Source organism: Pseudomonas sp. Sample_22 (genome assembly GCF_004307635.1).
In the GTDB taxonomy this organism is placed as follows: Bacteria; Pseudomonadota; Gammaproteobacteria; order Pseudomonadales; family Pseudomonadaceae; genus Aquipseudomonas.
Genome location: NZ_RCNY01000017.1, coordinates 58326 through 115290 on the forward strand (window position 1 = coordinate 58326; position 56965 = coordinate 115290).

Annotated in this window: 52 protein-coding genes and 4 pseudogenes (1 of these 56 running past the window's edge); 29 read left to right on the forward strand and 27 right to left on the reverse strand. The window is 57.7% G+C overall.

Translation table 11 applies throughout. The annotated features are described in order from the left end of the window. Positions 1-104 precede the first annotated feature (104 nt). A pseudogene (locus D8U73_RS03925) lies at positions 105-191 on the forward strand (methionine ABC transporter substrate-binding protein); the annotation flags it as partial. A 171-nt stretch (positions 192-362) separates the two neighbouring features. Here D8U73_RS03925 and D8U73_RS03930 read toward each other — a convergent pair. From D8U73_RS03930 to D8U73_RS03940, 3 genes are read right to left on the reverse strand one after another with little or no spacing between them, the layout of a single operon-like run. Next, positions 363-980: a GAD-like domain-containing protein gene (locus D8U73_RS03930; protein ID WP_177435509.1), complete on the reverse strand. Its 618-nt coding sequence runs from the start codon at positions 978-980 to the stop codon at positions 363-365. A 49-nt stretch (positions 981-1029) separates the two neighbouring features. Further along, a complete protein-coding gene (locus D8U73_RS03935; RefSeq protein WP_130903783.1) occupies positions 1030-1647 on the reverse strand; it encodes a GAD-like domain-containing protein in 618 nt (205 codons plus the stop codon). Between the two features lie 18 nt (positions 1648-1665). Beyond that, entirely contained in the window at positions 1666-3015 is a 1350-nt protein-coding gene (locus D8U73_RS03940) for a DUF6861 domain-containing protein (protein WP_130903784.1), read from the reverse strand. Positions 3016-3538: 523 nt separating this feature from the next. On the opposite strand from D8U73_RS03940, the gene tssA reads away from it, so the two are divergent. From tssA to D8U73_RS04025, 17 genes and pseudogenes are all read left to right on the forward strand, one after another. Continuing rightward, complete coding sequence (gene tssA / locus D8U73_RS03945; protein WP_056854196.1) at positions 3539-5095, forward strand: type VI secretion system protein TssA; 1557 nt, start codon at positions 3539-3541, stop codon at positions 5093-5095. A gap of 32 nt (positions 5096-5127) precedes the next feature. Then, positions 5128-5628 carry a type VI secretion system contractile sheath small subunit gene (gene tssB / locus D8U73_RS03950; protein ID WP_056854195.1) on the forward strand — a complete coding sequence of 167 codons (501 nt, stop codon included), beginning with the start codon at positions 5128-5130 and terminating at the stop codon, positions 5626-5628. Between the two features lie 24 nt (positions 5629-5652). Continuing rightward, on the forward strand, positions 5653-7128 hold the full coding sequence (gene tssC, locus D8U73_RS03955; protein WP_130903785.1) for a type VI secretion system contractile sheath large subunit: 1476 nt from the start codon (positions 5653-5655) through the stop codon (positions 7126-7128). Between the two features lie 13 nt (positions 7129-7141). Further along, positions 7142-7552: a type VI secretion system baseplate subunit TssE gene (gene tssE, locus D8U73_RS03960; RefSeq protein WP_130903786.1), complete on the forward strand. Its 411-nt coding sequence runs from the start codon at positions 7142-7144 to the stop codon at positions 7550-7552. 15 nt (positions 7553-7567) lie between these two features. Next, positions 7568-9355: a type VI secretion system baseplate subunit TssF gene (gene tssF, locus D8U73_RS03965; RefSeq protein WP_130903787.1), complete on the forward strand. Its 1788-nt coding sequence runs from the start codon at positions 7568-7570 to the stop codon at positions 9353-9355. Next, on the forward strand, positions 9319-10326 hold the full coding sequence (gene tssG / locus D8U73_RS03970; protein ID WP_056854191.1) for a type VI secretion system baseplate subunit TssG: 1008 nt from the start codon (positions 9319-9321) through the stop codon (positions 10324-10326). The genes tssF and tssG overlap by 37 nt, the downstream gene beginning before the upstream one ends. Before the next feature lie 11 nt (positions 10327-10337). Next, the gene (gene tssH, locus D8U73_RS03975) at positions 10338-12959 is read left to right on the forward strand and encodes a type VI secretion system ATPase TssH (protein WP_130903788.1); all 2622 of its coding nucleotides are present in this window, start codon (positions 10338-10340) and stop codon (positions 12957-12959) included. Between the two features lie 10 nt (positions 12960-12969). Beyond that, on the forward strand, positions 12970-14487 hold the full coding sequence (locus D8U73_RS03980; protein ID WP_130903854.1) for a sigma 54-interacting transcriptional regulator: 1518 nt from the start codon (positions 12970-12972) through the stop codon (positions 14485-14487). Positions 14488-14555: 68 nt separating this feature from the next. Then, on the forward strand, positions 14556-14696 hold the full coding sequence (locus D8U73_RS03985; protein ID WP_056854189.1) for a hypothetical protein: 141 nt from the start codon (positions 14556-14558) through the stop codon (positions 14694-14696). Positions 14697-14716: 20 nt separating this feature from the next. Next, positions 14717-15910: pseudogene (gene tagH / locus D8U73_RS03990) on the forward strand (type VI secretion system-associated FHA domain protein TagH). 5 nt (positions 15911-15915) lie between these two features. Continuing rightward, the gene (gene tssJ, locus D8U73_RS03995) at positions 15916-16416 is read left to right on the forward strand and encodes a type VI secretion system lipoprotein TssJ (RefSeq protein WP_130903789.1); all 501 of its coding nucleotides are present in this window, start codon (positions 15916-15918) and stop codon (positions 16414-16416) included. A gap of 2 nt (positions 16417-16418) precedes the next feature. Beyond that, positions 16419-17750 carry a type VI secretion system baseplate subunit TssK gene (tssK, locus tag D8U73_RS04000; protein ID WP_056854186.1) on the forward strand — a complete coding sequence of 444 codons (1332 nt, stop codon included), beginning with the start codon at positions 16419-16421 and terminating at the stop codon, positions 17748-17750. A 5-nt stretch (positions 17751-17755) separates the two neighbouring features. Beyond that, positions 17756-18649, forward strand: coding sequence for a type IVB secretion system protein IcmH/DotU (gene icmH, locus D8U73_RS04005; RefSeq protein WP_130903790.1), 894 nt, complete (start codon positions 17756-17758; stop codon positions 18647-18649). Then, positions 18649-22131, forward strand: coding sequence for a type VI secretion system membrane subunit TssM (gene tssM, locus D8U73_RS04010; RefSeq protein WP_130903791.1), 3483 nt, complete (start codon positions 18649-18651; stop codon positions 22129-22131). The genes icmH and tssM overlap by 1 nt, the downstream gene beginning before the upstream one ends. Continuing rightward, positions 22131-22859 carry a PP2C family serine/threonine-protein phosphatase gene (locus D8U73_RS04015; RefSeq protein ID WP_130903792.1) on the forward strand — a complete coding sequence of 243 codons (729 nt, stop codon included), beginning with the start codon at positions 22131-22133 and terminating at the stop codon, positions 22857-22859. The genes tssM and D8U73_RS04015 overlap by 1 nt, the downstream gene beginning before the upstream one ends. Positions 22860-22873: 14 nt before the next feature. After that, positions 22874-23758 (forward strand): annotated as a pseudogene (locus D8U73_RS04020) (serine/threonine-protein kinase); the annotation flags it as partial. A 119-nt stretch (positions 23759-23877) separates the two neighbouring features. Continuing rightward, positions 23878-24255 (forward strand): hypothetical protein, encoded by a 378-nt coding sequence (locus tag D8U73_RS04025; protein WP_056854182.1) that lies wholly within the window; start codon positions 23878-23880, stop codon positions 24253-24255. Positions 24256-24579: 324 nt separating this feature from the next. Here D8U73_RS04025 and D8U73_RS04030 read toward each other — a convergent pair whose 3' ends face one another. Further along, entirely contained in the window at positions 24580-25461 is an 882-nt protein-coding gene (locus tag D8U73_RS04030; RefSeq protein ID WP_056854181.1) for an alpha/beta hydrolase, read from the reverse strand. A gap of 130 nt (positions 25462-25591) precedes the next feature. Here D8U73_RS04030 and D8U73_RS04035 point away from each other — a divergent pair, with 130 nt between their 5' ends. Beyond that, a complete protein-coding gene (locus D8U73_RS04035) occupies positions 25592-26176 on the forward strand; it encodes an ABATE domain-containing protein (RefSeq protein WP_056854180.1) in 585 nt (194 codons plus the stop codon). Between the two features lie 119 nt (positions 26177-26295). Here the strand turns inward: D8U73_RS04035 and D8U73_RS04040 are convergent, their stop codons facing one another. The 6 genes from D8U73_RS04040 to exbB form a co-directional block, all read right to left on the reverse strand. Beyond that, positions 26296-27696, reverse strand: a complete 1401-nt coding sequence (locus D8U73_RS04040; protein ID WP_056854179.1) for an aminoacyl-tRNA deacylase and HDOD domain-containing protein — start codon at positions 27694-27696, stop codon at positions 26296-26298. 78 nt (positions 27697-27774) lie between these two features. Beyond that, positions 27775-29850, reverse strand: a complete 2076-nt coding sequence (recG, locus tag D8U73_RS04045; RefSeq protein WP_130903794.1) for an ATP-dependent DNA helicase RecG — start codon at positions 29848-29850, stop codon at positions 27775-27777. A gap of 9 nt (positions 29851-29859) precedes the next feature. Beyond that, entirely contained in the window at positions 29860-30789 is a 930-nt protein-coding gene (locus tag D8U73_RS04050; protein ID WP_056854177.1) for a hydrogen peroxide-inducible genes activator, read from the reverse strand. A gap of 176 nt (positions 30790-30965) precedes the next feature. Further along, on the reverse strand, positions 30966-31715 hold the full coding sequence (locus D8U73_RS04055) for an energy transducer TonB (RefSeq protein WP_130903795.1): 750 nt from the start codon (positions 31713-31715) through the stop codon (positions 30966-30968). Continuing rightward, the gene (exbD, locus tag D8U73_RS04060) at positions 31712-32140 is read right to left on the reverse strand and encodes a TonB system transport protein ExbD (protein WP_056854175.1); all 429 of its coding nucleotides are present in this window, start codon (positions 32138-32140) and stop codon (positions 31712-31714) included. Before exbD ends, D8U73_RS04055 begins: the two co-directional genes overlap by 4 nt. Before the next feature lie 6 nt (positions 32141-32146). Beyond that, the gene (exbB, locus tag D8U73_RS04065) at positions 32147-33109 is read right to left on the reverse strand and encodes a tonB-system energizer ExbB (RefSeq protein ID WP_056854174.1); all 963 of its coding nucleotides are present in this window, start codon (positions 33107-33109) and stop codon (positions 32147-32149) included. Positions 33110-33679: 570 nt separating this feature from the next. Here exbB and D8U73_RS04070 point away from each other — a divergent pair. Further along, positions 33680-34375, forward strand: coding sequence for a CatB-related O-acetyltransferase (locus tag D8U73_RS04070; RefSeq protein WP_130903855.1), 696 nt, complete (start codon positions 33680-33682; stop codon positions 34373-34375). Between the two features lie 294 nt (positions 34376-34669). Beyond that, positions 34670-35527 carry an SDR family oxidoreductase gene (locus D8U73_RS04075; RefSeq protein WP_130903796.1) on the forward strand — a complete coding sequence of 286 codons (858 nt, stop codon included), beginning with the start codon at positions 34670-34672 and terminating at the stop codon, positions 35525-35527. A gap of 138 nt (positions 35528-35665) precedes the next feature. Here D8U73_RS04075 and D8U73_RS04085 read toward each other — a convergent pair whose 3' ends face one another. The 6 genes from D8U73_RS04085 to D8U73_RS04110 form a co-directional block, all read right to left on the reverse strand. After that, positions 35666-36406 carry a hypothetical protein gene (locus D8U73_RS04085; RefSeq protein WP_130903797.1) on the reverse strand — a complete coding sequence of 247 codons (741 nt, stop codon included), beginning with the start codon at positions 36404-36406 and terminating at the stop codon, positions 35666-35668. Between the two features lie 67 nt (positions 36407-36473). Further along, the gene (locus D8U73_RS04090; protein ID WP_003229509.1) at positions 36474-36854 is read right to left on the reverse strand and encodes a RidA family protein; all 381 of its coding nucleotides are present in this window, start codon (positions 36852-36854) and stop codon (positions 36474-36476) included. Between the two features lie 36 nt (positions 36855-36890). After that, positions 36891-38996 carry a bifunctional GTP diphosphokinase/guanosine-3',5'-bis pyrophosphate 3'-pyrophosphohydrolase gene (gene spoT, locus D8U73_RS04095; RefSeq protein ID WP_056854171.1) on the reverse strand — a complete coding sequence of 702 codons (2106 nt, stop codon included), beginning with the start codon at positions 38994-38996 and terminating at the stop codon, positions 36891-36893. A 57-nt stretch (positions 38997-39053) separates the two neighbouring features. Beyond that, positions 39054-39317, reverse strand: a complete 264-nt coding sequence (rpoZ, locus tag D8U73_RS04100; protein ID WP_007921129.1) for a DNA-directed RNA polymerase subunit omega — start codon at positions 39315-39317, stop codon at positions 39054-39056. Between the two features lie 167 nt (positions 39318-39484). Further along, positions 39485-40105 carry a guanylate kinase gene (gmk, locus tag D8U73_RS04105; RefSeq protein WP_056854170.1) on the reverse strand — a complete coding sequence of 207 codons (621 nt, stop codon included), beginning with the start codon at positions 40103-40105 and terminating at the stop codon, positions 39485-39487. 12 nt (positions 40106-40117) lie between these two features. Next, positions 40118-40981, reverse strand: coding sequence for a YicC/YloC family endoribonuclease (locus tag D8U73_RS04110; protein WP_056854169.1), 864 nt, complete (start codon positions 40979-40981; stop codon positions 40118-40120). A gap of 267 nt (positions 40982-41248) precedes the next feature. On the opposite strand from D8U73_RS04110, the gene rph reads away from it, so the two are divergent. The 3 genes from rph (at position 41249) to gltS (ending at position 43902) form a co-directional block, all read left to right on the forward strand. Then, on the forward strand, positions 41249-41971 hold the full coding sequence (gene rph / locus D8U73_RS04115; RefSeq protein WP_047535109.1) for a ribonuclease PH: 723 nt from the start codon (positions 41249-41251) through the stop codon (positions 41969-41971). A 28-nt stretch (positions 41972-41999) separates the two neighbouring features. Next, the gene (locus D8U73_RS04120) at positions 42000-42368 is read left to right on the forward strand and encodes a DUF4870 domain-containing protein (protein ID WP_056854168.1); all 369 of its coding nucleotides are present in this window, start codon (positions 42000-42002) and stop codon (positions 42366-42368) included. 325 nt (positions 42369-42693) lie between these two features. Beyond that, entirely contained in the window at positions 42694-43902 is a 1209-nt protein-coding gene (gene gltS, locus D8U73_RS04125; protein WP_130903798.1) for a sodium/glutamate symporter, read from the forward strand. A 103-nt stretch (positions 43903-44005) separates the two neighbouring features. Here gltS and D8U73_RS04130 read toward each other — a convergent pair whose 3' ends face one another. Further along, positions 44006-44785 carry an exodeoxyribonuclease III gene (locus tag D8U73_RS04130; protein ID WP_053163881.1) on the reverse strand — a complete coding sequence of 260 codons (780 nt, stop codon included), beginning with the start codon at positions 44783-44785 and terminating at the stop codon, positions 44006-44008. 82 nt (positions 44786-44867) lie between these two features. Here D8U73_RS04130 and pyrE point away from each other — a divergent pair, with 82 nt between their 5' ends. Further along, positions 44868-45512, forward strand: a complete 645-nt coding sequence (gene pyrE, locus D8U73_RS04135; protein WP_008047079.1) for an orotate phosphoribosyltransferase — start codon at positions 44868-44870, stop codon at positions 45510-45512. 204 nt (positions 45513-45716) lie between these two features. On the opposite strand, the gene D8U73_RS04145 is transcribed toward pyrE, so the two are convergent. From D8U73_RS04145 to coaBC, 7 genes and pseudogenes are all read right to left on the reverse strand, one after another. Next, positions 45717-46100, reverse strand: coding sequence for a hypothetical protein (locus D8U73_RS04145; protein ID WP_130903800.1), 384 nt, complete (start codon positions 46098-46100; stop codon positions 45717-45719). Continuing rightward, a complete protein-coding gene (locus D8U73_RS04150; protein WP_130903801.1) occupies positions 46087-46659 on the reverse strand; it encodes a hypothetical protein in 573 nt (190 codons plus the stop codon). The genes D8U73_RS04145 and D8U73_RS04150 overlap by 14 nt, the downstream gene beginning before the upstream one ends. 17 nt (positions 46660-46676) lie before the next feature. Then, the gene (locus D8U73_RS04155) at positions 46677-46889 is read right to left on the reverse strand and encodes a hypothetical protein (RefSeq protein ID WP_056854164.1); all 213 of its coding nucleotides are present in this window, start codon (positions 46887-46889) and stop codon (positions 46677-46679) included. 202 nt (positions 46890-47091) lie between these two features. Continuing rightward, the gene (argB, locus tag D8U73_RS04160; protein WP_008047078.1) at positions 47092-47997 is read right to left on the reverse strand and encodes an acetylglutamate kinase; all 906 of its coding nucleotides are present in this window, start codon (positions 47995-47997) and stop codon (positions 47092-47094) included. Between the two features lie 17 nt (positions 47998-48014). Then, positions 48015-49373 (reverse strand): annotated as a pseudogene (locus tag D8U73_RS04165) (phosphomannomutase/phosphoglucomutase); the annotation flags it as partial. Positions 49374-49714: 341 nt separating this feature from the next. After that, positions 49715-50170, reverse strand: coding sequence for a dUTP diphosphatase (dut, locus tag D8U73_RS04170; RefSeq protein WP_056854162.1), 456 nt, complete (start codon positions 50168-50170; stop codon positions 49715-49717). A gap of 5 nt (positions 50171-50175) precedes the next feature. Further along, on the reverse strand, positions 50176-51384 hold the full coding sequence (coaBC, locus tag D8U73_RS04175) for a bifunctional phosphopantothenoylcysteine decarboxylase/phosphopantothenate--cysteine ligase CoaBC (RefSeq protein ID WP_056854161.1): 1209 nt from the start codon (positions 51382-51384) through the stop codon (positions 50176-50178). A gap of 135 nt (positions 51385-51519) precedes the next feature. On the opposite strand from coaBC, the gene radC reads away from it, so the two are divergent. Beyond that, positions 51520-52194 (forward strand): DNA repair protein RadC, encoded by a 675-nt coding sequence (gene radC / locus D8U73_RS04180; RefSeq protein ID WP_056854160.1) that lies wholly within the window; start codon positions 51520-51522, stop codon positions 52192-52194. A gap of 170 nt (positions 52195-52364) precedes the next feature. Here the strand turns inward: radC and D8U73_RS04190 are convergent, their stop codons facing one another. Beyond that, a complete protein-coding gene (locus D8U73_RS04190) occupies positions 52365-53951 on the reverse strand; it encodes an ABC transporter substrate-binding protein (RefSeq protein WP_056854159.1) in 1587 nt (528 codons plus the stop codon). A 446-nt stretch (positions 53952-54397) separates the two neighbouring features. Here D8U73_RS04190 and rpmB point away from each other — a divergent pair, with 446 nt between their 5' ends. Next, entirely contained in the window at positions 54398-54631 is a 234-nt protein-coding gene (rpmB, locus tag D8U73_RS04195) for a 50S ribosomal protein L28 (RefSeq protein ID WP_003176907.1), read from the forward strand. A gap of 11 nt (positions 54632-54642) precedes the next feature. Continuing rightward, positions 54643-54798 carry a 50S ribosomal protein L33 gene (rpmG, locus tag D8U73_RS04200; protein WP_007894709.1) on the forward strand — a complete coding sequence of 52 codons (156 nt, stop codon included), beginning with the start codon at positions 54643-54645 and terminating at the stop codon, positions 54796-54798. 91 nt (positions 54799-54889) lie between these two features. Here the strand turns inward: rpmG and D8U73_RS04205 are convergent, their stop codons facing one another. Continuing rightward, positions 54890-55168 carry a hypothetical protein gene (locus tag D8U73_RS04205; RefSeq protein ID WP_130903804.1) on the reverse strand — a complete coding sequence of 93 codons (279 nt, stop codon included), beginning with the start codon at positions 55166-55168 and terminating at the stop codon, positions 54890-54892. 182 nt (positions 55169-55350) lie between these two features. After that, entirely contained in the window at positions 55351-55713 is a 363-nt protein-coding gene (locus D8U73_RS04210; RefSeq protein WP_056854157.1) for a cupin domain-containing protein, read from the reverse strand. 234 nt (positions 55714-55947) lie between these two features. Here D8U73_RS04210 and D8U73_RS04215 point away from each other — a divergent pair, with 234 nt between their 5' ends. Next, positions 55948-56965: the 5' portion of an aldehyde dehydrogenase gene (locus tag D8U73_RS04215; protein ID WP_130903805.1), read on the forward strand. 476 nt of this gene lie beyond the right edge of the window; only the first 1018 of its 1494 coding nucleotides appear in the window; it begins with the start codon at positions 55948-55950; its stop codon lies beyond the right edge, outside the window.

Below are 56965 nucleotides of genomic sequence, written 5' to 3' on the forward strand. Positions count from 1 at the left end.
TGCTCTGCGTGGGAATGAATCCCGTGACGCTCCGCGTCACAGGTGGACGCAGAGCGTCCATGGCGGCATTCCCACGCAGAGCGTGGGAATGATCAAAAGAGAGGAAGAAACTGGCGGCTGCACTTCACAGCCCGGAAGCGAAAGCGTTCATCGTTGAGAAGTACAAAGGCGCGGTAGTGCCGGCGTTCTGATCTGCGAGACACACAACGAATGTGCACGCCTGATCGTTCCCATGCTCTGCGTGGGAATGAATCCCGTGACGCTCCGCGTCACAGGTGGACGCAGAGCATCCATGGCGGCATTCCCACGCAGAGCGTGGGAACGATCAAAACGACTCCTAGTCGAGCCCCGGAGCCCACCGTCTATAGATCCGAAAAACTGTAGGGCTGGAGCTCGGCGATTTGGGAGAGAAGGGTGAGGTGTTCCACCGCCTTCACTTTCTCAAGATGATCGAGGGTGTCCGGGCCGCCGAACATTAGGGCTGGAACGAAGCCGTACATTTCGTCGTGGCGTAGGGGGCCGAGTTTTTTCTTTGCTGGTTTGAAGAGGTCGCCATAGTCGTTGGAGTCCACATTTCTGGAAAGTATGAAGGAGCGAAGTGCCTTGTCCATTTCATCCTCTGCATAAAGAGATGTTCGGGCTGTATAGCGTGAAAGGACACTCGTGATCTTGAGCGAAGCTCCCGTTTTTTCACCCCAAAAGTAAAGATCGCCAAAAGCACCGCGAGCAATTAAGTGGTAGTTGTCAAACTGTTCAAACTTTGTTCCTTCAAGCCAGGACGCCACCACTCCTTCATATTCTTGCGGGTTTACAAGCCAAAGGATGCCGTCCGCGTAACCGCACCAGCCATGTTCGTCCCAGTATTCCAGCAGTTGGTTCGGAAGCTTGCCTCTATAGCGTTTCATACTCGACGCCGGTACCTCCCGACGATCAACGGGTCCACCAAATGTATCCAAAAAAATGGAAAAAATCTCGTCCATTTAAAATCCCTTGAAATTCACCCAGCCGAGCAGAATGCGTGCCTAGCTTTTACAGATCCGAAAAACTGTAAGGCTGAAGCTCGGCGATTTGGCTCAGAAGTGTTAGATGTTCCACCGCCTTCACTTTCTCAAGATGATCGAGGGTATCCGGGCCGCCGAACATCAGCGCTGGAACGAAGCCGTACATCTCGTCGTGACGCAGGGGGCCGAGCTTTTTTATTGCTGGTTGAAATAGGTCGCCATAGTCATTTAACTCCACATCAATCGACAACAGGAAAGACTGAAACCCCTTATCCATTAGGTCTCCGGTATATATAGACGTGTGTGTAGAATAACGAGAAAGATGGCTCGTTATATCAAGTGAAGCACCCGTTTTTTCTCCCCAGAAGTATAAGTTGCCAAAGGCACTACGGGCAATCAAGTGGTAGTTGTCAATAGCCTCAAATTTCGTTCCTTCAAGCCATGATGCTACTACCCCTTCGTATTCTTGGGGGTTAACTATCCAAAAAATTCCGTTGCCGTAACCGCCCCAGCCGTGCTCGGCCCAGTACTCCAACAAAATGTTAGGGAGTTTGCCTTTATAGCGATCGATACTGGATGGGGGCACTTCCTCTCGACCAGTTGGCTCTCCAAATTTTTCTATAAACCTAGCGAAAACTTTATCCATGTGAGCTTTCCTTATTTGTTAGCATTTATGTAATTTAACATTCAGGAATGTTTTATCCCTCATTGATGCGGGTATTTTTTCAGCCGCACCTTTTAAATTTTCAATTTTTTTCTTCCATTGCGGGCCTATACTTGAGTTAACTTGCCTGTCCCCAAAGTCTGTAATGATGTCTTTGCCTCCTGCGGTTAAATCGGGATTATGTAGCCCCGCAAGATTTGCCATGGTTATTTTTGCTTTTTTGATGGCGGCCTCTTCCGCATCAAGCATATCCATCGTTTGTAAAAAATCTTCAGTGAATCTTTTTTGTAGATTAATTTGTAGAGTTTTGCGAGCCGTTTTCGCAGCCGCCCTACTACGCTTCACCGGATTAGCAATATTCTCCAAATACTCATCAACCGTCAGCCGATTCAGCCCGTCTTCTTGTCCCTTCAACTGCCGTTCGAATTCTCCGATTTTAGACGCTGGCAGCTTGTCCGCTTTGAAGCATTCGACTTTATGAAGCGGCATCGCGTTCGGCTTGTCACTGGGCGGGTTTTTGTCTTTGTTTGGTGGGTGATTTGCCGGTGGCGCAGGGTCCTGATGGCTGAGAGCGCCCCGGTGCGGTGCTGAGGTTTGCAGGTCTGGGCGTTTTTTCAGGGCGTCTTCGTGCTTGAGCATCCATTCGCCTAGTCGCGCGCCTTTGGGGCTGGCTCGCATCTCCTGGGCGAGGACGCCCGCATTGCCTCGACCACGGGTGATGTGAGCCACGATGGCGCCCAGCAGCAGGACGACAACCTCCACATGGCCACGTGCAATCTCTTGGGTGGCGCTGTATCGGGCAGATGAATCATCCGGCCTGAACGGGTCTAAACCTCCCTCACTGCGTGGGCCGTTCCACGCGATGTGGATGCCACGCCAGTAATTGTCGCCAATGCGTGGCAGACCTTCGGTGAAGAACTCGGCAATGGACGTCAGGCCCAGTATGCCCAATATCCACGTGCTGACTTGCAAGCCCATCGCAGCGCCAGCCGCGCCCATCGGGATGGCGCCTACACCTCCGAGGAATGCACCGGTCCCTGCGCCGATAGCCCCACCGATCAAAACACTGCCGGCAACGATCATCGCCATTTGAGCGACGACTTCGATCAACTCGTTAAGGACGCTGGCGATATCGATGTCAGCGAAGCGTTGTCTCAATAAGCGAGCCGCTTCCCACTCAGCCTCAATGAAGGCAGACCTGACGCTGTTGATCCGACGGATATTGAGCGAGAGGGAGGGAGCGGGTTCGTTAAAGTGAGTGCGATACCGGGCGCCTCCCTGGTAACCCATCTCTCGAGTGATTCGGTTTTCTATCTCGTGCCACGTAGGCACCATGTGCCATAAAAACATCAATTGTCTCCCTGACAATTCGCTCCTTGGATGACTCATCAAGTTGTACTTGTGCAAAGTACCGAGGCACAGGTGGACCGCATGACCCAAAAGATCAAATCGGACGCGTCCTACACGCGTTGCGGAAACAGGGAAGTTAACTGTGTTGGGTTTTGTGCTCCCAACTGTGTGCCGGGCGCCGGAACGAGAAAAACCCCGAAGGTGAAGAACACACCAATCGGGGTTGTTAATTGCTTGATTAGTTAACAGGTCATCAAGTTACCAAGCGGTGTCTGGATGCACAAACTGGTCGACGGCGTAACCGCAGACAATGGCGCTCTTGCCTGTCTTACATGACTGAAGGATCAGTCGCACCTAAGTGGCGAATCCTCCTACAGACATGTTCTTCGTCAACAAAGTAAGTTCTCGACCCTTGAACGGAAGCGCGTTTGCTCAACACGGAGTCGAGACCTTTGCCCAGAATTCCAGCTGTAGATTGGCATCAGGTTGCAATAAAACTTGTGCACGCAAGTTGTAAGTTCATATGACCTATTCCAGCAAGCTTTCGGCGCATTACCTTGATCTTGCCAGGTCGCCAGTGTTCGCAGAGAAATTCGCAGGCGATGATGCCCGTTATTCAAGTGAATACGAGGCATTGGAAAGTGAGTTGGGTAAAGCCCAATCCATGCATGAAAGCGGTCAGATCGACTGGCTGATGATCCGCGAAACCAGCGAGAACGTACTTCGCAGCCATTCCAAGGATTTGCGCGTTGGTGCTTGGCTGACCTGGGCGCTCTACCAGGGTGAATCCTTCCCGGGTCTGCTGGCCGGTCTCGGTTTACTGCATCACTTGTGTGAAAACCACTGGGCCGAGATTTACCCGCAAAAATCCCGCACCCGCTGCGCTGCCATCAATTGGTTGGTGCCGCGTCTTGAGCAGGTGTTGAACGAAAACATCGCGATCAAGGAGCAACTTCCGCTGTTCCGCCGTCTGGTGGAGCATCTGGAAGGCCTCGACGCTGCTTGCACCGAGCAGCTGGGCGACGAAGCCCCGTTACTGTTGCCGATCTCCCGTCGCTTGAAAAACAGGGTCCAGCGTGCCGCCGACAATCAACCGGAACCTGGTGTAGTGAGCGCCGCGATGGCCCAGGTCAAGCAGGCCGCCACACAGCTATTCACCCCCGGCGCACCGATCGATAACGAGAAAGAAGCCCACAAGGCCTTGCGTGCCCAGCAAGAAAACGCCCTCCCTTTGTGCGCCTGGTGGCTCAAGCAAAATGCCACTGACCTGCGCGCGCTGCGCCTCAATCGCACGCTGCTTTGGCTGCCCATTGAAACCTTGCCAGAGCGTAATGCCGATCAAATCACCGTTTTGCGTGGCTTGCCGGCCGACAAGCTAAAAACCTTTCAAGACCATCACGACCAAGCGAAGTACGCCGACCTGCTGGTCGGTTTGGAGGCAAGCCTGGCGAAGGCACCGTTCTGGTTCGACGGTCAGCGAATGGTTTGGGAGTGCCTCCAAGGCCTTAATGCAGAAATGGCCATGCGCGAAGTGGAAATTCATTTCGCGCTGTTGATTCAGCGCCTGCCAGCCATTATCGAATTGCGTTTCCATGACGGCGCACCGTTCGCCAATCCTGCCACCCGCGCCTGGATCAGCGCCTTCGTGATGCCGCATTTGCAAAACCCCAGCGCGCCGCGCAAGGCCGAAGTCGTCGACACCCAGCCTGCCTGGGAACTGGCGCTGGAAGACGTCTTGCCGATCCTGCACAAGGACGGCCTCAAGACGGCGGTGCAAATCCTCAAGCAGCACATGCAAAGCGCCCAAGGTGGGCGCGTTCGGTTTTTCTGGCAGTTCACCCTCGCGCAGCTGTGCTTCAAGGCCAGGAAATACGAATTGGCCAAGACCCAACTTGAAAACCTCGACCAGACATTACGCGATGCAGGCCTGCAAACCTGGGAGCCGGCACTTGCGCTGCAAGTGTTGCAGTTGCTGCACAGCTGCTGCGAGTTGTTGCCGCAGAGTCATGCGGTGCGCGAATGCAAGGAAGAGATTTATCGCAGGTTGTGCCACCTCGATCTTGAAGTGGCACTCGACTAGGCCTCCGGGCCAAAACCGCAAGGAGAATAGCCATGGCCAAAGAAGGCTCGGTAGCCCCAAAGGAACGCATCAACGTAACGTTCAAGCCCGCCATAGGGGGCGCTCAGGAAGAAATCGAATTGCCGCTCAAACTGGTGGCGATCGGTGACTACACCCAGCGTAAGGACGAGCGAAAAGTTGAAGACCGCAAACCGATAAGCATCGACAAGATGACCTTCGATGAGGTGCTCGCAAAGCAAGAGTTGCAGGTCACCTTGAGCGTGCCGAACCGGCTTCAGGACGACGGTACTGAAGAGTTGGCCGTGGGTCTGCGCATCGGCTCGATGAAAGACTTCAATCCGGCCAGCCTGGTCGAACAAGTCCCGGAACTGAAAAAACTGATGGAACTGCGTAACGCGCTGGTGGCCCTCAAAGGCCCGCTGGGTAACGCGCCTGCTTTCCGTAAAGCCATCGAAGGTGTGCTTGCCAACGACGAATCCCGCAGCCGCGTATTGGCCGAGCTGGGACTGGATGCCACAACCGAGCGAGCCTGATCTCACTGCCGCCAAGGAAGCCACATGAGTACCCATGCAGCACAACAGCAAAACACCGAGAGCCGTGAAAACAGTCTGCTCGACAGCATCATTGCCCAAACCCGCCTGACCCCGGACGATGAGGCCTATGACATTGCCAAGCGCGGCGTGTCGGCTTTTATAGAGGAGTTACTCAAGCCAAAGAACAGCGGTGAACCGGTAAAAAAGGCCATGGTCGACCGAATGATTGCCGAGATCGATGCCAGGCTTGGCCAGCAGATGGATGAAATTCTTCACCACCCGGACTTCCAGTCTTTGGAGTCTTGCTGGCGTGGTTTGCAGTTGTTGGTTGATCGCACCAACTTCCGCGAGAACATCAAGATCGAGATCCTCAACGTGTCCAAAGCCGACTTGCTGGACGATTTCGAAGATTCACCGGAAGTGATGCAAGCCGGCCTCTACAAGCACATCTACACCGCGGAATATGGTCAGTTCGGTGGCCAGCCCGTCGGCGCAATCATCGCCAATTACTTCATGTCCCCCAGTTCACCGGATGTGAAGTTGATGCAATACGTGGCCAGCGTTGCCTGCATGTCCCATACGCCATTCATTGCCGCGGCCGGTCCGGAGTTTTTTGGTCTGGACAGCTTTACCGGCCTGCCGGACCTGAAAGACCTCAAGGATCATTTCGAAGGCCCGCAATTCGCCAAATGGCAAAGCTTCCGCCAGTCAGAAGACGCCCGCTACATTGGCCTGACCGTGCCGCGCTTCCTGCTGCGCACCCCCTACGACCCGGAAGAAAATCCGGTCAAATCGTTCGTCTACAAAGAAACTGTCGCCAACAGTCATGAGCACTATCTATGGGGTAATACGGCATTCGCATTTGGCACCCGGTTGACTGATAGCTTTGCGAAGTTTCGCTGGTGTCCGAACATCGTCGGTCCACAGAGCGGCGGTGCGGTTGAAGATCTGCCGTTGCATCACTTCGAAAGCATGGGCGAAATCGAAACCAAGATTCCAACCGAAGTGCTGGTGTCCGACCGTCGTGAATTCGAGCTGGCCGAGGAAGGCTTCATCGCCCTGACAATGCGCAAGGGCAGTGATAACGCCGCTTTTTTCTCCGCCAGTTCCGTACAGAAGCCCAAGCACTTCGGCATCAGCGCCGAAGGCAAGGTTGCCGAACTGAACTACAAACTCGGCACGCAACTGCCCTACATGATGATCGTCAATCGGCTGGCCCACTATCTGAAGGTTCTCCAGCGCGAGCAACTGGGATCGTGGAAAGAGCGGACCGACCTCGAGCTGGAACTCAACAAGTGGATTCGCCAGTACGTAGCCGATCAGGAAAACCCGAGTGCCGAAGTGCGCGGCCGGCGACCACTGCGGGCGGCTCAAGTCACTGTCAGCGATGTGGATGGCGAGCCCGGTTGGTACCGCGTCAGCCTCAACGTGCGCCCGCACTTCAAGTACATGGGGGCCGACTTCACCCTTTCTCTGGTTGGCAAACTGGACAAAGAGTAGGCGGAACTGACCCATGGCCGGATACGGCAGCCTCTTCGAACGCCTGAATGGCGATGCAGCCAAACGTGATGGATGGAGTCTGGAAAACTCTGCCATGGCGTCCGTGGCTGCTCATCTGGCCAAGATGCTCAGCACCCGTGCAGGCAGTGTGCAGACGCTGGCAGATTACGGATTACCGGATCTCAATGACATGCGCCTGAGCCTGCACGACTCCTTGAATCGCGCCCGTTTGCACATCGAACGATTTATCGAAGCCTACGAGCCGCGATTGAGCAATGTGCGTGTGTACTCTCAATTACAGCAACACGATCTGCTTCGTTTGGGCTTCTGTATTGAAGGCTTGCTGGAGGTCGATGGTTTCAAGTGTCAGGTCAGTTTTGCCGCCCGCTTGGATGGCAATGGTCAGGTCATGGTGAGCCAATGATATCTGGAGCTCGCCATGTCATTTAATCACTACTACCAAAGTGAACTCACCGCGCTTCGCCAGTTGGGTCGTCGATTTGCCGAGCGCAATCCGGCATTGTCTTCTTACCTGGGGCAGACCGGGCAAGACCCTGATGTGGAGCGTTTGCTGGAAGGTTTTGCCTTTCTGACCGGACGTTTGCGACAAAAGCTCGACGACGAATTGCCTGAGCTCAGCCATTCGTTGATGCAACTGCTATGGCCCAATTACATGCGGCCGGTTCCGGCCTTCAGCATGTTGCAATTCAGTCCCCTGGCACGTTCGGAGCCTGCGTTGACGGTTGCGCGCGACACGCCAGTGGAGAGCGTACCGATCGAAGACGTGCGTTGCCGTTTTCGCACGTGCTATGCCACCGAAGTGACAGCGCTGGATCTCGTTGGGTTGAGCCACTCCGTCAAGGGTGATGGTTCGCTGTTGAGCCTGCGGCTGCAATTGACGGCTGACGGTCATCTGGGCGAGTTGCAGTTGCGCCGCTTGCGCCTGCACTTTGCTGGCGAACGTTACATCAGCCAAATGCTGTATCTGAGCCTTTTGCGGAATCTGCAAGGTGTCGAGTTGATTCCGCTGGATGGGACGGGTGAGCCGCTTGTCGGGGCCAATGATCTGCCAATGACATTGCAGCTAGCAGATGAGTGTGTGCAACCGGTGGGTTTTGCCGAAGGCGAAGCGTTGATGCCATATCCGCTGAATACCTTCCGCGGTTATCGCTACCTGCAGGAGTATTTCGCTTTTCAGGATAAATTCCTGTTCGTCGATATCAATGGTCTCGACCTGCTCAAGACCTTGCCTGAAGAAAGCATCAAGCAAGTGCGAGGTTTGGAGTTGCGCTTCGATATTCGCAAAAGCGCATTGCAACGACTGCGTCCGACCCTTGATAACGTGAAGCTTCACTGCACACCCATCGTAAATTTGTTCAAACACGATGCGATGCCGGTACGACTCGACGGCAAACAGGATGAATACCTGCTTTTGCCTGCCCGGTATAACCAGCAAAGCTGCGGTGTGTACTCAGTGGAAACCGTTACCGGCTGGCGGCCGGGTGGATTGGGTTATCGCCAGTATGTGCCGTTTGAATCGTTCGAGCATGATCCCAGCTTCGATGTGCCGACCCGGCGGCCGCATTACAGCGTGCGCCAGCGGCCGTCCTTGGTGCACGACGGCCTCGACACTTACTTAAGCTTCGGCACGCACCCTGCCGACGTGCAGGAAACCCTTTCGATTGAGCTGGTCTGCACCAACCAGAACCTTGCGCGCAAACTCAAGCTCGGTGACATCAATCAAGCCTGCGAACGGACACCTGAGTGTTTGAGCTTTCGCAACATCACACCGGTCACCGCGTGTTTTGCGCCACCGCTCAATCGGGACTTTCTCTGGAAGTTGATCAGCAACATGTCGCTCAACTACCTGTCCCTGGCGGACGTCAATGCACTGAAAGTGATTCTCCAAACGTATGACTTGCCCCGCTACTACGACCAGCACGCTGAAAAAATCAGCAAGCGACTGCTCGGTGGGCTGAAGTCGATCAAGCATCAGCACGTCGACAGATTGCACCGAGGATTACCGGTTCGGGGTTTGCGAACGGAGCTGACCATCGATCCGCAAGGGTATATCGGCGAAGGCGATCTGTTTGTGTTCGCCTCGGTCCTCAATGAGTTTTTTGCGCTTTATGCCAGCCTCAATTCGTATCACGAGCTGCGGGTCATCAGCACACAGGGAGAGGTGTACCAATGGCTACCCCGCATGGGTCTGCAGCCTCTCCTTTGAGTAGGCTGAGTCAAGTCATACGCGAGTATTCGCTGTTCCAGGCGGTGCTGGCCGTCATGGATCGGCTGCGCGAGGCGCACCCCTGCATGAGCGAAGAAGAACTGTACGAGCAGTTGGAGTTCCAGGCCAATCCAAGCTTGGGTTTCCCGGGCAGTGACGTCGACCGCGTGGAGTTTTTTCAGGAGCACGGGCAGTTGCGAGCGCGATTGCGTTTCAACCTGATCAGCCTGACAGGCTCCGGTTCACCCCTGCCTGCGTTCTATGTCGAGCAGGCCTTGGGTGACAGCGAAGACGGTAACGCGACTCGCAGCTTCCTCGATCTTTTTCACCATCGGCTGCAGCGATTGATGTTGCCGATATGGCGCAAATACCGGTATCGCGCCGGCTTCAAGAGCGGCGCCATCGACCCTTTTTCGGCGCAACTGTTTGCTCTGATCGGTCTGGGTGGAGCTGAAATCCGCAAGGCTGGCGAGCTGAACTGGAAACGTCTTTTGCCCTACCTCGGGCTCCTCAGTTTGCGTGCCCACTCGGCAGCCCTGATCGAATCCGTGCTGCGTTATTACTTCAAGCACGCCGAGATTTTCATCGAGCAATGCGTTGAGCGTCGCGTCGACATTCTGCATGAGCAACGCAATCGCCTTGGTCGTGCCAACAGCACGCTGGGCGAGGATCTGGTACTGGGCGAATACGTTCGTGATCGCAGCGGCAAGTTTCGGATTCATATCCGTGAGCTCGACTGGCAACGCTTTCATGAATTTCTGCCGGTCGGTTTCGGCTATCAACCCCTGTGTGCACTGGTTCGGTTCACCCTGCGAGATCCGCTCGACTACGACATTCGCCTGCTGCTGCGCCAGGAAGAGATCCACGAATTTCGCATAGGCGAGCGGAGCGCCTGCCGCCTGGGGTGGACCAGTTGGGTAGGGCGTGAGCACGCCGACGGTCTTGTGACCCTGGGCAGCAACATTCATTAAGGACGTGACTGATGATCAACGTGGACCTGCAACAACTCATTCAGGCGCTGGACGCCCAAAGCCGCCGTGATCTGGAAAGCGCTGCCGAACGTTGCGTCGGACGTGGCGCCGGCAAAGTGCTCATCGAGGACTTGCTTCTGGCCTTGCTGGAGCGTCCGCAAGGTTTGCTCGGCCGTGCATTGCAAGACGCTGAAGTCGATGCGGGGGAGCTGATCAGGGCTTTGCATTTGCCGGCCGAGCATAGCGCTTCACGCAACCCGGTGTTCGCTCCAGAGCTGGTGCAATGGCTGCAGGATGCTTTGCTGGTGGCGAATCTCGAATTGGGGCGCAGCCAGATAGACCAGGCCGCGCTGATTCTCGCACTGCTACGTAATCCAATGCGTTACGCCGGCAGTCGTTATCAACTTTTGCTCGCCAGGCTGAACGCCGAGCGGCTGAGGGAGTGTGCGTTGTCGGAGCAACCGCAGCACGCCACCAATCACATAGCCAAGGGCGGTGAGTCACTGTTGGAGCGATTTACCCATAACCTGACTCAGCAGGCCCGTGACAACGATCTGGACCCGGTTTTGTGTCGCGACGATGCGATCCGCCAGATGATCGACATCCTCGCCCGCCGCCGTAAAAACAACCCGATTGTGGTGGGTGACGCGGGCGTCGGTAAAACGGCTGTCGTTGAAGGTCTGGCCTTGCGAATCGTTGCCGGTGACGTACCGCCGGAGTTGCGCGGTGTCGAGTTGATGTCGCTGGATATGGGCTTGTTGCAAGCCGGTGCAAGCGTAAAAGGTGAGTTCGAACGGCGCCTCAAAGGTGTAATCGATGAGGTCAGGGGATCGCCCCGACCGATCATTCTGTTTATCGACGAGGCGCATACCCTGATCGGCGCTGGCGGCACTGCCGGTGGCTCCGATGCGGCCAATCTGCTGAAGCCGGCGCTGGCCCGAGGCGAATTGCGAACCATCGCGGCAACCACTTGGACCGAGTACAAAAAATACTTCGAAAAAGATCCTGCACTGGCCCGCCGTTTCCAGCCGGTGCAATTGCTTGAGCCCTCCGTCAGCGAAGCCGTGACGATTCTTCGTGGCCTCGCCGTTGTGTATGAAAAAAGCCACGGAATCTATTTGCGCGATGATGCCGTGGTGGCGGCCGCGCAATTGTCTGCTCGTTACCTTACGGGCAGGCAGTTGCCAGACAAGGCGATCGACGTTCTCGACACGGCATGCGCCCGAGTCCGTATCAGCTTGGCCGCTGCCCCGCAAAGCCTGCAACAGTTGCAGGCCGAGCTGGCGGAAAGTGAGCGAAAACGCCAGGCGCTACGCCGCGATGCCGAAGCGGGTGTGTTGATCGATCATCAATCCTTGCACGCTCTGGAAGCGCACCTGCACGATCTCGAAGTGGAAACAGCAGCGCTGCAAACCCGATGGCTCAAGCAGGTCGGCATGGCCGAGTCTGTGTTGAATCTACGCCGGCAACTGTTCCAGGCGCGGGCTGCGATTGGCATCGACGAGGGTGGCGAATGCTCCGAACGGCACGCCGATGAAATCCAATGTGTGGCGACGTTGGAGGCGGCTCTCACTGAGTCTCATCGTGCTCTGATCGAAGCGCAGGGCAATGAACGACTGGTGAGTTTTGAAGTGTGTCCGCGCCTGGTAGCCGAAGTGGTGAGTGCTTGGACCGGTGTGCCTCTTACGCAGCTGGCCCGAGAGCACAATGCCAAGGTCGCCGGTTTTGCCAATGACCTGCACAAGCGTATTCGTGGTCAGGAACCCGCCATTGAGGCATTGGATCGTGCAATGCGCGCAACGGCTGCCGGGCTGCACAGGCCAGACACACCGGTAGGTGTGTTTCTGTTGGTAGGTCCGAGTGGTGTCGGCAAAACCGAAACTGCGTTGGCGCTCGCAGACCTGATGTATGGCGGTGATCGTTTTATCACCACCATCAACATGTCTGAATTTCAGGAAAAACACACAGTTTCGCGCCTGATCGGTTCGCCCCCCGGTTATGTCGGTTACGGTGAAGGCGGCATGCTCACTGAAGCAGTACGTCAGAAGCCGTATTCGGTTGTATTGCTGGATGAGGTCGAGAAAGCCGATCCAGACGTCCTCAACCTGTTCTACCAGATATTCGACAAAGGCGTGGTCAACGATGGTGAAGGACGGGAAATCGACTTTCGCAATACGCTGATCCTGATGACCTCGAATCTGGGCAGTGAGCAGATCAGCGAGCTTTGCAAAGATGCCGGGCGGCCCGCCGCACAAGTGTTGGAGCAAGCCATTGAGCCTATCCTCAGCCAGCATTTCAAACCGGCATTGTTGGCGCGCATGCGTGTCGTGCCTTATTACCCCGTTGGCGGGTCGGTACTGCGCGAGTTGATTGAAATGAAACTCGACCGTTTGGGCGAGCGCATGCACCGTCGCAAGCTGGGTTTCACCTACGGACAAAGCCTCGTCGATCACCTGGCCGAGCGCTGTATTCAAAGCGACAGCGGTGCGCGCTTTATTGACCACTTGTTGGATCTGCATGTACTGCCTCGAATAGCCGATCGTGTACTCGATTCGATGGCTACAGGACAGTCCCTCAGGCATGTCCATGCGACGCTGGATGCCGATGCCTGTGTTGTCTGCGAGTTTGTCTGAAATGGGGGCGATGCTCGCGAACCTGAAGCAGCCGTTGGTGTACGCCGAGGCCCTGGTGGAGCAGTTCTCCGGGTTGTCACGGGCGGCAGATGGCGACGAGTTGCTGGGGGATTTCTTGCGCGGGGTCACGCAACTGAGTGGTTGCGAGTTGGCGCAGTTATACCTTCTGGACCCGACTCACAACGCCCTCGGGCTCAACAGCGAGTGCCTCGACGGAATTCTGCAACCCCGGGCCGGCTCGAGTTTGCAGGCGGATTACAGTGATCGAGCATTGCTGCACTTTGCGCTGCGCCAGAACCGCGTGGTGTGTCTCGGTTCATTGAGCGACAGCCTGCATGACACGGATTTCCTGCCGTTTCAGCCCAGACCCTGGCAATCGTTGTTGTGTGTGCCGTTATTGAATCAACGAAAAGCGGTTGAGGGTTTAGTGCTGTGTGCCAGCCATCGATCGATTGAACTGCAGGGATTCGCCGGCTCCCTTGGTCAGTTAGGAGCGTTCGCACTGCGCCAGACACAACTGTTGCAGCGCTTGCGCCAACCTGGCGGCAACACGCGGCCTGTGCCGGTCAGTATCCCGAATGCCAGTGGTTATGGACTGATCGGTAAAAGCCCCGCCATGCGTCGCACCTATTCCCTGATCAACAAGGTCGTTCATAGCCCCTATACCGTACTGTTGCTGGGTGAGACCGGTACCGGCAAGGAAGTAGTCGCGCGAGCCATCCACGCGGCTGGGCCTCGACGCACTCAGGCATTCATCGTGCAGAACTGTGCGGCATTCGCCGAGACCCTGTTGGAGAGTGAGTTGTTTGGCTATCGCAAAGGTGCGTTCACCGGCGCCGACCGGGATCGTCCCGGCCTGTTCGATGCGGCTAACGGCGGCACCTTGTTTCTTGATGAAGTCGGCGACATGCCGTTGTCTCTGCAGGCCAAATTGTTGCGGGTTTTGCAGGAGGGAGAGATTCGACCGTTGGGTTGCAACGACACCCATAAAGTCGATGTGCGGATTATTGCGGCGACGCACCGGGATTTGTCGTTGTTGGTCAGCGAAGGCAAGTTTCGCGAGGACTTGTACTACCGCCTCGCGCAGTTTCCGATCGAGTTGCCGGCTTTGCGCCAGCGTGAAGGCGACATTCTCGACCTGGCTCGTTACTTCGCGGACAAGGCTTGTGCACTCCTGCAACGGGATGCGGTGCTTTGGTCCGATGCGGCGCTTGGCCATCTGGCTGCATATACCTTTCCAGGCAACGTGCGTGAGCTCAAAGCAATGGTAGAGCGAGCCCTGCTCTTGTGTGACGGCGGCGAATTGTTGCCGGGGCATTTTTGCCTGCCCATGGGCCTGCATGCTGAAGACAAAAGCCTGCACCTGCGCGAACGGCTGGCGCGATTCGAACGCAACCTGATGATCGATTGCCTGCGCAAAAACCACGGTAATCAGACGCGCACCGCCCGTGAACTCGGGTTGCCGCGCCGCACGCTGCTGTACCGGCTGGGGCGCTTGAACATTTGCGCTGGGGATCTCGATGGATAGCGCGCCGTCACGGTTGCCGATTCGATTGCCTGCACTCACTTTCTTTTTCAGTTCTTCGGAGACTCCGCATGCCTGTTCGCTACTGGCCTGCCGTCTTGCTGACTTTCGTCGTTGTAAGCGGCGTGGTTGGTTGCGGTGGTAATTACAAATTCAACGACAACACCTATCGCCCCTTGGGTGATCCGCATGCGGCCCATCGCGGCCAGTGACTGCAAGGAGCATCAACAAGATGGAGCTGGTTCTCGAAATACTGAGCAGCAAGCAGTTCGTACCGACAGATTTGTGCCAGAAAACCTTCACCCCGTCAGGCGGAATGATCGGCCGAGGTGAGGATTGCGACTGGATCATTCCGGACCGCAAGCGTCACCTTTCCAGCCGACACGCCTTGATCAGCTGCCGCGACAATGCGTTCTTCCTGACCGATATCAGCAGCAACGGTATTCAGGACTGCTCAACCGGTACACAACTGCCCAAAGATAAAGCGATGCCTATCGAAACCGGCAGCGTTTATCTGCTGGGTGATTTCGAAATCCGTGCGCGACTCAATGACTTGTCCACGGCATTTGAAACCCAGGCCAGCAGGCCGCGAACGACAGCCAACATCATTCCTGATGAAGTCTTCCTCAATTTCGATCCGTTGAGTGCCGTGGATCAGCAGCAACGTGTTGCCTTCGACTTGGACGAGTTCACGGCTCTCGATACGATTTTTCAGGAGCCGATGCAATGTGCTGACTTTGCACGCATCGACATGGAAAACATGAGAGTGCCGCAGTTGGTTGATGCCCCTCAGGCATCTGAACCGCTAACGACTCACAAACCTGCCGAGCGCCTGACTGAAGATTTCTAGAAGCGTTTTGGTACTGCGCTGGGCGTGGAGCTCGACGGTCTCGAGACTGGCGCCCGCGAAGCGTTGGCCTTGAGAGCCGCGCAATTGCTCAAGCAGAGCATCGGTGGCTTACAGCAAAGCCTGCGCACCCGCAACGAACTGAAAAACGAGCTTCGGCTGGCGCAGACGACATTGCAGGGTATCCATTCAAACCCGCTCAAGTATGGGATCGATACCGAAGAGCTGTTGGGCATGTTGCTGGCCAACAAGTCAGGTCAGTTACCGGCAGATCAAGCCATCTCCCGCGCTTTCCGCGACCTTCAGGCGCACCAGGTGGCTTTGCTCGCCGCCAGCCGCGCGGCGGTCAAGGGTGCCGTAGAACATTTTTCACCGCAGCAACTGACGCTTCGTTTCGAGCGTGAAAGCAAGTCATTGCTGGGAACCTCTGGCAGTCGCTGGAAAGCCTATGGCCGTTATCACCAGGCGCTGCTTCAGGATGGTGAATGGACTGAACGTTTGTTGGCCCGTGACTTTTCCCAAGCCTATGAAGAGCAGATTCGTTTGATCTCTACCCTCCACAACGACCTTCAGGGATGACAGGCATGTTTCGGCGTTCGACTGTTTTTATCAAGGCGCTGACCGCGCTGACCGCGCTCATGCTATTGACCGCATGCGCTTCGCTATCACCGTATTCCTCGTTGTCGAAAATCAATCTGAAGCTGTCCGCGAGTGACCAGCTGAACCCGGACATCAACGGTCGTCCTTCACCGATTGTCGTGCGTCTTTTTGAGCTCAAGCACCCGGTTGCATTCGAGAGTGCCGACTTTTTCAGCCTCTATGAACGAGCCGCGAAGTCCCTGGCCCCGGACCTGGTGGCAAGTGAAGAGTTGCAACTGCGTCCCGGCGAACATCATGAACTCAAGCTCAGCGTGCAATCGCAAAGCCGTTACGTAGGCATTCTCGCCGCCTACCGCGATCTATCGGAAACCCGATGGCGCTACACCGTGCCAATCACAACGGGAGGCGTCACCCACATCGACCTGACTCTTGATCAGGCCGGCATTCATGGCAGCAGCGAAGCGTTTGTACAGGCGGACAATTGAGCATGAACTTCCATAAAGTCATATGGCAGGAGGGAATGTTGCTGCGTCCGCAGCACTTCCAGCACAACGATCGATATCTGGACCATCAAATAAAGTCCCGCACTCAGTTACTGGGAAGTTTCACCTGGGGGTTCCTGAGCCTGGAAGTTGATTCGCAGTTTCTCAATATGGGCAAACTGGTGGTCAACCGTGCCTCGGGAGTCCTGCCGGATGGCAGCCTTTTTGAAGTGGGTGGCAGCACTCAACCGCTGGTGCTGGATGTTCCTGTGAATACCGGCAATACAGCGATTTATCTGGCGTTGCCTCTGGTGACCGGCAACCACATCGAAGCCCGCCGTCAGGAGCAGACGGATGTGTTGGCGCGATATGTCGCGTATGAGCGTGAGGTTGCAGACTCCAATGCCGGTGACGGTGGTGCAAGCCAGGTCAAATGCGCTCGCCCAGACTTTCGCTTACTGCTTGGCGAGCAGCAAGACGATCAGGGTTTTGTGAGATTGAAAATCTGCCGGGTCCTCGACACCACGCCCGACGGGGTCATCAGTCTCGATCCGGATTTCGTACCGACATACATCCAGATGCACTCATCGAGCTACTTGCTGTCGTGCTTGAAAGAGGTGATCAGCATGCTCGGCCACCGGGGTGACACCCTTGCTGAAAGGATCCGTTCGAATGGGAAAGTGGGAGGTGCGGAGGTCGGCGATTTCATGATGCTGCAATTGATCAATCGTACTGAGCCGTTGTTGCGTCACTATCTCAGTCTGCAACATGTTCATCCGCAGGAGTTGTATTGCACGCTATTGACCCTGCTGGGCGAGCTGGCGACTTTTTCCAGCGACAGTAAGCGTCCGCGAGCGGATATCCGTTATGAACACAGTGACCAGGGTGCGAGTTTTCGCAGGCTGATGGAGGCGATCCGTCAGGTGCTGTCGATGGTGCTGGAGCAGCATGCCATCGAGTTGCCGATGCAGGCGCGTCAGTACGGGATCATTGTTTGCCCTCTGCATGACACCCAATTAGCGGGTTCGGCTTCGTTCGTGTTGGCTGCCAGTGCCGACTGCGACAGTGAAGAGCTGCGCCATCGATTGCCCGCGCACCTCAAGATCGGCACGGTTGAGAGCATCCGCCAATTGGTCAATCTGCATTTGCCGGGTTTCAAAATCAGACCCTTGCCCGTGGCACCGCGTCAGATCGCCTTTCACGCGAACAAAACCTATTTCATTGTTGAACTCGGCTCCGAAGACCAGGCACAACTCGAACGCTCTGGTGGGTTCGCGTTTCACGTCAGCGGTGAATTCGCGGAGCTGGAATTGAAGTTCTGGGCCATCAGGAATTGAGCGACATGATCAAGGACATGCAATACGCCCAGGATGACAAAACTGTCCTGCTTGACCGTCTCGGCCGTGGCCCGGCACACGGGCCACTGACTGATTCGGTGGCCCCACCGAAATTCGAGCAACTCGAAGACCGCATGATCTACGCCGCTCGGCAGGCGCCGCAGGACACCTTCAAAGTCAGCCGCAACGCATTGGTGGCGTCGGCATCATGCCTGCTCTCGGAAGTGGTGCGGCTCAAGCATTGCGCTAACGGTGAAGACCTGCCCAACCTCAATCGGCGGTTGAGCGCGGCAGTGGAGCACTTTGCGGTCAGCGCATTGCGTGCCGGTGTCGAAAGCAGCCAGGTTTCAACTGCACGTTATGTGCTTTGCACGGTGGTGGATGAGGCGGTGGTGACGACTGCATGGGGCAAGGAAAGCGAGTGGTCACAAATGAACCTTCTCAGCAGGTTTCACAATGAAACCTCTGGTGGTGAAAAATTTTTCCAGCTGCTTGATCGATTGTCGAAAAACCCGGTCAAGCACCTGTCGTTGCTGGAACTGATGTACCTGTGCCTGTCGCTGGGATTCGAGGGTAAATACCGAATTCAGGCGCGCGGTCTTGTGGAACTTGAAAGTCTTCGTGATGCGCTTTTCCGGCAGATTCGCCTGTTGCGTGCAGATGTTCCATACGAACGGGCAACTCGCAGCGACGGCAACGATGAAGGCAAGCGGCAAAAACTTATTCATACCGTGCCGTGGTGGATGATGGCGCTGATCACCGTGATTTGCCTGATGGTGATGTATTCGGGATTCGCCTGGGTCTTGAGTGAGCAGCGAGCTGTCGTTTTGCAACCGCTCCAGCAAATTGACCAGGCCGCGATTCGATCGCAGCTTCAACCATGGAAGGGCCGCGAGTGATGACAAGTTTGTTCGCAAAAGCCGGCGCCTTTCTGCGCAAAACCTGGGTGTGGAGTCTGCTGTCGGTTCTGTTGGCTGCACTGCTGGTCTGGTATGTCGGGCCACTGTTGGCGATAGATGATTTCAGATTCTGGGAAAGCCCGACGTCTCGCTTGCTGAGTATCAGTGTGATGTTTCTGGTATGGGGGCTGACCATGGTTTACGTCAGCTGGCGCAGCGGTGTCCAAAAACAAGTCGAGGGGCGCGAGCAGGGCGTGGATCGTGCGCTGATCGAGCAGCGAATTGATGAACAGCGCCGGGATCTGAGAGCGCGGTTCAAGGACGCGGGTAAAATTCTCAAGACATCGAGTTTCTATCGCAAACACAGCGAGCGGGGGCGACGCGATTTGCCGTGGTACTTGCTGATCGGCCCTCAGGGGAGCGGTAAAACCACACTGTTGAATGTTTCCGGGCTGGAGTTTCCCTTCAACCAACTTGATCGTAAATTGATTGATCAGCCGCAGGAGGCACGCCCTTGCGACTGGTACTTCGCCGAAAGCGGCGTACTCATTGATACGCCCGGACGCTACCTTACCCAACCGGATGTCGACGTTGATGCTGACGGTTGGGTTACGTTGCTGGGATTGTTACGCAAGCGCCGCCGGACCCGCCCGCTCAATGGTGTTCTGGTCACTCTCCCGGTGCAAATGCTCCTTGCTCATGACTCCGAAGCTCTTCAGATGCTGGCGCGTAATGTGCGTGCACGTTTGCAAGAGGTGCAGCAAAAGCTGCATATCGAGCTGCCTGTCTATCTGGTTTTGAGCAAGGCGGACCAGCAGCCTGGCTTTGATGAGTTCTTTGATCAGCTGACTCGGGATGAAAGTGATCAAGTTCTGGGTGTGAGCTTGAGCAAAGATCCGGGCACGGCTGATCCGAGTGCAGTACGTATGGAGTTCGAAGCGCTGCTGCATCGGCTCGATGGCCAAGTGATCATGCGCATGCATCAGGAGCGCGACCCTCTTTGTCGAGGTCGTATCCTCGACTACCCGCATCAACTGGGATTGGTCGGCGAGGGCCTTTGCCAGTTCATTGAAATGGCCTTGCGCAGTCAGGGCGGAAGTACATTTCGCGGTTTCTACTTCACCAGCGCCACTCGATCAGCAAAACCGCTTGCGTACGGTGGCGTGAACAACGATGGAGCGGCTTCGCTCGTTGGTTATCCACGGTTCATCAACCCTCTGTTCAACCAGGTCATTTTTCCCGAGGCAGATTCTGTACAACTGGACAAACGTGAGCGAAACCTTGTTTGTTGGAGGCAGCGAACGCTGTACATGTCATCGCTCGCGGCGCTGAGCCTGTTCGGTTTGTGGTGGGCCGGCGGGTTTTCGGCCAACCATGAGCGACTGGAAAGCCTGCGTACACTGGTGCAAACCTGGACACATCAGCGATCGGCGTTGACCCCTCAAGATAACGTGCTGTCGGTTCTGCAAAACCTTGATGCCATTCATGCTGCGTCTCGGGTATTCCCAATCGCCAGCGACGTTTCATACCTGGAGCGTGGTGGTTTGTATCAAGGCGAAGCTGCCAATCCAGTGATCATGAAAGCCTACGAGCGTGAGCTGGAATCGCACCTGCTGCCATCGGTGGCGTCGCTGTTGGAAGATCAGATTCGCAGCCGCCCGGTGGACCGTGAGCATTTGCTCAATAGTTTGCGTGCATACCTGATGCTGAGTCTCAACGATCGCCGCGACACGGTATGGCTGAAAGATTGGATAGCCAGCGATTGGTCCCGCCGGTACCCCGCAAACAACTCCGTGCAAAGCCGCCTGGAAGGACATCTCGAACGCTTGCTGAAGCAACCATTCAGTTTCCCGCTTAACGATTCATTGATCGTTCAGGCGCGGCAAATACTACGCAGCGAATCCATGGCCAACGTGGTTTACCGGGCGCTTCGTGATCAGGCTCGAACGCTTCCCGAATACCACCTGGATCAACATTTGGGACCACAAAGCGATCTGTTGACGGGTAGCCATGCCACGATCCCCGGGTTCTACACCCTGAACGGATATCAGCAGTATTTTTCGGTACAAGGTAGCGCGCTGGTCACGAATATTTTGCGCGACAACTGGGTGTTGGGTGAGAGCTCGCAGGTCAGTGCCATGGAACTGCGGCGCTTGAGGGTCGAACTGGAACAATTGTATTTTCGTGATTACGCCAACGTCTGGGGCGATGCCATCGGACGGATCGCATTGGAACCAATTGATGACGCCGCGGGCGCTGCCGAACAGTTAGCCAGCATGACGTCTGCCAATTCCCCTGTGCTGCAGCTGCTGGTGCAAATTCGCGAGAACACGCGCATTCCTTCGATCGCCGACAGCCTGGATGAAGCGGCGACATCAGCGCCAAAGCTTACGAGTGGTAATTTGGGCAAACTCGCTGCCGCCAAGGTTCCGAAGGCTTCCGGGACATTGGTCGGTGATTTGCCCGATACGGCGAGAAAGGCGTTGCAACGTCGTTTCGAACCCTTGCATCGTTTGCTGGATGCCAACAACGGCCCGAGTGCTGAATTGACTGCGGTACTGCACGCGCTCAATGAGCTACAGACGCAGTTGGCGAGTCTGGCTCGGGCCGGCACTCCGGACCAGGCGGCTTACGAAATGGCCAAGGCACGCATGGGTAGCCAGCGAGACGCGCTGAGCATTTTGCGAACGGCATCCGGTCGTTTGCCGCGTCCGGTCGGGACCTGGTTCAACACGATTGCCGAAGACACTTGGCGTCTGGTGCTCAATGACGCTTATCGATTCGTCAACCAGCGTTATCAGACTGAGCTGTACAACTTCTACGGCAAGTCGATTAACAAGCGATATCCATTCAGCGCCCACAGCTCCAGTGATGTGGCGCTCAGCGACTTTCGCGAGTTCTTCAGGGCGCAGGGCCTTGTCGACAGTTTTTTTGACAATTACATGCGTCCATTTGTGAGCGGCGTGCCGGGTAGTTATCGTCTTAAAACCGTTGATGGACAATCACTGCCTATCTCCCGGGTTTATCTCGATCAGATGGCCTCTGCACACGTGATCCGCCAGAGCTTTTTTGCCGAAGATCCTTCCGAACCGCAAGTACGATTCAAGCTGGAACCTTACTCGCTGGATCCCGCCATCAGTCGTGCCGAGTTCAGGTTTGGCGACAAGACCATGGAGTACCGACATGGGCCGATCATCGCAGCCTCATTCAAATGGCCTGTCGATGCCGAAGATGGACGCACAAGCCTGGTGCTCGACACAATGGTCGGGCGTCCGATAGGGATCGAGAAAAACACGGGACCCTGGTCGTTGTTCAGACTGCTGGACCTGATGCAGACCGAGTATCTGATCGGTCGTGATGTGCTGGTACTCAAAGCTGATCTGGGCGGGCTGCGCGCCAACTACCTGCTCATGAGTCAGCGCGCACCTAATCCGTTCGACATGGGTGTGCTCCGTACTTTCCGCATGCCGATGCAACTCTGATGTCGAAGAGTGGCGTCTGGCGCAGTGTTTCGCGCACCGATCCCGGGAAAACCCGAGCGCGCAATGAAGATGCTTTCCTGGATGATCCGGACAAGGGTTTGTGGGTCGTCGCTGATGGAATGGGCGGGTATCAGCGGGGTGACATTGCCAGCCGGTTGATCGTCGCCAGCCTCGCCGAATTGCCGGAGCGCAACGATTTCGAGGAACGGGTCCAAGGAGTACGTCAGTGCCTGCTGTGGCTCAATCGTCGCTTGAGTCAGGAGTTGACCGTGATTGCCGGGCGTCATGACGACACCATCGGCAGCACCGTGGTGGCGTTGCTGATCGAGGGCACCCGCGCCGTCTGTATCTGGGCCGGTGACAGTCGTTGTTATTTGTGGCGCGAGCAACGGCTGTATCAGTTGACCAAGGACCATTCGCTGCGGCAGCAACTGATCGACGAACAGAAAATGGACGACCGACAGGCCTTGGTTCAACCACACTCGACCGCGTTGACTCGTGCAGTAGGCGCCAGCGAGCATCTGACCCTTGATGTGCTGGAGTTTGTGGTGCATCCCGCCGATGCGTTTTTGTTGTGCAGTGACGGTTTGTATCAAGGCTTGAGCAGTGAAACCTTGGGCCGTGCCTTGGACCGTCCCACGCCGGGGGCCGCGTTGGCGCACTTGTTCGAGCATGTGTTAGACGGTCCGGCACGGGACAACCTGACCGGCGTGGTTATTCGCCAATGAACGAGGTCGGGGAGAATATGCTGGGCGGGCGATATTACCTCGAACGTCTGATCGGTGCCGGCGGGATGGGGGTGGTGTATCGCGCACGGGATTTGTTGCAGGAACAGTTCGGTGATCCCGAGCCCCATGTCGCGCTGAAAATGCTCAGCGATGAATATGCCGATTGCCTGGACGCCAGTGCCCTGCTTTTCAGTGAGTTTGCCCTGACCCGGCGTGTGCAACACCCCAATGTGCCCCGTTTGTTCAGTTTCGAGGTGGATACCCGGCAAAAAAGGGCTTTCATTACGATGGAGCTGATGCGTGGCCTGACCCTTGATAAATTGCTTTGCGAGCGCCCCTTGGGATTGCCGTGGTCAGAGCTGCAAGGCATCGCGCTTCAATTGCTTGATGCATTAGCCCATGCCCACAGTCGTGGCGTGCTTCACGGTGATATCAAGCCGAGCAATGTGATGCTCAGCGAGGAAGGCGTTCGGTTATTCGATTTCGGTTTGGGGTTGGCCGAGGAGGGTGTATTGCCCGGTCTACCAAAACTGAGCCGTCATTGCTTGCATGCCTGGACCCTTGGTTATGCTGCCCCGGAATTGCTGGATGGCTCACCACTGACGGTCAGCGCCGACGTCTACTCGGTGGCGTGCGTGATCTATGAGCTGGCATGTGGCAAGCACCCTTTGCGTCGAGTGCCTTCAAATCAAGCCCGTGATGCGGGTTTGAAAATCGAGCCTCTACGTACCAGGCATCTGCCCAGACAGTGTTGGACCTCCCTGAAAACAGCATTGGATCTCGACCCTTCGCAACGCCCTCTCTCGGTGTCCCCACTGCGTCAGGCCTTTGCTGGTGCCCGTGATTCAACGTTTTTACCGGCGTGGAGAGGAAAGTTTTTCAAAGGGTTCCGCCAATGACTTGGTAGTCATCAACGCCAAAAACAGGCTGATCTTCTTCCAACGTATCGCGATAGTGGTGTTATCACCCAAAATCGCTACACTGCGCCAGCCGTTCATTTTTCTTTTGAGGCTTGCGCATGAAATTTCGTTTTCTGTTGTGGATGATGGGTTTGTTGATGGGCAAGGCCAGCCGGACCAACCCTGCGTTTCAGCAGCAGTTGGGTGACAAGGAACTGGTGTTTCAACTACAGACCCTGGACGGGAAAGTGGCGCGGCATTTTCGCGTGAAGGACCAGCGCATCACCAGCCAATCGGGTGTGCACGCCGAGCCTGCTTTCGCCATTGCCTTCAAAGACGCCGCCTACGGCTTCGCCACGATGCAAGCGAAAAACAAGCAGTTGGCGTTCATGACAGGGATTCAGGACAAGTCGATCCAGATCAAGGGCAACCCGGCGCTGGTGATCTGGTTTCAGGGGCTGACCAAGTATTTGAGGCCGAAGAAGGCGAAGGCTTGAAGGCACAAGGTCTTGAGGTCTTGCGGGTAGCTCCAGCGAGAAATATGCGTGAGGGTAGTCCGAGCGCCTGGTCCATCCATCGGTGTTCGAACTGAACAATCGCTCGCATCAGTGCGAGCCGTGGACATGACGCGAGCACGATCAAAGCCGCCGTTGACCAGAGACTGATATCGGCCAGAAGCCGACTATCGTGAGAGGGGGCGGCTGTTACAGGTCTGCCGAATTAATATGCTCACTGTAATACGTTTCGTTTGATCCCACAGTCATGCATTGGACAACAGACACTGCCGACGCCCACCACGGTGCGCGTCGACAGTGCACATCTCAATTGATGTGGTTGCCCACTACTTCAACAATTCGCTGAGCGATATGTTTGACATGGGTCTCTAGCGCAAAGTGACCCGTATCAAGCAACTCCACCACCGCATTCGGATTGTCGCGCGTGTAGGCCTCAGCCCCTGGCGGAATGAAGAACGGGTCGCCCTTGCCCCAGATCGCCAACGTCGGCAACTTTGTATCGCGGAAGAACTGTTGAAACGCCGGATACAGCTTCAGGTTGTTCTGGTAGTCGTAGAACAGGTCCAACTGAATGTCTTTGTTACCCGGCCGTTCCAGCAACAGCGCGTCCAGATAGTAAGCCTCGGGGGCGATGAGATCCGGATTGCTCACCCCTTCCACGTACTGCCAGCGGGTGCCTTCCAGATGCAGGATGGCATCGTTGATCACCTGCCGATTGGTCGGCGACGGGTCTGCCCAATACTTGCGGATCGGTGCCCAAGCCTCCCCCAGACCTTCGAGATAGGCATTGCCGTTCTGCGAAACAATCGCGCTCACCCGCTCCGGATAGGCCAGCGCCAGGCGCAGGCCGGTAGGCGCGCCGTAGTCGAAGAAGTACATCGCATAACGATTGAGTTCCAGCACATCGACAAACTGGCGAATCGTCTCGCCGATGGCATCGAAGGTGTAGCGGTAATTGCGCTGCGCCGGAACCTCGGTGAAGCCGAATCCCGGCAGATCCGGCGCGATCAGCCGGTACTTGTCCGCCAGCAGCGGGATCAGGTCGCGGAACTGGTGCGACGAGCTGGGGAATCCGTGCAACAGCAGCAGCACTGGTGCATCCGGAGCGCCCGCTTCTCGGTAGAAAACCTCGACGCCATCGGCTTCGACGGATTTGTAGGCAACCTGGATATGTTGAGACACGGTCATGGCTTAGCCCTCATGTAACTTGTCAAATTGAATTTTACCGGTTACCGGAATGTATTCTGCACAAAGCATGTAACTAGTCAAATAATTTTTATAGGTTACAATCTGCGCATCGGCTCAACCGGACATTGTCATGACCGCCTCCCCCATCGAACCGCCCACACCCCTGATACTGGCCGACCATCCGGCGCTGGACCTGTTGAACACACAAATGATGGTCGACGGTCAGCGCCGCGATCTGCTGACCAGCGATGCCGACGCGGCGCAGTGGCTGGAGCAGATCGGCTTCGGACCGGCGGATGAAATGGTGGTGGGTGACGGGCAATTGCTCGCCCGATTGCGCACGTTGCGCGACTGCATCGAAGACCTGCTCGCCGCTCGCCGGGAGAATCGCGTGGCGGACCCGTCGGCACTCAATACCTTTCTGCTGCAAGCGGTGCCGCAACTGGTCTGGGAGGAAGCGGGCGTCCCGCTGCTCGATCGCTTCCGACAGGCTGACGCCACTAACCAACGCCTTGGCCGCCTGGCCTACACCGCCGCCGAGCTGCTGGCCGAAGGTGATTTCAGCCTCGTGCGCAAATGCGAAAGCGCGGACTGTTCATTGATGTTTTACGACCGCACTAAGTCGCACAAACGACGCTGGTGCAGCATGGCGCTGTGCGGAAACCGGCATAAGGTCGCCGAGTTCCGCAAGCGGCGTCAGGGGGGAGCGGACTGAAGTTGGCGAGGCTGTCCGATCAGTGCAGATGCTGTCCGACCCATTGGGCAACGGTGAAGACTGTCGCTCCCACAGGCACTGCGCAAATCCTGTGGGCGCGTGGCTTGCCCGCGTAGCTTTTAAGGCTGGGAAAATTGCGAGGCGAGTTCGCGCAGCAGCACTTCGGCTTCGAGGACTTTGCTGACCACGTCGTTGGCCTTGTCGCGGCTCAGGCCGAGGCGTTCGAGCAGGGCTTCGGGGATGTCTTCGTCGGGGCCGGAGCCGATGCCGCGGCTGCGCAGCAGGCGTACTGCCAGGCACACCAGGTTCGGGTACTCGGCGTAGTTGCCGTCGTAGGCCGGGTCGTGCTGGAAGCGTAGCGCGGTGGCCAGTTCTTCGGGCATGTCCCAATAGCGCATCAGCCACGAGCCGATCTGTTCACGGCTGATGCCCAGCAGGTGTTGTTCGATGTAGCTGTGGCACAGGTGCGGGTTGACCTCCAGGTGGCGGCAGATCAGCGAAAAGTGCGGCGGGAACACGTGGGCCAGCAGCAGGTAGCCGAAGTTGTGCAGCAGGCCGGCCAGGTAGGTCAGGCCGGCTTCCGGGCGCTGGGCGCGTGGCATGGCGCGGGTCAGGCCTTCGATGACGGCGGCGGTGTAGATCGATTGCTGCCAGTACGGCGTGCTGTGTTGCGGGCGATCTTTGGGCAGGCTCAGGGTTTTGCCCAGGGCCAGGCCCAGCGCCAGGTTGATCACCAGATCGAAACCCAATACCCGGACGATGGCGTCTTCCACCGAACGAATCTTGCCCGGCGAGGCGTAGTACGGCGATGCCGCCCAGCTCACGACTTGCGCGGCCAGTGCCGGGTCGGTTTCGACCACGCCGGTGATGTCGTCGATGGTGGCGTTGGGGTCGACGCGCAGCTTGATGATTTTCTGCGCGGTTTCGGCCAGTGGCGGAATTTCGATGGTCGCTTCCAGGCGTTGCTGGATGCGTCGCGCGGTGAACGCTTGAACGGCCTGGGTGATTTCCTCGCGGTCATCGTCGGGGCGGTCGAGGTTCGGGCGGATGCTGGTCAGCGCTTCGCCGAAGTTGGCGGCGCTGGCTTTGCTGAGCATGGATTTGAACGCTTCGCTGGAGATCTCCAGCAACACGCCCGGCTCGCCGGAATTGACCAGCAGGCTCGGCTCACGCAGCAAGCTTTCTTCGTACAGGCAGGGCGAGGTAGTCAGTGATGGCAGGCCTGGCAGCAGGCTCAGGCTGTGTTTGCCGAGCATTTTTTCCAGGCGCTCAGTCGGTACGGCCGTGAGGCGGCGACCGGTGAGTTCGGTAAGGCGATTGAGGTCGAGCAACTGATTTTGCGCAAACAGCACCATCAGCGTGCCAACGGCGTCATCGAGCAGGACGGCTTGCACCTTGCGCGCCGGATTCAGGCCGTGATGGTCCAGGACCTCTTCATAGGCAATGCCCAGCTTGCCTAGCAGCATCCGTATAACCGACGGTGCGTGCGGAAGTTCGGGAGCGAGGGCTGCGTCGGTCATGGTCTGGATCCAGTTCAAAACAATTGCAGGAGTATAACCAGCTCTGTAGGAACGAGCTGATAGAAACTGCGACGGTGCTCACACTTGGCCGTATTGCTGCCCGTGACGCAGCCAGCGGTCGAGGAGCGGGCTGACATGGTCGGGCCAGCGTTCCAGCAGGGCTTGAGCGGCATCGCGCACCGCGGGTAGCAAGTCGGCATCACGCATCAGGTCGGCGACCTTGAATTGCAGCAGGCCCGTCTGCCGCGTGCCGAGCATTTCGCCAGGCCCGCGCAGTTCGAGGTCTTTTTCGGCGATGACAAAGCCGTCGTTGGTTTCGCGCATGATGCCCAGGCGCTGGCGCCCGATCTGTGACAGCGGCGGATGGTAGAGCAAAACACAATGGCTGGCCGCGCTGCCTCGGCCCACGCGGCCGCGCAATTGGTGCAGTTGTGCAAGGCCCAGGCGCTCAGGGTTTTCGATGATCATCAGGCTGGCGTTGGGCACGTCCACGCCGACTTCGATAACGGTAGTGGCCACCAGCAGTTGCAGGTTGCCGGCCTTGAACTCGGCCATCACTGCGGCTTTTTCCAGCGGCTTCATGCGGCCGTGAATCAAGCCGACCTTCAGCTCACCGAGCGCGGCAGTCAGGTCCTCGTAGGTGGTTTCAGCGGCTTGGCAGGTCAGCTCTTCGGATTCTTCGATCAGCGTGCACACCCAATAGGCCTGACGCCCTTCGGCACAAGCGCTGCGCACCCGTTCGATGACTTCGACGCGGCGGGTATCGGTGATCAATACGGTGTTGACCGGAGTTCGACCGGGCGGCAATTCGTCGAGGATCGAAGTGTCGAGGTCGGCGTAGGCGCTCATGGCCAGCGTGCGCGGGATCGGCGTGGCGGTCATGATCAATTGATGCGGGCACATCCGCCCGCCGACGCCTTTCTGCCGCAAGGCAAGGCGCTGTTGTACGCCGAAGCGGTGTTGCTCGTCGATGATCACTAGCGCCAGGTTCTTGAACTGCACTTCGTCCTGAAACAGGGCGTGAGTGCCGACCACCATCGGCGCGCCATTGGCGATTTTTTCCAGCGCGGCGACGCGGTTTTTGCCCTTGAGCTTGCCGGCCAGCCATGCGACCTCGATGCCCAGCGGTTCGAGCCAGCGCTTGAAGGTGATGAAGTGTTGCTCGGCAAGAATCTCGGTGGGCGCCATCAACGCGACCTGATAACCCGCTTCCAGGGCTTGCAGCGCAGCGAGGGCGGCGACCACGGTTTTACCCGCGCCGACGTCACCCTGAATCAGCCGCAACATCGGCTCGTGCTGGCTGAGGTCGTAGGCGATTTCGTTGCCGACCCGCTGTTGGGCGCCGGTGGGATTGAAGCCGAGGTTGGCCAGGTATCTGGCGGGCAGCCGGGTGGCTTTGGGCATCGCCGGCGCACGCAGCGCACGCATGCTTTCGCGCAGACGTTGCTGGGACAGTTGATGGGTCAGCAGTTCTTCAAAGGCCAGGCGGTGCTGCGCCCAGTGATGACCGAGGGCGAGTTCGTCGACATCGGCATCGGCCGGTGGGTTGTGCAGGTAGCGGATCGCGTCGGCCAGTGGCGCCAGTTGATAGTCCCGGGCCAGTTCGTTGGGCAGCCAGTCGGGCAGGCTGCTGGGGCCGAGCAAGGTCAGGGTTTGCATGCACAGTTGACGTAAACGTTGCTGCGTCAGGCCCTCGGTGAGCGGGTAGACCGGCGTGAGTGTCTCGTCCACGGGCGGCGGTTCGTCGCCGGTGATGGCGCGGTACTCCGGGTGATAAATTTCCAGTCCCGATGCGCCGGGGCGTGCTTCGCCGTAACAGCGAACCCGAGTACCGCGTTTAAGCCCTTCTTTTTGCGCATTGCTGAAATGGTAGAAGCGCAGGCTGAGCCCACCGGTGCCGTCCTGCAGGCGCACCACCAGGCTGCGACGGCGGCCCATGACCACGTCGGCGCCGCTCACGGTGCCTTCGACCACCGCATCCTGGCCGGGGCGCAATGCACCGATCGGCACCACGCGGGTGCGATCCTGGTAGCGCAACGGCAGGTGAAACAGCACGTCCTGAAGATTTTCCAGACCGACCTTGGCCAGCTTTTCGGCCATGGCTTCACCGACACCCTTGAGTGCCGTCACCGACACTTGCGACAACTCGGTCATGGCGTTGGCTTAACCGGCCGTTACCGGTGCAGCGGGTTTAGCCACCGAGCACAGGCGAATGGAGTCAGCGAGAATCTCGATGGCCTTCGGACGCGGGAAGCTCGCGCGCCAGGCAATGGCCACGGTGCGGAAAGGCACCGGAGCCGACAGCGGTCGAACTTCGATCACCCCAGGGGCGTAGTGGTGACTGTCGACTGCCGACAACGGCAGGATCGAGATGCCGAGACCGGACGCGACCATGTGACGGATGGTTTCCAGGGAGCTGGATTCGACCGTGGTGTGCTTGGCACCGTCGTTGCCCTTGGTCAGGGTCGGGCAGGCCTCCAGCACTTGATCACGGAAGCAGTGGCCTTCACCGAGCAGCAGCAGGCTCTTGTCGTTGAGCAGGCTGGCGTCGATGGATTCTTTTTGCGTCCATGGGTGCTGAGCCGGCATCAAGACATAAAACGGTTCGTCATAAAGCTGCAACGTCAGCACGTCGGCTTCGCTGAACGGCAACGCGATGATGATCGCGTCGAGTTCGCCGTTGCGCAGCTTGTCGCGCAGGACGTGGGTGAAATTTTCTTCGATGTACAACGGCATCTGCGGGGCGACCCGGTGCAGTTGCGGGATCAGGTGCGGGAACAGGTATGGGCCAACGGTGTAGATCGCACCGACTTTCAACGGCGCGGTCAGCTGGTTTTTGCCGGCTTGCGCCAGTTCGCGAATGCCCTGGGCTTGTTCCAGTACCTTTTGGGCCTGAGCCACAATGCCTTCGCCAACCGGGGTCAGGCGCACGGCGCTTTTGCTGCGCTCGAAAATCAGCACACCGAGTTCGTCTTCAAGCTTTTTCACGCCCACCGACAGGGTCGGTTGGCTGACGTGGCAACGCTCGGCCGCGTGGCCGAAGTGCTGCTCTTGGGCGAGGGTAACGATGTAGCGTAATTCTGTAAGAGTCATAGCAAGCGTCCATGAAGTTGCGAGCCAAGCATACCGGCTGCAATCGATAGACGCACGTTATCAGACAGTATGTGCTGAGTGACACCGGGCAATGCGTGTTTGCCGTTTCCAGATATGCAAAAGGCACCTTTCGGTGCCTTGCAGGCTGGTTTGAGCCGATGAGCGCGGGGAAACGTTTACCGTCGACGTTTTTCCAGCGAATAAACAAACGGAGCAACGATTTCGATGGAGCCGTTGTTCAGCATGTCGGCCGGTGGTTTGGGCAGCGGCTGGGCGCGGCGGATCATGTCCAGGGTAGCCCGGTCCAGATCGGCGTTACCGGAGCGGCCCACCAGTTCGAACGACAGCACGTTGCCTTCGGCATCCACGACAAAGCGCAGACGGTTCAAGCCTTCCTTGCCCCGCGATTGCGCGCTGGCCGGGTACTTCTTGTACTTGGCCAAGTGCGCAAGCAGAGTGCCTTCCCAACTGGCCTTGGCCGCCACTTGTGCGGGTGACGGACCGGGCGCCGGTTGAGCGGATTTCTCCGTAGGTGCCTGGGTCGGTTGCGCGTCGCTCGGTTTTTCCTCGGACGGTTTTTCCTTCGGCGGCTCAGGCTTTTTCTCCACCGGCTTGGGTGGTTTCGGCTTGGGCTTGGGCGGCTTGGGCTTGGGTACCGCAATCTCGGCTTTGGGCGCTTCGGCCAGCTTCGGGATGGGCAGTTCTTCCACCGGTGCTGGTGGCTGTGGCGGCGTTATCACCTTTGGCGGTGCCGGCGGTGGCGGGGCAGGAACCGGCGCCAGCTCGACCATCATTGCCTGCGGCGGCAGTTCGATGGGCGGGCGGGCGGTCCAGTTCAGCGCCAGCGCGATGGCCAGCGCGTGAACACCCAGCACGATGGCCAGGCTACCGCTGTAACGCGTCAACTTATGGCGCGTCTCGATCATTTTTTGGCTGCCGTCTCGAGTCCGACCAGGCCGACCTTCAGATAACCGGCCGAGCGAAGGTTGTCCATTACGCTCATCAGATCACCGTAATCCACGCCTTTATCGGCCTGGAAGAAGATCGTCGTGTCTTTCTTGCCTTGGGTCTTGGCGTCGAGGGTGGCGCCAAGGGCATCGGCTTTCACTTCGTCGTCGCCGAGGAACAGCCGTTGGTCGGCCTTGACGCTGAGGAACACCGGTTTCTCTGGCCGCGGCGCCGGTTTGGCGGTGGAGGCGGGCAGGTCGACCTTGATGTCCACGGTCGCCAGCGGCGCCGCCACCATGAAGATGATCAACAGCACCAGCATCACGTCGATGAACGGCGTGACGTTGATTTCGTGGTTTTCGGCCAGATCGTCGTCTGCGCCTTCTTTCAAATGCAGGCCCATGGCCGATTACCCCACTTTCACCATGTGCGGATGCGAACTGCGCTCAGGCTGGTGATCGAGGTCGCGGCTGACCAGCAGCAGGACTTCTGCCGAAGCGTCGGACACCTGCGCCTTGTAACCGGCGATGGAACGCGCAAACACGTTGTAGATCACCACCGCAGGAATTGCCGCAACCAGGCCGAGTGCGGTTGCCAGCAAGGCTTCGGCGATGCCGGGAGCCACGACGGCGAGGTTGGTGGTCTGGGTTTTAGCGATACCGATGAAGCTGTTCATGATGCCCCACACCGTACCGAACAGGCCGACAAACGGAGCGGTGGAACCGATGGTGGCGAGAACGCCGGTGCCGCTGCTCATGTTGCGGCCGCAAGCTGCTACCAGACGCTCAAGGCGGAAGCTGACGCGTTCCTTGATGCCTTCTTTCTCGCGGCTGCTGGCCGACAGATGCATTTCTTCCAGGGCATCATGGACCAACAGGTTGGCGAGGGTGCCCGGCTTGGTCGCAGAGGCGCTGGCTTCTTTGAGTGTGGTGGCTTTTTTCAGGTGGGCGATTTCGCTGCGCAGACGACGCTTGGCGCCCATCAGCTCAAAGCCTTTGGCAATCCAGATGGTCCAGGTAATGATCGACGCGATGGCCAGGCCAATCATCACAAGCTTCACGATGATGTCGGCGTTTTGGTACATGCCCCATGGCGACAGGTCATGCGCCATGCCCAGGCTGTTGTCGGCTTCGAGGACTTCAGGGACGTTTTCGCCGAGCGCTTGCGAAGCGGCTGCTGGCTGGGCCGGGTCGATCGCGACAGGCGCGGCGTTTTCGGCCGGGGTGGATGCGGCGGCGGCCGGGGTGGCAGGCGCTTGTGCGTCTGCGAAGGCGGCGGTCGGCGCCAGCATCAGGCTGAGCAGCACGGCGGCCACTGCGCTCCAGGCGCGAGGTCGTTTGGTTGGCGAAGCGGGGAGTTGATTGCGTGTCATGCTGGCCGGACCTGAGAGAGAAAAACGGGTCATGTTCTTCCAGGCCTCGAAGGGCCGAGAACAAAAGTGGCGTGCATTATTGCAAGTAATTCTTGTTAACAAAAGTAATAGAGTAACTTTATTTACGTCCCGCGATGACTGGTTGCCTGGTCTTTCTTGAGTGAGATCGCAACTACTTCTGTAATTTTCAGCGCATATTGGCGCTGGTTGTTGACGTAATGTGAACATTTCCGATTTCCATATCGTCCCGGTTGTGGCCGTCAAAAAATGAAAACCGAAGTTTTTGTCCGGGCCTGATTTGGGGACGAGGTTTCACCGCGCAAAAATTTGCACACAAAAACGCGCATATTCCGTCGGCGGACGGGGAAAGTCTTGGTTGTTATGGCGCGTTTGTTTTCCGCTCCCGATCTGGCAGGTGCCGTCTTCAGGCGAAAGAAACACCTGAGCCTGCCAGCAGCTTTATTCAAATGCAGGCCATTTCAGAAACTCCTGATATACCGCTCATCCGCTTCCTGATGAAATAGCTCTCCAGGATCTGCATTGCGCATCAAGCACCAGGAGGGAGTCAAAGTGAGTTATCTAAAGAATTTGTACTGGAAGCGCTGGATTAGGGGGCGTAATTGCAAGCTCGCCGGCGGATTGAACTCCCTGAGCAAAAAGACTGAATTGATCCTTGAGGACGGCGTTACCTTGGGCAGGATTGATATCGATTCACCACGTCTCGATATTGGCGCCCATACCTACATTCGCAGCGGTGGTCATCTATTGCTGGTGTCGTCGATCGGCCGTTTTTGTTCTATTGGTTCGGGGGTGATCATCGGTCAGGAAAAGTACACGCACCCTACTGGGTGGTTGAGCTCACATCCCTTTCAGTACACCGCATCGCCGCTCGCTTACCAAGCCAGGGCTGAAATGGCGGAGGTTGGCCATGACGTGTGGATTGGTCACAACGCCATGATTCTGGAAGGGGTGAAGGTTGGAACGGGCGCCGTGATTGCCACGCGCGCAGTCGTGGCTGAGGATGTGCCGCCCTATGCCATCGTCGCAGGCGTGCCTGCCAAGGTTATCCGGTTCAGGCACTCGCCAGCCTTGGTTGAACGTATGTTGGCGAGCCGGTGGTGGGATATTGACGTTGCAGCGTTGAAGCAACTATCACTCGACGAACCTTCGGCGTGCCTGGAGCAGTTAGAGCAAGTTACGGCTTCGAACGCGGCGCGATACCAAAAAATCAGAGTGACCAGGCGAGGCTGTCAGCTGACCGGCTAAAGCATTTAATTCATGCCCTCCCGTTTGATCCGGCGGATCGTCGACAATAAAAAAGGGCTACCCGACGATTTGGGTGGCGCTTTCTATACCCAGCGATCGAAGGTAGAGCGAAAGATGGAAAGCTTCTCGCAAATGTCTTCTGCGCTGAGCAGCCGTGTGCTTGCGTCCGCTATCCGGTTCACCAGGTTGCGTTCTTTGGAGTCATGTAAATGACCCATATCTTTTTTTCCTTCATTGCTAGCCGCTCGTCCATTGCCGAGGCTAGTCTGTGCGTTTCCAAGGGGAGTTTTTCTGATGTCCGCGCCTTCTGTTTTGATCGCCGGTTGCGGTGATGTCGGCAGCCGTCTCGCCACGCAACTGCTGGCTGGCGGGTGGGAGGTCCATGGGTTGCGGCGTGACGTTTCGCGCTTGCCCGAGGGTGTCATCGGCGTTGCCGGCGACCTGTTCAATAAGGACTGCCCGCAGACCTGGCCGGTCGGTGCGGTGGATTACGTGGTCTATTGCGCAGCCGCCACCGATCACGATGAGGCGGGCTACCGTGCCGCTTATATCCAGGGCTTGCAGCATGTATTGGAGTGGCTCGACGATTATGGGCAGGTGCCCAATCGCCTGTTGTTCGTGTCCAGCAGCAGTGTCTACGGCCAGCAGGCGGGCGAATGGGTCGACGAGACTTCGCCGGCCATCGCGGCTGGTTACTCTGGGCGAGTGATGCTCGAAGCCGAACAGATCGCGCTCAACAGCGGCATTCCAGCCAGCATCGTGCGTTTGACCGGCATTTACGGTCCGGGTCGTGAATGGCTGCTGACTCAGGTCCGCCGCGGGTACCGGGTGGCGGTCGATCCTCCGCTGTATGGCAACCGGATTCATGCCGATGACGCCGCTGGGTTGATGGCGTGCCTGCTTGAGGCGGATCGGCGCGCAGTGAAGCTGGATGACGTCTACATTGGCGTCGATGACGCACCGGCAGCGTTGGCGGATGTCGTGGGCTGGTTGCGCGAGTATCTGGGTGTGACCGAATGGGCCGATGATGCCAGCGTGCGGCGCACGGGCAGCAAGCGCTGCAGCAATGCGCGGGCGAAAGCGTTGGGCTGGACGCCGAAGTATCCGAGCTTTCGTGAAGGTTATGCAGCCATTCTTGAAGGCCGCAGCTGACTTCCAAGCGCCGTAAACACCTGTGGGAGCCGGCTTGCCCGCGATGGCGGTGTAACAGTCAACCAAGATGTTGAATGTTATGGCCTCATCGCGGGCAAGCCCGCTCCCACAGGGTTATCAATTGGCTTCAAATCCGGATTACTGCTTCTCGAGCAACCACTTGCGATCACCCGGTGTGAACTGGGGCATTTCATCCGCCTGCGCGGTGTTCACGGTCTGGAAGATTTCCAGTTCTTTGCCTTTGCGGGCAAAGATCCAGGCATTTCCCTGGCCGTTGAGTTGCAGCCACATGTTGTCGTTGCCGCCGCTCATCGATGCGCAATCACCCGCCAGACACAGGGCATAGCGGTCACTCCCTGGCAGGCCGGTCACTTGGCCGTCGGCCTGGAACTGTACGGTATTGCCTTCACCGGGGCCGCTGACGACTTTCCAGCTGCCGCCCATGTAGGCTGAATACAGCGCGCGTTCAAAGCTGGCGCCGATCGGAGCGCCATCCGGTACCGGAATCGACGCACGGTCGAAGACCTGGGCCGGTTCGTTTTCGCTGGCGGCCTGGCTCAATTGTTTGCCGTCGCGCTTGAGCTCGCTACCGGAGCTGCCATAAAAGTCGATTTTCCAGGCGCCGGACTCTTCGCCGAGCAGCTTGCCGTCGACATTTTCAAAACCATTGGTGTAGCGGGCCTGGCCGGCCTTGGTGTTGACGTCCCATTCCAGGTTCGGGCCATAGGCCTGGAGCGCTTCACGCAGGGGAACGCCTTTGGATGCAGCGTCAATCGCCACCTGGTTGATCCAGGTGCCGCTGATATCACGGTCGGCAGGGTCGCTGGCACATCCGCCCAGGAACAGGGCGAGCAGCGAAAGAGCAAGCGCTTTGCGCATGGGTGGAATCCTTTCAAGCTTCTTTACAGCAGAGCCGTTGGCGCAGCCATAGGCTGCGCCGCACGCATTACTCGATGACCAGGATGGCATCCATTTCAACCTGCGAACCCTTGGGCAGGGCTGCTACGCCGATAGCGGCGCGAGCTGGGTACGGTTGGTCGAAGTATTTGCCCATGATCTCGTTGACCTTGGCGAAGTGGCTCAGGTCGGTGAGGAAGATGTTCAGCTTGACGATGTCCTTGAACGAACCGCCGGCGGCTTCAGCCACGGCTTTGAGATTCTCGAACACCTGGACGGTCTGGGCTTCGAAGCCTTCAACCAGTTCCATGGTCTTTGGGTCCAGTGGAATCTGACCGGACATGTAAACGGTGTTGCCTGCCTTGATCGCCTGGGAGTAAGTACCGATGGCGGCCGGGGCCTTGTCGCTGGTGATAACGGTCTTGGTCATTGATGACTCCTTGTAAGAGGTGGCAACGTTTGTGCGCTATGCACGCATGCGGGTGATGCGAATCACCCCGGTGAGGGCACGCAGTTTCTTGATCACGCGGGCCAGGTGTACACGGTCGTGCACGCTGACCACCAACTGGACCACGCTGATACGACCATCGCGTTCGTCCATGCTGATTTTCTCGATGTTGCCGTCGGCCGCGTTGACGCTGCTGGCCAGCAGCGCGATCAGGCCACGCTGGTGTTCCAGCTCCACGCGCAGCTCGACGTTGAATTCGCCGGTGACGTCTTTGGCCCATGACAGCTGGATGCATTTTTCCGGGTTATGACGGATTTCGCTGATGTTGCGGCAGTTGTCCAGGTGCACGACCATGCCTTTGCCTGCGGACAGGTGGCCGACAATCGGGTCGCCCGGGATTGGCGTACAGCATTTGGCATAGCTGAGTACCAACCCTTCGGTGCCACGAATTGCCAGCGGACCTTCCGGGCTTGGCAACTGTTCGCCTTCGCCGAGCAGTCGACGAGCCACCACATAAGCCATGCGATTGCCCAGGCCAATGTCTTCCAGCAAGTCTTCGATCAGTTCCTGGCGGTATTCAACCAGCATCGCCTTGACCCGCTCGGCCGGGATTTTCTCCAGCGAGCTGTCGAAACCGTTGAGGACCTTGTTCAGCAGGCGTTCGCCCAGGCTGATGGATTCGGAGCGACGTTGCAGCTTGAGCGCATGGCGGATGTGTGTCCGCGCCTTGCCGGTGACCACGAAATTGAGCCACGCCGGATTCGGCCGCGCGCCGGGCGCGCTGACGATCTCGACCGTGGAGCCGCTTTGCAGCGGTTCGGACAGCGGCGCGAGACGGCGGTTGATCCGGCAGGCAATGCAACTGTTGCCGACATCGGTGTGCACCGCGTAAGCGAAATCGACCGCCGTGGAGCCTTTGGGCAGCTCCATGATCCGGCCTTTGGGCGTGAACACGTAGACCTCGTCCGGGAACAGGTCGATCTTCACGCTTTCGATGAATTCCAGCGAATTGCCCGCACGCTGCTGCATTTCCAGCACGCCTTTGACCCACTGGCGAGCGCGGGCGTGCGTGCCTTTTGGCTGCTCGTCGCCGCTGGATTTATACAGCCAATGGGCGGCGATGCCGTTGTTGGCCATTTCTTCCATTTCGCGGGTGCGGATCTGGATCTCGATCGGTACGCCGTGCATGCCGAACAGTGTGGTGTGCAGCGATTGGTAGCCGTTGGCCTTGGGAATCGCGATGTAGTCCTTGAAGCGACCCGGCAGCGGTTTGTACAAATTATGTACAGCACCCAGCACGCGGTAGCAGGTATCGACCTTGTCGACGATGATCCGGAACGCATAGACGTCCATGATCTCGTTGAAGGCCCGACGCTTGCCGCGCATTTTCTTGTAGATGCCGTAGAGGTGTTTCTGGCGACCGCTGACCTCGCCCTGAATGCCGTCGACGGCCAGGCAATGGCTGAGGGACTCTTCGATCTTGTTGACGATTTCCTTGCGGTTGCCCCGGGCGCGTTTGACGGCCTGGTAGATCCGCGCGGAACGCATCGGGTGCATGGCCTTGAAGCCGAGGTCTTCGAATTCTATGCGGATGGCGTGCATGCCCAGCCGGTTGGCGATGGGCGCATAGATCTCCAGGGTTTCCTTGGCGATGCGCCGGCGTTTTTCGCCGGACAGCACTTCCAGCGTGCGCATGTTGTGCAGGCGGTCGGCCAGCTTGACCAGGATCACGCGAATGTCACGCGCCATGGCCATGGCCATTTTCTGGAAGTTTTCGGCCTGGGCTTCGGCTTTGGTCTCGAAGTTCATCTGGGTCAGTTTGCTGACCCCATCAACCAGTTCGGCCACGGTTTCGCCGAACTGCGCTTGCAGCGCTTCCTTGGCGATACCGGTGTCTTCGATCACGTCATGCAGCATGGCCGCCATCAGGCTCTGATGGTCCATGTGCATGTCGGCAAGAATATTGGCCACGGCAAGAGGATGCGTGACATACGCCTCGCCGCTACGGCGGCGTTGGCCGTCGTGGGCTTGTTCGGCGTAGAAATACGCTCGGCGGACCAGGTTGACCTGGTCTTTGCCGAGGTAGGTCGATAAGCGATCGGCGAGGGCGTCTATGCTCGGCATGATGTCTCCTGCCGTAAGCTGTGATCCCGCGCCGTGCTACGTCGACCAGGCATAGGCTTAGACGGCCTCGTTGGACTCGTCCTCGAATGCAGCAAAAAGCGGTTCATCTTCAACGATTTCGGCTTCAGCGATAGCTGCGTAGTCGATCAGGCCTTCAGCGATTTCACGCAGGGCGACGACGGTAGGCTTGTCGTTTTCCCAGGCTACTTTCGGCTCTTTGCCGCCGGTGGCCAGTTGACGGGCACGCTTGGTAGAGAGCATGACCAGCTCAAAGCGGTTATCCACGTGTTCTAGGCAGTCTTCAACGGTTACGCGGGCCATGGTCTTCCTCGTAGCAAATGCAATATGCGCGCTGCCCGGATGGGCGAGCGGACTCAACAGTTTAAAAAATCACCAGCGATTAGGGAAGCGCTGATTTTTTGATCAAGCCCTTCAACGCGCTGCAAGTGCCAATGTAAAGCCCTTGCAGCGGTTTTGGGAAGTGCTCTTTAACCGAGCAATTCAGCCAGCAATTTGCCGTGGCGCTGTTGCTGACGCTTCTGAATCAGCTGATTGGCGCGAAAAATCGCCTTCAGATCGTGCAGTGCGTGGGCGAAATCGTCGTTGATGATCAGGTAGTCATAGTCGACATAGTGGCTCATCTCGCTGACGGCTTCGCGCATCCGGCCATCGATGATTTCGTCGCTGTCCTGGCCACGATTGGTCAGGCGCTGATGCAGGGCTTCAAGTGACGGCGGCAAGATGAAAATCGAACGGGCCTGAGGCATCAGCTTGCGCACTTGCTCGGCGCCTTGCCAGTCGATTTCCAGAATCAGGTCGTGCCCTTCGTCCAGGGTCTGCTGCAAGTGGCTCTGCGAGGTCCCGTAGAGATTGCCGAATACTTCGGCGCGCTCGAGGAAATCCCCGTGTTCGATCATCTTCACGAACTCGCTGCGCTCGACGAAGTGATAGTTCACGCCGTTCACTTCACCGGGGCGCATGGCGCGGGTGGTGTGCGAGACCGAAACGCGAATTTCCGGATCGGCGTCGGTCAGGGCCTTGACCAGGCTGCTTTTGCCCGCGCCCGATGGGGCGGAAATGATGTAGAGGGTGCCGGTGCTGTGGGTCATGTCGGGGTTGCCTTACTCAATATTCTGCACTTGTTCACGCATCTGCTCGATCAACACTTTCAGGTTGACCGCCGCTTGGGTGCTGCGCGGGTCGAAGGCTTTGGAGCCCAGGGTGTTGGCTTCGCGGTTGAGCTCCTGCATCAGGAAGTCCAGGCGCCGACCGGCGGCGCCGCCAGACTTGAGTACACGACGAACTTCGATGATGTGAGTGCTCAGGCGATCCAGTTCTTCGGCGACGTCGCTTTTCTGCGCGAGCATGACCATTTCCTGCTCCAGACGCTGTGGGTCCATCTCGGCCTTCATGTCGGCGAAACGATCAAGCACTTTCTGGCGCTGGGTGGCGAGCATTTGCGGAACCAGTTCACGCAGGGTCACCACGTCTTCTTCAATGGACGTCAGGCGCTCATTGATCAGCCGTGCCAGCTCCGCGCCCTCTCGCTCGCGTCCGGCCTTGAGCTCTTTCAGGCCCTGGTTGAACAGCGCCAGTGCCTGGGCATTCAAGGCTTGCGGGTCGGTGGCGTCACCTACAAGTACGCCGGGCCAGGCCAGGACTTCCAGCGGGTTCAGTGCTGCCGGGTTCTTGATCAGGCTGGCAACGGTCTCGGCGGCGGCGACCAGTTGTGCGGCGCGTGCCTGGTCGACTTGCAGCGGTTTGCCGGTGTTTTCTTCGGTGAAGCGCAGGGTGCATTCGAGCTTGCCCCGGGATACACCTTGGCGCAGGGCTTCACGGACGGCACCTTCGAGGTCGCGAAAGGACTCCGGCAGGCGCAGGTGGGGTTCCAGGTAGCGGCTGTTGACCGAGCGCAGTTCCCAGCTCAGGGTGCCTTGGACGCCGGCGCTTTCGACGCGGGCGAAGGCGGTCATGCTGTGCACCATGGAGGTACCTCGCAGTGCAGATCGGCGCGGAACTGATGTTCAGGCAATCCGATATCAATGAATTAAAGCCGACTGGCAGCAAAGGCGCAGGATTGTAGCGCAGTGGCGCCAATGCGCCCAAACACACGGAGTGACAATCGGCTGCAGGTCGTCGGGCACGGGCTGTTCAGAGCCTTCGCTCGTCCGAGTAATTTTTTAGAAGTGCCCAGGCGTGGCTGGCGGCTCTATAATGCTTCGCAGTTTTCCGTCCCCGTACAGGTATCCCTTATGAAACGTCCAAGTGGTCGCGCTGCCGATCAGCTCCGCTCGATCCGCATTACCCGCAACTACACCAAACATGCCGAGGGATCTGTACTGGTCGAGTTCGGTGATACCAAGGTCATCTGCACCGTCAGCGTCGAAAACGGCGTGCCTCGCTTCCTCAAGGGCCAGGGCCAGGGTTGGCTGACCGCCGAGTACGGCATGCTGCCACGCGCCACCGGCGAGCGTAACCAGCGTGAGGCGAGCCGCGGCAAGCAAGGCGGCCGTACCCTGGAAATCCAGCGCTTGATCGGGCGTTCCCTGCGTGCTGCGCTGGACATGTCCAAGCTGGGCGACGTCACCCTTTACGTTGACTGCGATGTGATCCAGGCCGATGGCGGTACCCGCACCGCGTCCATCACCGGCGCCATGGTCGCCCTGGTCGATGCCTTGAAAGTGATCAAGAAGCGCGGCGGCCTCAAAGGCGGCGACCCGCTCAAGCAAATGATCGGTGCGGTGTCGGTCGGCATGTACCAGGGCGAGCCAGTGCTCGACCTTGATTACCTGGAAGATTCGGCGGCAGAGACCGACCTGAACGTGGTGATGACCAGCACTGGCGGGTTCATCGAAGTTCAGGGCACTGCCGAAGGCGCACCGTTCCAGCCGGAAGAATTGAATGCCATGCTGGAACTGGCGAAGAAAGGCATGAACGAGATTTTCGATCTGCAAAAGGCTGCGCTGGCAGACTGACCGGACCGAAGTACACAAGGAGGACGCCATGAGTGAAGAACAACAGCTGCTTCCCACCCCGAGCAAAGAAGTTCGGCAGTGGGCAATGTTTTGTCACTTGTCTGCCTTGTTGGGGATCTGGATTCCGTTCGGTACCCTGATCGGCCCGTTGATTCTCTGGCAGATGAAGCGTGAGATGGACCCGTTCGTCGATGCGCAAGGCAAGGAGGCGCTGAACTTTCAGATCACCGTCGCCATTGCTTCTGCCATTTGTTTCCTGCTGATGGTGGTGATTGTCGGGTTCTTCCTGTTCGGTCTGGTGGCGATAGGTGCGTTGGTACTGACGATTATCGCCGGGGTCAAGGCTAACGAAGGGTTTCCGTATCGGTATCCGTTTACGTGGCGGTTGATCAAGTAAGCCTGTAGATGCTGTTAGCGAAATGCCCCGACTTGTCGGGGCATTTGCGTTTTTATTATCAAGTTACTTGTTCTTGTAATCTGCGCTTACTTCTTTACATGTTTGGTCACAACTGCAAGACATCAGCTCTTCCCGCATCCTTGGCAGTAAGACTTTACGATTGTTAAAGTTGTCGCACGAAATACCTCTGAGAAATATTTCGATATATTCAGGCCATTGACGGATCCTGAAAGTAAAAGCAATCAGTGTTGAAAACAATCAACCTGTTCAATAGGCGTGTCCAGGTAAACAGTTCGCCTCTGAATGAAAACCCAAGATTATCCCAATGGTTCAACTCGATTTTTATGGAACACTTGTCGCCGCTTCCTTGGTTCTTTTGCTGGGGCGCGGGCTCGTCACACGTGTCGGCTTTTTGCGCGCTTACAATATTCCTGAGCCTGTAGCAGGCGGCTTATTGGTAGCCTTGGTTCTTTTGGTATTACGATCGCTCGATATGGAAGTCCGATTTGATACCTCGCTACAAACGCCATTGATGTTGGCGTTTTTCGCCACGATCGGGTTGAGTGCAGACTTCGCCAGCCTGAAAAAAGGCGGACGCATAGTGGGAATGTTTGTATTGGCGGTCACCGGCTTGCTGGTGGTGCAGAACGCCATGGGCATTGGATTGGCAACGGCTTTGGGGCTCGATCCCCTGATGGGGCTGCTGACAGGCTCGGTGACGCTGGCGGGTGGTCACGGTACCGGGGCTGCATGGGGGGCGACGTTCAGTGAGAAGTACGGTCTGGCTTCCGCCTCTGAACTTGCGATGGCCTCCGCGACGTTTGGCTTGGTGCTGGGCGGTTTGATTGGTGGGCCGGTCGCTCGCCTGCTCATCAAACGGACTCAGGTGCCCGGCTGCCGCGAGCAAGACAAGCCGCGGATGCCAAAAGGCTTCGAGCAACCGAACAAAGAACGCTCAATCACCCCGTTTTCCTTCATTGAAACACTCGCACTGATCGCGGTCAGCTTACTCGCGGGCAATCTCCTCAATGGCATGCTCCGCGAAACCGCATTTGAGTTGCCGACGTTCGTCTGCGTATTGTTTGTGGGTGTACTTTTACGAAACGGGCTTTCAGCGTTGGGCTTGTACCAGGTGTTCGAGCGCGAAGTCTCTGTGTTGGGGAATGTCAGTTTGTCGCTGTTCCTGGCGATCGCGCTGATGTCACTCAAGTTGTGGGATCTGGCGGCACTGGCCTTGCCGTTCTTTATAATTCTGGCTGCGCAAACGATGGTCATGGCGCTCTTTGCGATATTCGTAACATTCAGAATCATGGGCAGTAATTACGACGCGGCCGTGCTGGCGGCAGGGCATTGCGGCTTTGGATTGGGTGCAACACCAACTGCCATCGCCAACATGCAGGCCGTGACACAGCGCTATGGACCTTCGCAAATAGCGTTTCTGGTTGTGCCGATGGTGGGGGCTTTCTTTATCGACATTATCAATGTCATCGTGATCAAGTTGTATCTGGCGCTGCCGTTTTTCGGCGCTGCTTGAAGTACCGGTCACTGAGCACCGCCATAAAAAATGCCCGTATCCTGCGATACGGGCATTTTTTTATCTTCGAACAACGTCGAACTTCATTGTCAGCGACAAGTGTTTAGATCGTCAGCGTCCAATCGTAGTCCACGATCAGCGGCGCATGCTGCGAGAACCGTGGCTGGCGCGGCAAGCGTGCGCTGCGTACGAAGCGGCGCAGACCCGGGGTCAGCAGCTGGTAATCGAAGCGCCAGCCGAGGTTGAGCATTTCGGCCTGTTCGTTGTCTGGCCACCAGCTGTACTGGTCACCTTCACGGCTGACTTCGCGCAGGGCATCGACATACCCCATGTTGCCGACAATCTCGTCCATCCAGGCCCGTTCAGGCGCCAGGAAGCCCGGAGATTGCTGGCTGTCGCGCCAGTTCTTGATGTCCAGCTTCTGTTGCGCCACATACAGCGAGCCACAATAAATGTACTCGCGGCGTTTGCGCCGTTGCTTGTCCAGGTACTTGGCGAAGTCATCCATAAGCTTGAACTTTTGGTTCAAGTCTTCATCGCCGTTCATGCCCGATGGCAGCAACAAGGTTGCAATACTGACTTTGTCGAAATCGGCTTGCAGGTAGCGCCCGTAGCGGTCGGCCGTCTCGAAACCGAGACCGCTGATGACAGCCTTCGGTTGCAACCGCGAGTACAAAGCCACGCCACCTTGGGCGGGGACTTCGGCGTCGCAGGCATAAAGGAAGTATCCATCCAGTTGGAAGGCTGGATCGTCCAGTTCAAAGGCGGAGGCACGGGTGTCCTGCAGGCAGATGACGTCGGCATTCTGTGCTTGCAGCCAACTGAGCAAACCTCGCTCGACTGCAGCCTGAATACCATTGACGTTCACACTGATGATCCGCATAAATGGCCCCAAAAATCGCGTGCGTGTATGATACACGGCGTCAAGCTAATTAGCTAAATCCGTGGTATTTGGGGTTTTTTTCATGCAAGCGTATCAGCGCGATTTCATTCGTTTTGCCATCGATCGCGGCGTTTTGCGCTTCGGTGAGTTCACCCTGAAGTCCGGGCGTACCAGTCCTTACTTCTTCAATGCGGGCCTGTTCAATTCAGGTTCGGCCCTAGCGCAGCTGGGTCGTTTCTACGCCGCTGCCATCGCCGAAAGCGGTATTGCGTTCGATGTTCTGTTCGGTCCTGCCTACAAAGGCATCCCTTTGGCGGCGACCACTGCCGTGGCATTGGCCGAGCATCACAACCGTGACCTGCCATGGTGTTTCAACCGCAAGGAAGCCAAGGCCCACGGCGAGGGCGGCAGCCTGGTCGGCGCGCCTTTGACCGGCGATGTGCTGATCATCGACGACGTGATCACCGCCGGCACCGCTATCCGCGAAGTGATGCAGATCATCGCTTCCCAGGACGGCGCCAAGGCAGCTGGCGTGCTGATTGCCCTGAACCGTCAAGAACGTGGCAATGGTGAGTTGTCGGCGATCCAGGAAGTCGAGCGTGATTTCGGTATCCCGGTGATCAGCATTGTTTCGTTGAACCAGGTGCTGGAGTTCCTGGCCGATGATCCGCAGCTCAAGCAGCATTTGCCGGCGGTTGAAGCCTACCGCGCGCAGTTCGGCGTCTGACCACAATCCCCCCTGTGGGAGCGAGCCTGTGTGGCGAGGGAGCTTGCTCCCGCTGGGCTGCGTAGCAGACCCAAAAAGTTTGTGAGTGCTGCGCACTCAAGCGGGAGCAAGCTCCCTCGCCACAAAAGGTGGATTGTCGCAGGGATTGCAGGCAGAAAAAGACCCCGCTCAGCCAGGCTGAGTGGGGTCTTTTGTTTTGAGTCGTCAGCGCAGTTTTCGCCATTTTCCGACCAGTTTTAATGCCAACCCCAGGTTGAACAGCGCAAACACCAGCAGTGCCACGACGACTAACACGTAAAGCGTTCGGTCCACGTTGAAATCCCATAGATCCAGCGTGCTGCTTCTCATGATCCTCACGGCGGCTGGCAAGTTGACGTAAAACAGCGCCATGAAGGCGCACGTCAGCGGTACGGCGCGGCTAAACAAAACCCCCAGCACTTTCCCCCGGCTGCGTTTTCTGGCCAACGGGCCTGACTCTTTGTCATCCAGTTCCAGCGCCTCATGCAACCGTGGCCAAGCCAGGTTGAACATGAATGTGGTCAGGGTCAGCAGCAAGCCGCTGACCGCGACAATGTCACTGAACGGCATTGAGCCTCAGGGTTTGGCACAACAAAGCGTGGGAGTCTTCGCTGATTTCGAACTGCCCGGCACTGCCCTTGCGTTTGGTAATGGGTTTGAAGGTCGGCTCGTTTTGTGTGATCAGCATGTTCAGCTCATCGCGAATCACGTCTGAACTGATCACCACCAGATAAACCGTCTGCGCATGCTCGGCCGTTTCGATCACTGATCGCATGCTGTGCTGGAGGATCTCGTCCAGTTGATTGCGAAACCGTGAAACCGTGTTTTTCAACAGGGTTTTACTCTGGCTCTGCGTCAGTTGGAAAATCGTCGATATCTGCGATTCAGTGGGCAACGTTTGCCCGAAGTAACTTTGAATCAGGTAGAGCAATCGATCCTGCTTGGCCTCATCGGCCCTGCTGGGCATGCCGCCTTCGACCAGCATCTTCAGGTATTCGGTCAGGCTCGCCTTGGCTATTCGCTCCAGGGCATGGGCGATTTCGCTGTCGGAAATCCTCAAGGTCTTTTTCACCGGCTCCTTCTGCTCGAGGTTGAAAGCCTGGGCATCGATCGTGAACGAGATCTGCATGGTTCAGACCTCCGTGATTACTTGGCAGGCTCGTTTGGGTACGGATCTGCCACGGCATCACCTTGGCCAGTCAGGATGTTCCAGCCATTGAGTACGTGGGTCCCTGGTTGGAAGTCCGGGCACGGTGGAAGAGAAGTCTTTGATTGATTGCTGTATTCGCGCCCGCAATCTGCGCATGCGTAGGTGCCTGCTGAAACGTCGCTGCCGTAGGGAACGTAGTCTTTTTGCATGGGGAAGATCTCCTGTGGATTCAGGGAAGATCGTATGCAGATTGTTTCTTTTGGGATGTCGGACGTTTCGCTTATTTGCGTCGGGCAATTCCTGTAGGCATAAAAAAGATCGCAGACTTGTTCAACTCCTACGGAAGTTTCGTACATCCGAAACCATCCAGTTGGAGCTGCCGCAGGCTGCGATCTTTTTCGTCTTTATTGATCAGGGACGCTTGCGATTGCTGATCAAGGTGCCCACGCCGGTATCGGTGAAGATTTCCAGCAGAATCGCGTTCGGTACGCGCCCATCGATGATCAGCGAGCTGCCCACGCCGCCCTGGACGGCTTCCAGTGCGCAACGGATCTTCGGCAGCATGCCGCCGTAGATGGTGCCATCGGCGATCAGATCGTCGACCTGTTGGGTGGTCAGGCCGGTCAGGACCGTCCCCGACTTGTCCATCAGGCCGGCGATGTTGGTCAGCAGCATCAACTTCTCGGCTTTCAGCGCTTCGGCGACTTTACCGGCCACCAGGTCTGCGTTGATGTTGTACGACTCACCGTTGGCGCCGACGCCGATTGGCGCGATCACCGGGATGAAATCGCCCTTGACCAGCAGGTTGAGCAGGTCGGTATTGATGCCGACGACTTCGCCCACATGGCCGATGTCGATGATTTCCGGCGTGGTCATTTCCGGGGTCTGGCGGGTGACGGTGAGCTTCTTCGCACGAATCAGCTCGGCGTCTTTACCGGTCAGGCCGATGGCGCTGCCGCCATGTCGGTTGATCAGATTGACGATGTCCTTGTTGACCTGGCCGCCCAGGACCATTTCCACCACGTCCATGGTCGCGGCGTCGGTGACGCGCATGCCGTCGACGAAATGGCTTTCGATCGACAGGCGCTTGAGCAGGTCACCGATTTGCGGGCCACCGCCGTGAACGACCACCGGGTTGATCCCCACGGCTTTCATCAGCACGATGTCGCGGGCGAAGCCGGTTTTCAGCTCCTCGCTTTCCATCGCGTTGCCGCCGTATTTGATCACCAGCGTCTTGCCGACATAGCGGCGAATGTAAGGCAGCGCTTCGGACAGGACCTTGGCGGTGTTGGCGGCGGCTTCGCGTTCGAGGGTCATTCAGGGCTCCGGGTGAATCAGAACGGTAGTTGGAGATCAGGTGCAACGCGCTTCAACTGGACTTTGAAAACGTCCTTGATGCGCGAAAGTTCTGCCTCGTCATCGGCCTCGAAACGCAGTACCAGCACCGGTGTGGTGTTGGAGGCGCGAACCAGGCCCCAGCCTTTGGCATAGTCGACTCGCACGCCGTCGATGGTGGTCAGGTCAGCGCCTTCGCCCCATTGCGCGTCGTGCAATGCATCAATGATGCTGAATTTGCTCTCTTCGGTCACATGGATATTGATTTCAGGCGTAGAAATATCGTTCGGGAACGTCGCGAACAGCTCTTCGGCCGAGGATTTTTCCTTGCTGAGAATTTCCAGCAAGCGCGCAGCGCTGTAAATGCCGTCGTCGAAACCGAACCAGCGCTCCTTGAAGAAGATGTGCCCGCTCATTTCGCCGGCCAACAGGGCACCGGATTGTTTCATTTTCTTTTTGATCAACGAGTGACCAGTCTTCCACATTAGCGAACGACCGCCATATTCCTTGATCAGCGGGATCAGGCGGCGGGTGCATTTGACGTCGAAGATGATTTCAGCGCCCGGGTTGCGCGCTACGACGTCGCGGGCGAACAGCATCAGCAGGCGGTCCGGGTAGACGATGCTGCCGGTGTTGGTTACCACGCCGACACGGTCGCCATCGCCATCGAAGGCCAGGCCGATGTCAGCATTGGTTTGCTTGACCTTGGCGATCAGGTCTTCAAGGTTTTCAGGCTTGCCCGGATCCGGGTGGTGGTTCGGGAAGTTGCCGTCGACTTCGCAGAACAGCGGGATGACTTCGCAGTTCAGCGCTTCGATCAGTTGCGGGGCAATCACGCCTGCCGCGCCGTTGCCGCAATCGACCACCACTTTCAGGCGTCGAGCCAGTTTGATGTCCTGGACAATTTCGGTGCTGTAGCGATCGAGAATTTCGACTTTGCTGATGCTGCCTTGCCCGCTGCTCAGGTTATTGGTCTTGAGGCGCTCATGCAGGGCCTGGATCTGTTCGTTGGCCAGGGTGTCGCCGGCAATGACGATTTTGAAACCGTTGTAGTTCGACGGGTTGTGGCTGCCGGTCAGCATCACGCCGGATTTGCCGGCCAGCACGTTGGCGGCGTAGTACAACGCAGGGGTTGGCACCAGGCCGACATCGCTGACGTGGCAGCCGCTGTCGGCGATGCCTTGAATCAATCTTTCCACCAGTTCCGGGCCTGACAGGCGACCATCACGGCCAACGGATACATTGGGCTCGCCCTGCGCAAGGCTTTGGGAGCCGACAGCGCGGCCAATCCAGTAGGCGGTCTCGGCGTTCAGGAACTCCGGGACAGTGCCACGGATGTCATAGGCGCGGAAGATGCTGTCAGGGAACTTGGGTGCAATATTGGCCGGGGTGTTCATCTGTGGAAATGCTCCATCTCGAAAGTGACTGGACAGGCCGCCGAATCACAGGGCGGCCGGCTCAAACTGAAGGGTATGACGGCGATTTCCACAGAGAGTTCGTGGTGTGAAAGGGCCATGACGCCTCGACGGGCGTGGCTTTCGGCCGGCAAAACCTTGATTTACGGTGTTAAAACCGCCGCAGTATGTCGAGATTTTTGTGGCGAGGGAGCTCGCTCCCGCTTGGGTGCGCAGCGCCCATGAAATCTTTTGGGCCGCTACCCAGCGGGAGCAAGCTCCCTCGCCACAATGTCTGTATCCGGTTACTTGGTGCCGCTATGGCCGAAACCACCCGTGCCGCGCTCGGTTTCAACAAATTCTTCAACCATCTCGAAGTGAGCCTGCACAACGGGTACCAGCACCAATTGCGCCAGGCGCTCGCCAACCGGCATGGTGAATTCGGTCTGGCCGCGGTTCCAGCAGGAAACCATCAGCGGTCCCTGGTAATCGGAGTCGATCAGGCCGACCAGATTGCCCAGCACGATGCCGTGCTTATGGCCCATGCCCGAACGCGGCAGGATCAGCGCCGCCAGGTTCGGGTCACCGATATAGACCGACAGACCGGTAGGGATCAGCACGGTTTCACCCGGTTTGATGACGGTGTCCTGCTCCAGCATGGCGCGCAGGTCGAGGCCGGCGGAGCCTGGCGTGGCGTACTGTGGCAACGGGAATTCGGTGCCGATGCGGGGGTCGAGGATCTTGGCTTGCAAAGCGTGCATGTAAATTAAACCTGGTTCAGACGTTCGGCGATAAAAGTGATCAGCTGGCGAGCAATCTTGCTCTTGCTGGTCTGGGCGAAAAGTGTGGCGTGAAGCTCACGGTCGATCACGCTGCAGGCGTTTTCTTCGCTGTTGAAGCCAATGCTCGGGTTGGCGACGTCGTTGGCGACGATCAGATCGAGGTTCTTGTCTTTCAGCTTGCGGGCAGCGTAATCGAGCAGGTGTTCGGTTTCAGCGGCGAAACCGACACTGAACGGACGGTCGGGGCGGGTGGCGATGCTGGCCAGGATGTCCGGGTTGCGCACCATTTGCAGGACAAAACCGTCGCCGCTCGTAGGGTCTTTCTTGAGTTTTTGTGGGGCGACGACTTCCGGGCGGTAATCCGCGACCGCAGCCGAGGCGATGAAAACGTCACAAGGAATCGCGGCTTCGCACGCAGCGAGCATGTCGCGGGCGCTCACTACATCGATGCGGCTGACGCGATCCGGTGTCGGCAGGTGCACCGGGCCACTGATCAGCGTGACTCGGGCACCGGCCTCTACCGCGGCTTCGGCGAGGGCGAAGCCCATTTTGCCGGAGCTGTGGTTAGTGATGTAGCGCACCGGGTCAATGTTTTCCTGGGTCGGCCCCGCGGTAATTACCACGTGCTTGCCGGTCAGCGCCTGACGCTGGAAGCAGTCGGCGGCGAGCAGCGCGAGGTCGGTGGCTTCGAGCATGCGCCCAAGGCCCACGTCGCCGCAGGCCTGGCTACCGGAGGCCGGGCCGAACACCTTGATGTCACGGCTTTCGAGGGTCTGCAGGTTGGCCTGGGTGGCAGGGTCGCGCCACATGGCCTGGTTCATCGCCGGCGCAACGGCGACAACGGCGTCGGTGGCCAGCACCAGCGTGGTCAGCAGGTCATCGGCGATGCCTTGGGCCAGACGGGCGAGCAAATCCGCTGTGGCAGGCGCGATCAGTACCAGGTCGGCCCATTTGGCCAGTTCGATGTGGCCCATGGCCGCTTCGGCTGCCGGGTCCAGCAGGTCGAGGTGCACAGGATGCCCGGACAGGGCCTGCATGGTCAGCGGGGTAATGAACTCGGCGCCGCCACGGGTCATGACCACGCGGACTTCGGCACCCTGGTCCATCAACCGGCGAACCAGGTCGGCGCTCTTGTAGGCAGCGATGCCGCCGCCGACGCCCAGAACAATGCGTTTCCGATACAGCCGCTGCATAGGCCTGCCTTTCAATTCGTTGATGACTGCGTGGCGATACCCCCTCCCCAGGAGTGAAATCGCTCGCAAAAAAGATGGGCTACGATATCACAGCGTCCGCTACGGAACAGCGGCGCCCACAGACAGGGAGGTGTTATGAGTATTCGTGATTGGCCGGCGGCGGAACGGCCACGGGAGAGGTTGCTTGAACAAGGTTCAGGAAGCCTGTCGGACGCCGAATTGCTGGCAATTTTCTTACGGACGGGCGTAGTGGGTAAAAGCGCCGTGGACCTGGCGCGGCATTTGTTGAACGAGTTTGGCAGCCTGCGTTCGTTGCTGGAGGCCGATCAGGAAACGTTCAGCAAGCAGTTGGGGCTCGGGCCGGCGAAGTTTGCACAGTTGCAGGCTGCTCAAGAAATGAGCAGGCGTCATTTGGCCGAGCGTGCGCGCCAAAAGTCGGCACTGGAAAATCCGCATGCGGTTCGTGAGTACCTGAAATCGATGTTGCGTCATGAGCCACATGAGGTGTTTGGTTGTCTGTTTCTCGATTCCAGGCATCAGGTTTTGACGTTCGAGACGCTGTTTCGCGGTTCCATCGACAACACCAGTGTTCATCCGCGAGAGGTGGTCAAGCGCGCTTTGGCCAATAACGCCGCGGCGTTGATCCTCTGCCACAACCACCCGTCGGGCAACTCCGACCCCAGCCAAGCCGACCGGGTGCTGACAAAGCGCCTGCAAACGGCGCTTGAGCTGATCGATGTGCGGGTGCTCGACCATTTCATCATTGGCGACGGAGATCCGCTGTCCATGGCCGAGTATGGGTGGATGTAGCGGGGCGCTGAGAGCGAGCTTTTTTGTGGCGAGGGAGCTTGCTCCCGCCTGGATGCGCAGCGTTCACAAGATCTTTGGGGCCGCTACGCAGCCCAGCGGGAGCAAGCTCCCTCGCCACAAAGCTCCCTCCCACAAAAACTCCCTCGCCACAAAAGCCACTGCCACGGTTTTTACTTGAGGTTGACCTTCGAGTAGTCCTGACGGCCGAACGGGCTGACCGAGTAACCCTCGACATCCTTGCGCGTCAATGCAAAAGCAGTCGGGTGAGCGAGCGGCAGCCACAGCGCCTGTTGCTGAATCTGCGTCTGCGCCTGTTCGTAAAGCTTGCTGCGCACGCCTTGCTCGCCGGTGGTCTTGCCGGCGCTGATCAGCTTGTCCAGATCGGCATTGCAGTAGCGAGCGAAGTTGGTGCCGGACTTGACCGCGGCGCAGGAAAACTGCGGCGTGAGGAAGTTGTCCGGGTCGCCGTTGTCACCGGCCCAGCCCATGAACAGGATGTCGTGCTCACCGGCCTTGGCGCGGCGGATCAGTTCGCCCCATTCGATCACCCGGATTTCCGCCTGGATGCCGATTTCCGCAAGATCGGATTGCAGCAATTGGGCGCCGAGACTCGGATTAGGGTTTAACAGGCTGCCAGAGGGGCGTGTCCAGATCGTCGTCTGAAAACCGTCCTTGAGCCCGGCCTTGACCATCAATGCCTTGGCTTTCTCGACATCGTGGGGGTAACCCGGCAAGCCCCTGGCGTAGCTCCAGGTGTTGGGCGGGTACGGCCCGCTGGCGGGTTCGGCGGTGTCTTCGAACACGGCCTTCACGTAGTTGGCCTTGTCGAAGGCAAGGTTGATCGCCTGACGAACTTCTGGCTTGTCCAGCGGCGGATGCTGACTGTTCAGCGCGACGAACGCGGTCATGAAGGCGTCAGTCTTTTCGACTTTCAAGGTCGGTTCTTTCAGCGCGGCTTGTACGTCCAGTGGTTTGGGCGACAGGGCAATCTGGCACTCGTTGCGGCGCAGTTTCTGCAATCGCACGTTGGCGTCAGGGGTGATGGCGAATATCAACGGGTCGACCGCAGGCTTGCCAGCGAAATAGTCAGGGTTGGCCTTGTAGCGGATCGAGGCGTCTTTCTGGAAGCGGCTGAAAACGAACGGACCGGTACCGATTGGCTGATTGTTGAGCTTTTCCGGGGTCCCGGCCTTGAGCAGTTTGTCGGCATATTCGGCCGAGTAGATCGAGGCAAAACCCATGCTCAGCGTCGGCAGGAACGTCGAGTCCGGGTGATCGAGGGTGAAGCGCACGGTCAGCGGGTCGAGGGCGTCGATTTTCTTGATCAGCGCTGGTAGTTGCATTGATTGCGCATGCGGAAAGCCGCTCTGGGCGACTTTGTGCCACGGGTTGGCCGGGTCGAGCATACGGTCGAAGCTGAATTTCACGTCTTCGGCGGTCAGTTCGCGGCTCGGACTGAAATACTCGGTGCGGTGAAATTTCACCTTCGGGCGCAACTTGAAGATGTAGACCAGGCCATCGGGGCTGACCTCCCAGCTATCGGCGAGGCTGGCGACCACTTTGCCGCTGGCGGTGTCGAAATCCACCAGGCGGTTCATCAGCACGTCAGCCGAAGCATTGGTGGTGGTCAACGAGTTGTACTGCACAACGTCGAACCCTTCGGGGCTGGCCTCGGTGCAGACGCTCAAGGCGGCAGCCTGGGCCAGCGGGCTCAGCATCAGAGGGGCAAGCAACAGCGGTAGGGCAGCGAGGCGCATGGTCGGATTCCTTTACAGATCGAAGGCCCATCTGCAAGTGCAGTCTGGAAAAGGCTTACCCTAGTGGGCTCTTTTGCAAATGACTATCCCCTTTTTCATTTTGAGGGGACTATAGGCCACTTGTTTGGGTGAGCCTTGATTGAGAAAACCTCGGATTTGACCTGGAAAGCATTTCTCTGCGACGAGCGGTCGAAATCGACGACAGCCTTTATCCAAAGCGCCTGGCGCCGCAAAATCGGGTTTTTTATCTACTCAAGGCACACCGAATGTTGTTGCTCTTGAGTCTTTCTGGTATAAAGCAGCGCTCTTTTCTAGGGGCCCGGTTCCTTCACTGTAGGTGTAGCCGGTAAGACCTCTAAAGAAACGCGGCGCCTGGCGCCAAATGACTGAGAGATTAAGCGGCCAACCCATGCCGGGTTGGGCATGTGGTTTTAGAGGGCTGAGGCATGTCGAGAGTATGTCAAGTTACCGGTAAGGGTCCGGTGACTGGGAATAACATTTCCCACGCAAACAACAAAACCCGTCGTCGTTTCCTGCCGAACCTGCAGCATCACCGCTTCTGGGTTGAAGAAGAGAAACGTTTCGTGCGTCTGCGCGTATCTGCCAAAGGCATGCGTATCATCGACAAGCGCGGCATCACTGTCGTGCTGGCCGAAATCCGCGCCGCTGGCAAGATCTAAGGGAGCTAATCATGCGTGAATTGATTCGTTTGATTTCGAGCGCCGGTACTGGTCACTTCTACACTACCGACAAGAACAAGCGCACTACTCCGGACAAAATCGAGATCAAGAAATTTGATCCGGTTGTTCGCAAGCACGTGATCTACAAGGAAGGCAAAATCAAGTAATTGATTTTTCTTCCTTACGAAAAAGGCCCGTATCGCGAGATACGGGCCTTTTTTGTTTCGATTGTCTCGTCCTGAATCAGGGTTCGACGAATCAGCCGCAGGTGATTCTGGCAATGGTGCCAACGTGATTCATTGAAATGATCAGGCGATTTCTATCGGGATCTTCGAATCCCGCAGAAGAATTGAAAGTAATGCTGGTTGCTCGCGACGTTTTGAAGGCTTCTTCGTATACGGCGCTCGTCAGCATTTCCCCAACCAGGTGTTGCACCCTTCGGGCATCGCACATTTGCCTCTCGCCATCGGCATGCGCCAGTGTAAAGGCTGAGAGGGTGAGGCTCGCCAGCAGCCCGCAGATAAAATATTTGTTCACGTTTTCGCTTCCTTGAGAATGATGAACTCGAGGCTCCATGGAGGAGCGTCGACAGTATCTTTGCGGGGTGGCGACGGCGTGCGGTAGATAATTAGGTCATTGGCTCGATCGTGACAAATCGGCTTGACCGGAAAATGACCCCCATCAAGCGACAGGGGACATTTGGCGTTCTGAAGTGGGTGCTACGCTTTCTGTTCAAACGCTACATAAATCTTGCGACAGGCTTCCAGTACTTCCCAGGTGCCCCGGAACCCGGCCGGGATCACGAAGCGATCGCCTGCCCGCACCGTTTTGCTGTTGCCATCGTTATCGCGCAGAACCGAAACCCCTTGAACGATCTCGCAGTACTCATGCTCGGTGAAATTCACGTGCCATTGTCCGATAGCGCCTTCCCACACACCCGCATTCAATTGGCCGCACGGGCTGTTGTAGTGGTTGTACACCGCTTGTTCGGGGTCGCCCTTGAGGACTTTGGCCGGGTCTGGGCGGTAGCGTTCGGGCTGGGTGGTTGCCTGGCTGAAGTCGACGATGTCCTGGATGCTCATTTTTGTAATCCCCCGTGATTGCGGCGCGAGTGGTTGGTAAAGCCAAAGTCTATGTTTATTAAATTGAACATCGCAAGGCCGTTTGCCGACGTTATGTCAAATATATTGAAACTTCCCCTGCCGCTGGTTTAGGGTGGTGGTTGCCTTGGGCCGTAAGCAGGCTGGCCGGGCAGAATTCCTGACAGCGCCCGCGAAGAACGCGGGTGTCGTATTCAATAAGAGGAGGACACTCGCATGACCACCCTGACCCGTGCCGACTGGGAACAACGTGCCAAAGACCTGAAGATCGAAGGCCGCGCCTATATCAATGGCGAGTACACCGACGCCGTTAGCGCCGAGACCTTCGAGTGCATCAGTCCGGTCGACGGCCGTCTGCTGGGCAAGATTGCCAGCTGTGACGCCGCTGACGCCCAGCGCGCTGTGGAAAATGCTCGCGCCACCTTCAATTCCGGCGTCTGGTCGCGCCTGGCACCGACCAAGCGCAAAGCCACCATGATCCGTTTCGCCGGCCTGCTAAAGCAGCATGCCGAAGAGCTGGCCCTGCTTGAAACCCTGGACATGGGCAAGCCGATCAGCGATTCGCTGTACATCGACGTTCCCGGCGCGGCACAAGCGCTGAGCTGGAGCGGTGAAGCCATCGACAAGATTTATGACGAAGTCGCCGCGACTCCGCACGATCAGCTGGGTCTGGTGACCCGTGAGCCAGTCGGTGTGGTCGGTGCCATCGTGCCGTGGAACTTCCCGTTGATGATGGCGTGCTGGAAACTCGGCCCGGCGTTGTCCACCGGTAACTCGGTGATCCTCAAGCCATCGGAAAAATCGCCACTGACGGCCATCCGCATCGCCGCGCTGGCCGTTGAAGCCGGTATCCCGAAAGGTGTGCTGAACGTGCTGCCAGGCTATGGTCATACCGTCGGCAAGGCCTTGGCCCTGCATAACGACGTGGACACTCTGGTGTTCACCGGGTCGACCAAGATCGCCAAGCAACTGCTGATCTACTCCGGCGAATCGAACATGAAGCGCGTCTGGCTCGAAGCCGGCGGCAAGAGCCCGAACATCGTGTTTGCCGACGCACCGAACCTGCAAGAAGCCGCTGAAGCCGCTGCAGGCGCTATCGCCTTCAACCAGGGCGAAGTCTGCACTGCCGGCTCGCGCCTGCTGGTGGAGCGTTCGATCAAGGACAAATTCCTGCCGCTGGTGATCGAGGCGCTGAAAACCTGGAAGCCGGGCAACCCGCTGGACCCGGCGACCA

Coding starts and splice junctions, on each gene's coding strand:
- D8U73_RS04150 (WP_130903801.1), bottom strand. CDS start 46,659: ATGCAGATCTCGTTCACGATCGATGCCCAGGCTTTCAACCTCGAGCAG.
- tssA (WP_056854196.1), top strand. CDS start 3,539: ATGACCTATTCCAGCAAGCTTTCGGCGCATTACCTTGATCTTGCCAGG.
- rpmB (WP_003176907.1), top strand. CDS start 54,398: ATGTCGAGAGTATGTCAAGTTACCGGTAAGGGTCCGGTGACTGGGAAT.
- exbB (WP_056854174.1), bottom strand. CDS start 33,109: ATGACACGCAATCAACTCCCCGCTTCGCCAACCAAACGACCTCGCGCC.
- gltS (WP_130903798.1), top strand. CDS start 42,694: ATGGTTCAACTCGATTTTTATGGAACACTTGTCGCCGCTTCCTTGGTT.
- rpoZ (WP_007921129.1), bottom strand. CDS start 39,317: ATGGCCCGCGTAACCGTTGAAGACTGCCTAGAACACGTGGATAACCGC.
- radC (WP_056854160.1), top strand. CDS start 51,520: ATGAGTATTCGTGATTGGCCGGCGGCGGAACGGCCACGGGAGAGGTTG.
- D8U73_RS04130 (WP_053163881.1), bottom strand. CDS start 44,785: ATGCGGATCATCAGTGTGAACGTCAATGGTATTCAGGCTGCAGTCGAG.
- tssM (WP_130903791.1), top strand. CDS start 18,649: ATGACAAGTTTGTTCGCAAAAGCCGGCGCCTTTCTGCGCAAAACCTGG.
- tssH (WP_130903788.1), top strand. CDS start 10,338: ATGATCAACGTGGACCTGCAACAACTCATTCAGGCGCTGGACGCCCAA.
- D8U73_RS04035 (WP_056854180.1), top strand. CDS start 25,592: ATGACCGCCTCCCCCATCGAACCGCCCACACCCCTGATACTGGCCGAC.
- gmk (WP_056854170.1), bottom strand. CDS start 40,105: ATGACCCACAGCACCGGCACCCTCTACATCATTTCCGCCCCATCGGGC.
- D8U73_RS04040 (WP_056854179.1), bottom strand. CDS start 27,696: ATGACCGACGCAGCCCTCGCTCCCGAACTTCCGCACGCACCGTCGGTT.
- D8U73_RS04050 (WP_056854177.1), bottom strand. CDS start 30,789: ATGACTCTTACAGAATTACGCTACATCGTTACCCTCGCCCAAGAGCAG.
- tssC (WP_130903785.1), top strand. CDS start 5,653: ATGAGTACCCATGCAGCACAACAGCAAAACACCGAGAGCCGTGAAAAC.
- recG (WP_130903794.1), bottom strand. CDS start 29,850: ATGACCGAGTTGTCGCAAGTGTCGGTGACGGCACTCAAGGGTGTCGGT.
- D8U73_RS03930 (WP_177435509.1), bottom strand. CDS start 980: ATGGACGAGATTTTTTCCATTTTTTTGGATACATTTGGTGGACCCGTT.
- icmH (WP_130903790.1), top strand. CDS start 17,756: ATGATCAAGGACATGCAATACGCCCAGGATGACAAAACTGTCCTGCTT.
- D8U73_RS03940 (WP_130903784.1), bottom strand. CDS start 3,015: ATGTTTTTATGGCACATGGTGCCTACGTGGCACGAGATAGAAAACCGA.
- D8U73_RS04055 (WP_130903795.1), bottom strand. CDS start 31,715: ATGATCGAGACGCGCCATAAGTTGACGCGTTACAGCGGTAGCCTGGCC.
- spoT (WP_056854171.1), bottom strand. CDS start 38,996: ATGCCGAGCATAGACGCCCTCGCCGATCGCTTATCGACCTACCTCGGC.
- exbD (WP_056854175.1), bottom strand. CDS start 32,140: ATGGGCCTGCATTTGAAAGAAGGCGCAGACGACGATCTGGCCGAAAAC.
- tssJ (WP_130903789.1), top strand. CDS start 15,916: ATGTTTCGGCGTTCGACTGTTTTTATCAAGGCGCTGACCGCGCTGACC.
- D8U73_RS04025 (WP_056854182.1), top strand. CDS start 23,878: ATGAAATTTCGTTTTCTGTTGTGGATGATGGGTTTGTTGATGGGCAAG.
- coaBC (WP_056854161.1), bottom strand. CDS start 51,384: ATGCAGCGGCTGTATCGGAAACGCATTGTTCTGGGCGTCGGCGGCGGC.
- rph (WP_047535109.1), top strand. CDS start 41,249: ATGAAACGTCCAAGTGGTCGCGCTGCCGATCAGCTCCGCTCGATCCGC.
- D8U73_RS04155 (WP_056854164.1), bottom strand. CDS start 46,889: ATGCAAAAAGACTACGTTCCCTACGGCAGCGACGTTTCAGCAGGCACC.
- dut (WP_056854162.1), bottom strand. CDS start 50,170: ATGCACGCTTTGCAAGCCAAGATCCTCGACCCCCGCATCGGCACCGAA.
- D8U73_RS03985 (WP_056854189.1), top strand. CDS start 14,556: ATGCCTGTTCGCTACTGGCCTGCCGTCTTGCTGACTTTCGTCGTTGTA.
- D8U73_RS04120 (WP_056854168.1), top strand. CDS start 42,000: ATGAGTGAAGAACAACAGCTGCTTCCCACCCCGAGCAAAGAAGTTCGG.
- D8U73_RS04030 (WP_056854181.1), bottom strand. CDS start 25,461: ATGACCGTGTCTCAACATATCCAGGTTGCCTACAAATCCGTCGAAGCC.
- argB (WP_008047078.1), bottom strand. CDS start 47,997: ATGACCCTCGAACGCGAAGCCGCCGCCAACACCGCCAAGGTCCTGTCC.
- D8U73_RS03935 (WP_130903783.1), bottom strand. CDS start 1,647: ATGGATAAAGTTTTCGCTAGGTTTATAGAAAAATTTGGAGAGCCAACT.
- pyrE (WP_008047079.1), top strand. CDS start 44,868: ATGCAAGCGTATCAGCGCGATTTCATTCGTTTTGCCATCGATCGCGGC.
- D8U73_RS04075 (WP_130903796.1), top strand. CDS start 34,670: ATGTCCGCGCCTTCTGTTTTGATCGCCGGTTGCGGTGATGTCGGCAGC.
- D8U73_RS04085 (WP_130903797.1), bottom strand. CDS start 36,406: ATGCGCAAAGCGCTTGCTCTTTCGCTGCTCGCCCTGTTCCTGGGCGGA.
- D8U73_RS04110 (WP_056854169.1), bottom strand. CDS start 40,981: ATGGTGCACAGCATGACCGCCTTCGCCCGCGTCGAAAGCGCCGGCGTC.
- D8U73_RS04090 (WP_003229509.1), bottom strand. CDS start 36,854: ATGACCAAGACCGTTATCACCAGCGACAAGGCCCCGGCCGCCATCGGT.
- tssF (WP_130903787.1), top strand. CDS start 7,568: ATGTCATTTAATCACTACTACCAAAGTGAACTCACCGCGCTTCGCCAG.
- D8U73_RS04190 (WP_056854159.1), bottom strand. CDS start 53,951: ATGCGCCTCGCTGCCCTACCGCTGTTGCTTGCCCCTCTGATGCTGAGC.
- D8U73_RS04210 (WP_056854157.1), bottom strand. CDS start 55,713: ATGAGCATCCAGGACATCGTCGACTTCAGCCAGGCAACCACCCAGCCC.
- tssE (WP_130903786.1), top strand. CDS start 7,142: ATGGCCGGATACGGCAGCCTCTTCGAACGCCTGAATGGCGATGCAGCC.
- rpmG (WP_007894709.1), top strand. CDS start 54,643: ATGCGTGAATTGATTCGTTTGATTTCGAGCGCCGGTACTGGTCACTTC.
- tssK (WP_056854186.1), top strand. CDS start 16,419: ATGAACTTCCATAAAGTCATATGGCAGGAGGGAATGTTGCTGCGTCCG.
- D8U73_RS03980 (WP_130903854.1), top strand. CDS start 12,970: ATGCTCGCGAACCTGAAGCAGCCGTTGGTGTACGCCGAGGCCCTGGTG.
- tssG (WP_056854191.1), top strand. CDS start 9,319: ATGGCTACCCCGCATGGGTCTGCAGCCTCTCCTTTGAGTAGGCTGAGT.
- D8U73_RS04145 (WP_130903800.1), bottom strand. CDS start 46,100: ATGCCGTTCAGTGACATTGTCGCGGTCAGCGGCTTGCTGCTGACCCTG.
- tssB (WP_056854195.1), top strand. CDS start 5,128: ATGGCCAAAGAAGGCTCGGTAGCCCCAAAGGAACGCATCAACGTAACG.
- D8U73_RS04015 (WP_130903792.1), top strand. CDS start 22,131: ATGTCGAAGAGTGGCGTCTGGCGCAGTGTTTCGCGCACCGATCCCGGG.